Below are 57,671 nucleotides of genomic sequence, written 5' to 3' on the forward strand. Positions count from 1 at the left end.
CACGCAGCATTTTCAATTCGCCTTCCACCGAAAGTCCGTAACCGCTTTTGATTTCGACCGCACCTGTCCCGAGGTGCATGATCTCGTTCAATCGCTCTGTTGCTGAAGCAATCAACTCGTCTTCAGATTTACCTGCCAATTTCTTAGCGGAATTCAGAATTCCACCGCCAGCCGCAGCAATCTGTTCGTAAGTCAAACCTTTTATTCGTCCAACGAATTCCTCTTCACGAGTATCTGCAAACACCAAATGTGTGTGGCTATCGCACCAGGCAGGCAAAACGAGTTTTCCTGAAGCGTCAATCACCGCATTCGGGTCTGGCGGACACGAATCCATCGTGCCATGATCCATGATGATTCCATGTTTTACCAAAATCCATGCATTATCAATACGTGGAAGTTCGGCCATGTCTTTTCCTCGAATAGGAGATTTTCCTTCTTCCCGAACCTGAATGAGTTGTTTGATATTCTTGATAAGAAGCGCCATGTGGCAAAGAAACACGAATTAGCTAAGCTCTCGGTTTTCGGCTTGTGTGCAAAACGGCAATTACAAATACTTCATTTCCAACGATCTGAAAATGAATGCCGTATGGAAATATCTTTAGAAAGATTATTCGGACATCCGCGTATTTGATTTGAATAGTATGTGGTTCCTTGCGTAGATGAGCAGTGGAAATCGTTAGTTGCTTTTTGAACCGTTTGCCAAGCCCCGTTTTGATATCTTCATACCATGCGAAAATGTCTAGGACATCTTTTTTTGCCTCTTCGCTGAAATGGAGACGGTGGTTCATTCGTCACCGAAAATTTCACGGAGTGCCTCATCGACCTCAATCATTTTCATTTCTCCACGTTCAATCTTTTCGATTCGTTCCATCACCAGATCCTGTTGCCATTGTGGAATTTCGTATTCCTTCACAGGTGTGGCGTATGATAATGTTTTCAGAAGCTCCACGAACTCATCGTAGTGCTTGTCGTCTATGTCAACGGTAACTTTCATAGAGTTAAAGTTAAGCATTTGCCATATTGGAAAACAATCGCATGCTAAGTCAGAGTTACGCTTTGGGTTCCTTAATTTCGAGGCTGATTTCGGCCTATGAAAAATCTCGCATTACATTGGAAGATCATCATCGGACTGATACTCGGTGTCATTTTCGCCTTCATCTCAAGTTCGCTTGGTTGGAGCGGATTTGTGGTCGATTGGATCGATCCGTTCGGAACCATCTTCATCAATCTATTGAAGCTGATTGCCGTTCCGCTGGTGTTATTCTCCATCATAAAAGGAATTGCAGGACTGCACGATACGGCCAAACTGGGGCGATTGGCGGGTAAGACATTGTCGTTTTACTTGGTGACAACAGTGATTGCTGTTTCGGTTGGTCTTCTGTTGGTCAACCTCATATCGCCAGGGAAGATGGTGGATGAAGCGCAGCGTGTTGATAACCGAATTGCCTATGAAATTTGGGCGCAGGAAAACGGTGTGGAAGTAAAAGACCATAAGTGCTATCTGTGCGAAGATCAGTATGCTTCTCGTGTGGAAATTGTACGCGAATTGATGGATTCGGAAGCGCCAGATGCCAGTTTGGAATCCAAGATGCAATCGGCCAAAAGCACCAGAGATTCAGGTCCGTTACAGTTCATTGTGGACATGGTTCCGAGCAACATTTTCGCATCATTGAACAACAATGGGCTGATGTTGCAGGTCATCTTCTTCGCCATCTTTTTCGGAGTGACGCTGATCTCCATTCCTCGTGAAACGGCACAACCCGTTATTGATCTGATGGATGGAATGAATGAGGTCTTTTTGAAAATGGTTGATTTCGTGATGCAAGCCGCGCCATTCTTTGTGTTTGCGCTGCTAGCAGGTGTCATTTCCAAAATGGCTGGAGACGACCCTAGCGCGGTCATCGAAATCTTTAAAGGATTAGGTTGGTACAGCTTGGTTGTAGTGGTAGGACTTGGCTTTATGATCTTCATTTTCTACCCGTTGTTGGTAACCACGCTGTCTAAAGGCATGACTTACAGACGCTTTTTCAAAGCCATTTCGCCAGCACAGTTTTTGGCATTCAGCACCAGTTCGAGCGCAGCAACGCTACCTGTAACCATGGAATGCGTGCAGGATAATCTTGGAGTGAGTAAGGAAACAACCAGCTTTGTGCTGCCAATTGGTGCCACGGTAAACATGGACGGAACAAGTATGTATCAGGCCATTGCGGTGGTTTTTCTCGCGCAGTTTCACGCAGTTGATCTGAGCTTGACGCAACAGCTCACGATTGTGTTGACCGCAACCTTAGCTTCCATCGGTTCGGCTGCTGTTCCAAGTGCTGGATTGATCATGCTCATCATCGTTCTAGAAAGCGTTGGCCTCAATCCAGCATGGATTGCCATTATCTTTCCTGTTGATAGAATTTTAGATATGTGCCGCACCACGGTGAACGTCACAGGCGATTGTACCGTTGCTACTATTGTTGCAGGCAGCGAAGGCCAACTCAATAAAGAGGTTTGGAGTAAATTGGATTGAAAAATATTCTTATCGCGGTTGCGTTGACTGACATTAATATTTGATGATGATGGTGCTTAGGTGAAAGAAGGAAATTGCTTTCGGCTACCTTTGTTGACTGGATTTCATAATTCCTGATGAATAAGAAGAAGATAGAGAAGTTTGAGGAACCGTTAGCTGCGTATACTTCTGCTGTTCTTACAAGTGCGGAGGTTAAAAATCGCGTTTCAGCTTATTTTGCTACGCAGAAGGCTGTGAAAAAAGCTTGGCTGTTCGGCTCTTTCGCAAGGGGCGATTATGATGAGCAAAGCGATGTGGATATTCTGATCGATGTTGACAAGGATGCGCACATCACACTTTTTGATTTAGCAGAGTATCAACATGTTCTTCAAAACTCCTTGAAAAGGAAAGTGGACTTTGCGATGACAGGCGGGCTTCGAGAAGCATTTAAAAAAAATATCGCGAACGACCTTGTACTAGTACATGAAGGATAGACCGATAACTTCCAAGATCAGAGTGGAACATGCGCTGGAAGCCATCGGGCACATTCAGCGAATGACAGAAGATGTGGAATTGCAACGTTTTAAAGAAGACGTGATGATTTACTCAGCTGTTTTTTATCAATTTGCTGTTGTTGCTGAAGCCATGGCTAACGTTGATTCTGATGTTCTCGCCAAATACGATTATCCTTGGTTCAAGGTAAAATCATTTCGGAATTTCCTGTTGCACGAGTATCATTCGATAGACTTGGAAATACCTTTTGATACAATCAAGAAGGTTTTGCCAGGTCTGGAAACGACTCTAATTGAAATCCTCCAAAAAGAATTCTCCGAAACCCTTTAAAAAAAAAAAACTACTGATGAAAAAACTACTTATTGCATTCGGAGTTCTGATCGTGCTGCTTGTTGCTGCGATCATCATCATTCCTATCGTCCTTAAAGAGCCGATCACCAAAATGGTGAAGGAAGAAGCCAACGCAAACTTGGATGCCACCATCGATTTTAAGGATGTGGACATTTCATTGCTATGGTCGTTTCCCGACCTGTATGTTGGAGTGGGAGAACTTTCCATTACTGGTAAAGGCGAGTTTGAAGGACGGACACTACTCTACCTTAAAACACTTGCGTTGGATGTGGATCTGATGAGTGCTTTCAACGGTGCGCCAGTCATCAATCAGATAACATTGGCCGATGGATTGGCGAATGTGATCGTGCTCGAAAACGGCAAGGCCAATTACGATATCGTCCCGGAATCTGAAACAACGGAAACTGCCGAGGCTCCAGCCGAATCGAGTGGTCCGTTCAGTATCAAACTAAAGCAGTTTGAGATTGCAAATCTGGAAGTGATGTATTCCGATCAGCAAGGAGGGATGACGTTCAGCACTTCAAAATTGAATTTGAGCCTAAGTGGCGATTTCGGTGCTGACCGAACCAATTTGAAAACGAACGTTTCGATGGATAATGCCAAGTTGGTGAATGGCGGAATCGCCTACCTCAACGGAGTTGAACTTGCTTTGGGAGCGGAAGTGGATGCTGATCTGGCGAACAATAGCTACTCGCTGAAAGACAATGAGTTCCGAATTAACGGATTGCATCTTTCGTGGAGCGGAAACATCAGCATGCCAAATAATGATGACATCAACCTTGACCTTACCTACGGTGCTGCCAAAACGGAGTTTAAGGAAATCCTATCGTTGGTTCCTGCCATTTACGCGAAGGATTTTGCAGATGTACAGGCAAGCGGCTCTTTGGAATTGAATGGAATGGTGAAAGGTACCTACAACGAAACGAACATTCCCGCCTTTACGGCAAACGTGAAAGTGGGTAATGGCCAGTTCAAATATCCATCGTTGCCAAAAAGTGTAGATGGAATTCAAGTCGATCTGAACGTGGCCAATCCGGGTGGAGATGCTGACAAGACCGTCATCGATCTGAAGCAATTCACCTTTCAATTGGCGGGCAATCCATTTGATGTGCGTGCGCTCATCAAAACGCCCGTTTCAGATCCAAACATCGATGCTTCTTTCAAAGGAAAGATCGACCTGACCAGTTTGGCTGATGCCATTCCGATGGAAGCAGGCGATAAACTTTCGGGAACCATTATTGCCGATGCCGAGATGAAAGGAAAGCAATCGGACATGGACAAAGGACATTACGATAAGTTCAACGCCAAAGGCGAATTCATTCTGATGGATATCGTTTACACAACTGCATCGGTAGCTGTTCCGGTAGAGGTGAAATATGCTCAGTTCAAGTTTGCACCGCAGTTCTTGGAATTGGCTTCGTTTGATGCCAAAGCAGGAAAATCTGATTTCAAAGCAAAAGGAAAGATCACCAACTACCTCGGTTATGCTTTGAGCGATGGCACCTTGGAAGGGAATTTCAGCCTTAGCAGCACGCTCATTGATGGCAACGAGTTGGCTGGTCTCAGCACCAGCGAAGATGGCGGAGAAACGGCCCCAGCAGAAGGTGGTACGGAAGGAGGGGAAGCACCTGCCTCTGAGCCATTTCTCATTCCTAAGAACCTCGATCTGGCGCTTTCTACAGACGTGAAAAAGATTGTTTACGACAACATCAACCTCTTGAACACCAAAGGAAATGTGGTGATCAAGAACGGAAAGGCCAACCTGAACGGACTTACCTTCAATACACTTGGCGGTGGTGTGGCCATGAATGGATATTACGACAGCAGCAATGAAACGAATCCGAAGTTGAATTACGACCTCGATGTGCAGAATATCGTGCTCAAAGAAGCGTATGCTGCTTTCGGAACGGTGCGCAAATTGGCTCCAATTGCCGAGAAGACCGAAGGCCGTGTGTCCGTTAAATTCAACGTGATGGGAACGATGAAAAGCGGAACGGAAGTAGACTACAACTCACTGAATGGTGGCGGAAGATTGACTTCACAGAGTTTGAAAATAACCGGAACAGAAGCCTTGGATAAGATTGCGCAGGTAGTGAAGATCAATGCCTTCAAAAATCCAGAAGTAACAAATGTGAATCTGAGTTTTGCGTTCGTCAATGGCCGCGTTTCGGTTCAACCCTTTGATGTGAAGATCGGACCCGTTTCTGCCAACATTTTCGGAAGCCATGGTTTTGATGAAACCATGGATTACGTGATAGGAACGACCGTTCCAACAAGCGCGTTGGGCAGTCAGGCCAATGCCGTCATTGGCGGATTGGTTTCGCAGGCAAATGCGCTAGGTGCAAACTTCTCTGCAGGTAGCGAAATCAAGGTCGATATCCTTGTGAAAGGAACGTTTAAAGATCCGAAGATCACGCCTTCATTTGGTGGCGCTGGCGGAGGTGCAAGTCCTACCGAGAACCTGAAAGCCGCTGCTGAAGCCGAGTTCAATAAGGCGAAGGACGAGCTGGAGAAAAAAGCGCGCGAAGAAGCTGCCAAACTTCAGAAAGAAGCTGAAGACCGTGCACGAAAAGAGGCTGAGAAATTAGCTAAAGAAGCTGAGGAACGCCTTAAACAGGAAGCCGAAAAAGCAGCTAAAGACAAGGCTGGCGATGCGATAAAAGGCTTGTTCGGTAAACCTAAAAAGTAAAAGTCGATAGTCCATGGTCAACGGTCAACCGTCATTCAAGAAGAAAAGCTGTATATGGTCTATTGACCGTGGTCTGTGGACTTTCTTTTTTCTTTTTTCCCTTCTCCCTTTTTGCTCCTTTTCCCAAAACCCTACTGCCTGCGAAATGCCTGGCAACAAAAAGGTGCAGGCGCTTTGGAATCAGGCGTTGAATGAACGTAAACCTTCCGTTAGGAGGGAATTGTACGATCAGATCCTCGATGCCGAGCCAGATCATTTCGGAGCTGTTTTCGCCAAAGCTTACGAGCAATTGAGCAAGGCCGAGAAAGACCCGATGAGCAAAGGAATTGCCTTTGGTTATAAACCGATGAAAGCCGTGGCCGATCTGTGCCCGACCTACCACATGTATCCGTACTACTATATGGGGCTCATCGCCATGCAGAAGAAGGAATTCAAAGAGGCCGAAGCACACTTCAAACAGTTTCTCACCATCGAATTTGACGACCCTCGCTGGTATCCCAAAGATTTTGAGGAAAAGACCTTAGAGGTAGAAGCGTGGATTCCGCAATGCGCCTATTACGATTCGCTTTACTCCAATCCCGTGCCCTTTGCGCCCACGGTTGTCAATGGCATATCTTCACGCGATAACGAATATCTCGGCATCATTTCGCCAGATAACGAAGTGGCGCTTTATATCCGCAGGCATTTCGTAAAGCGCAAGAACGACCTTACCGCCAAAGAGATTGAGGAATTTACCCGAAGCAAGCGCTTACCAAGCGGAGAATTTGATGGAGGAACCGCCATGCCAAGCCCTTTCAATATTTCGGAGAATGTGGGAAGCGCCACGCTTACTGTAGATAACAAGCGCATGTTCCTCACCATTTGTAACGACAATCTCGATGGCTACAAGAACTGCGACATATTCTATTCTGATTGGCACTACCACGGTTGGGACGAACCGATAAATGTTGGTCCGGGCGTCAATGGAAAGAACTCGTTTGAAGGACAACCTACCATTACACCCGATGGAAAAACGCTCTATTTCGTTTCCATCCGCGAAGATGAGATCGGTGACATCGACAACATGGATCTTTATGTTTCGCACCTTCAGAAAGACGGCACTTGGGGGCAGGCCACCAACCTCGGAACCACCATCAACACCAAGGGCAACGAGAAATCTCCTTTCATCCACGAAGACAGTCACACACTCTATTTTAGTTCAGATGGTCACAATGGCATTGGTAATTTCGATGTGTACTACGTTCGTCAAGATTCAACCCACAATTGGATAAAACCGAAGAACATCGGTTTTCCGATAAATACCGAAGAGGCTGATGTAGGCTTTTTTGTGGCCGTTGATGGCAAGACAGCTTACATCAGCAGCAACGAGCGCGAAGATGGCGTTGGTGGTTGGGATATGTTCAGTTTTCCACTATACAAAGAAGCACGACCAGAGAAAGTGCTCTTCCTAAAAGGGAAACTGACCGATGAGAACAACAAGCGCATTACCGATGCCACCATCGAATTCAAGAACATGGACACCAAAGAAGTGACTGAAGTGAATGTAGATACCCTTACGGGCGATTATGTGGCTGTAATGAACTTCAGCAGCGATATGGTAATGACCGTGAAGAAGAAAGATGCCGCTTTCACATCACGCTACCTTTCTACCAAGGATAGCACGCTCAACGATATCAAGAAAGTGAACGTGGAGGTGAAAAAGGTGAAAGTGGGCGAGGCCTACAAACTCCACGACATCAAGTACGATACTGACCGTTTTAACTTGGATGACGAATCGGAACGAATGATGGGTGAATTTGCCATCTATCTCAAAGCCAACCCGAAGATGAAGGTGGCCATACACGGCTACACCGATAACGTGGGTTCGCCCGAATCCAACCTCAAACTCTCTAACGATCGCGCCAAAGCCGTGTACGATATTCTGGTAAAAGAAGGCATCAGCTCGGGCCGACTTTCCTACAAAGGTTTTGGTGAGGCCAAACCGGTTAAACCGAACACAACACCAGAAGGGCGCGCTGACAACAGACGAACGGAGTTTGTGATTACCGCTAATTAATAGAACAACACGAACCTTTTCCAGTCATGTCTGTTCATGGCATATCCCAACATTTCTAAGTTAATTTGCAACCGATAAATCAACCAACTAAAACGAGCGAATGGAAGCAGCTGAATTGAAAGCCCAATTGAAAGCACAGATCATTGAGTATTTGAACCTTCTCGATTTTGCAGTAGAAGATATTGCCGATGATGATCAGCTTTTTGGTCCGAAATTCGGATTGGATTCGATTGATGCTTTGGAGTTGAGCGTATTGCTTGAAAGAGAGTACGGCATCAAAATGACCGACCCAGCAGAAGGGCGGAAAGTATTGGTTACGGTAGATACCATGGCCGAATACATTCTCGCCAACAAAACTCTAGCATAGACCAATGGGGCGAATTGTTGTCACCGGAATGGGGGTGATCTCCGCCATTGGAAACAACGCTTCCGAGAATCATTCTTCGCTTCAGAAAGGAATAACAGGAATTGGGAAAGCCCAGTTTCTAGATTCGAACTATGCCGAAACATTACTCTTCGGAGAAGTGAAACAGAGCAATGTCCAACTGCGCGAGCACTTGGCAGCATCCGTGGTCAGCGGCATGACCCGTACCGAACTACTTGCTTTCACGGCATTCAAAGAAGCCATCACAGATGCTGGGCTTTCTTCGGAAGAGTTGAGATCCTTCAATACCGCTTTGCTTTCAGCCACCACCGTGGGCGGAATGGTAGAAACCGAGGCTATTTTTGCCGATGCCAATTCGAACTCAAGGCCTTCCGAATTCGTCAATTCCTACCGAAGTGGCGCCCACACGCTGCAATTGGTGAAGGCTTTCGGACTAAGAGGCTATACCGATACCATGAACACGGCTTGTTCGTCATCTGCCAATTCCATCATGATGGGAGCGAGGATGATCAAGGCGGGCAAATGCAAACGCGCCATCGTGGGTGGGGTAGATAGCTTGGCCAAATACACCGTCAACGGATTCAATTCCTTGCAGATTTTCTCGGATGAGATAACGCGTCCCTTCGATGCCGACCGCAAAGGTCTGAACCTAGGCGAAGGCGCGGCATATCTTGTTTTGGAGCGGGAAGAAGACGCCCAAGGCAAAACCATCTACGGAGAAGTGCGCGGCTACGGCAACACCAACGATGCCTATCATCCAAGTTCCATGTCGCCAGAGGCAGTAGGAGTGAGGGGTGCCATCAATGGCGCTCTAGAAACCGCAGGCATCAAGCCTTCTGACATCAGCTACGTCAACGCCCACGGAACAGGAACTGAGAATAACGATTACACCGAATTGAACGGAATGCATCAGATCTTTGATGTCGTTCCGCCATACGTTTCCACTAAATCGTACACGGGTCACACATTGGCTGCTTCGGGAGCTATTGAAGCTGTGTACAGCCTGCTCAGCATCAAGCATCAGGAGATCTATCCGAGTTTGAATTGGCAGACACCTATGCCCGAGTTCCAGTCCTTTCCCTTGCTCGATTTCTATTCAAAGGCAGACGTCAAGCACGTGCTTTCCAACTCCTTCGGGTTTGGAGGCAATTGCAGTTCACTCATTCTTTCGAAGGTCTAGGCATGTTCATTAAAGACCTTTCGTGCATATCGCCCCAACGAACTTTTGAAGATGATTTCTTCGAAACCGAACCGATCATTTACAGCGGTTCGCAGATGAAAGCGGTGGAACCCACCTATGCGATGATCCCAAATAGCCAATTGCGCAGAATGGGCAAATCGAACCGAATGGCTACAGGCGCTGCCATGCCGCTTCTCGAGAAATGGAACACAGACGGCATCATCATCGCCACTACGGATGGCGGAATGGAAGATTGCCATAAGTTTCTCAATCAGATTATTCAATTTGAAGAAGGAACGCTCACACCAACGGGTTTTGTGCAAGGAAGTCCGAGTTCGCCTGCGGGCGGATTAGCGCTTATGTCCAGCAACAGTGGCTACAATAACACGCACAGCAACAAAGGCGTTTCCTTCGAGAATTGCCTGATGGATGCCGACCTGCTTTTCATGGAAGGAAGAGCAAAGAGCCTGATGGTCGGTTGCGTGGAAGAGATATCTCAAGCACAATACCGCATCGAAACGCTGGCAGGTTTTATTAAGAAAGAAGAAACCACCACCGACAAACTCATTGGCTGCGGCACTCCCGGAGCGGTGAATGGGGAAGGGGCGGCCATGTTTGTGGTGGAATCAAGCCCCGAAAACGCCATTGCCGAGATTGTGGATTGGGATATGATCTCGTATCCATCATTAGAAGACTTGACAGCGAAAGCCAGCTTGCTTTTAGAACGTAACGGTCTTTCCATTTCAGATATACATGCCCTGATGCTCGGTTATTCTGGAGATGTCAATTCCGATCATTGGTACACGGACTTCGCAAAGCAGCTATTCCCCGAAACAGGCATCATGTCCTTCAAGAACCTCTTCGGAGAAAGTCCTTCTGCCAGTGCCTTTGCCACTTGGTTTGCAGCCAATTTGGTCAGCGGAAAAGCTGTTCCTAAGATGGCGGTTCAGAAGCCTATCTCACGCGAATTGAAAACGATACTGATTTACAATCACTACCAAGGAAACCAGCACGGTTTCATAGTGGTTCGCAAACCCTGATATCATGGCCGAAGCATCAAATTCAGAACTGGAGATCGTCAGCAGCCGCATCTTCCACTTTTCGCAGGAACTCGTATTCCGCGCTTGGACAGAACCCGAACACCTCCAAACCTGGTGGGGACCGAAAGGATTTACCAACACATTCCATGAGTTTGACCTACGGCCAGAAGGTCATTGGCGATTGACCATGCATGGGCCCGACAAAGGCAACTATGAGAACCACGCGGTTTTCGAAGTGATTGAAAAGCCTTCGTTCATTTCGTGGTATCGGATCTCACAGCCGTTTTTCAGAGTGGAGGTCAGTTTTGAATCCATTGGCGAAGAACGGACCTCCGTTGTATTCAAAATGATCTTTGATGATGCTAAGCTCTGCGCTACCATCAGAGGCTTTGCACCCGAAAAGAACGAGGAGAACTTTGATAAGTTGGAAGTGGAGTTGGGGAGGATGAAGGCCTACTGATCCTTAAGGAATGATAGAGTGTAAGTGTATTTGGTGTTCAAGAAGTTACCCTTCCGTCACGTTCAACAAACTTGCGCATTCAATACCTCAATCACTGCTTGGAAAGCACATTTGTAAGAACGTTTGTGATGAGTGCAATCATTACTTTGGAACTTGGAACAATAAAAAGCCTCCAATTGAAGTAGCTCTTCGTGAAGTCTTTATCATAAGTCAAACTCGATTTTTGAAAGCCACAGATGATGTCGGTAAAAACAAAACTATGGCTAGACCGAAATCTGAGTATTTCGATATTGATCATCGAAAGATGAAACTGGAATTGAAGAAATCTAAGACCCGTTTTGATAGTGATTTTAAGTACAAATTGACCCGACAGTTCAAACGGGGGTTTTACAAAATGTATTTGGAGGAATTGGAAAGACAAATGGGCACGGCTCATTCAAGTCAGTATGACTTTATCCGAGAATTTGCCAGATATGATTTAAATGACTTGCCACTTTTCTATTTCTACAAGAGTTGGGGAGTTATCGCTGCTACCGAAGAAACTTTTAAGAACCCTTCTCTTGAAATGGATAAGGAAATGAAGATGATGTATCTAGTTTCAGAAAGTCGGTATTTCAATGAATTTGAGTTTATCGGTCATACCTTTTCAGTTGCTACTCATCAAAACTGGAAATACCACTTCCAAAGCTATCAAAGTCACTCTTTAGAATTGAAGAGGGAATTCTACCGAGGAATGAAGGCGATTGATAGTTTGTTTGATATTGATTTAGCCCTTCGTGTTTTTGACTGACTATCGGTCATCAACAAATCTCCTTAAAGTTTTGTGAAAGTGTTCAAGGATGCCTCCTTCATACTGCCCTCAGCCGCCTCAATTCCCCTCTCAAAGTTCATTTTAAACACACCCGCTGCTGATTTTAATTCAGCAATCAATTCATCCGAACACCCACCAACGTAGGTTGAGGCCACACCGATGCCCTGCCAAAGGTTTGCTCTTCTGTTTTCGGGAAAATGGTTGATGATGTTCAGCACTTTATCCACTTCACCTTTGGTGATGTACCAGATGGCACGACCAACTCCTTGGTCAAATCCAGCTTGAAACTCAGGCGTGATATTCTCAGGAATGCTTTGGCTGCGAATGGTCAGTCGTCTGCTGAAAAGCCCATTCCAATATCCATAACCGTCTAGCACTTTCACGTGATACTCCGTTTCAGTCTGAGAAAGAGTAGAGGCGAGGTCAAGTCCCCCTTCGGGGGATTTAGGGGGCTGGCCTTGTGCAATGGCCCAACCCAATCCAATATGAACCTGAGTGGCGTGTTTCTCGCTGGCCTTTGAGTATGCTTTCCATGTTTCAAGATCATTCGTGAGGGCAACTCCCATCGAAGCACCTTCAAAGGCCACCGAACGGTAACGGATGTCGAACTTATTGAGCTCAACGATCAGTTCATTGATAGCAATTCCGCTCTCAGCCAATTCCCTTCCCTTCTGGAACGTGCTGACAACGGTTTCTATGTTCTCTTCAATACTCAAACTGGGGTGGTTGAGAAAACAATCCCCCGTCCACACTCCACAAAAGCTACGTGTGTCCACCCCCTTTGAAAGGGGGAAGGACTCCATCCTCCTTTGTAAAGGAGGTGCCGAGGAACAGCCTGTGCTGAGCTTGTCGAAGTAAGGCGGAGGATTTTCATTGAACGTTAAACTTCAACCGCTTCATAAAGCCACATCGCCTTCATTTCGTTGGCAATATGGGCATCGCGAGGCACCAGTTTGCTGTTCACGCTTTGTAGGTTGCGGTCACCGTTCAAACTCATGGTGTAAGGGTCCACATCGCTGTCCATGTCCGTGCCATGTGCCAAGTTGCTGAACAGTCGGAACATTTCGGCTGCCACGTGTTCCAGTACTCCCAGATTGGAGAACAACTTGTCCAACATTTCCTCTGTGGTGTATTCCTTCTCCACAATATCCTCTTGGAATTTTCGAAGGAAATCGAGGTCGAAGGGATCGGTGTAACGGTCGGTGATGTCGGCCGTGTCGTACGGCATCGCATCCTTGAACAGCATCTGCATCTGTTTGCTCAATTCACCGTATTTCTGAAGCAAGGATTTCGGTCCAGCTGTCATCTGGCGCATCAGGTCGAGATCCGTCAGTCCATTATTGATGAACAGCAGCGTGTTGATGCTCCAATACGCGCCCCAATCCCAGAAGATCTTGGCCACCATTACTTGCGTGCTGCCCCACATCGGGTATTGCCCTGTGTAGATCGGCATCCAGTTATCGAACAGCGCCTTCAGCACTTCCGAATAGAACTTGGTGCGGAAGAAGATGTCTTCGCCTTTCAGGTCGCGTTGAATGAGGTCGGCCGTCCATGTATTGGCCATCGAAATGAAGTCGGAACCGGGAGAGTAGAATGGATCGGCAAAGAGGCCGCTTTCACCTGTTACGGTCCAACGGTCGGTATGGAACAATTCGCCCGAGCTGTGCGCGAAATGTTTCATCACTTTAAAATCGAGGATGTTGCCCTCGGCATCCGTTTTGGCTTTCAGTTCCTTGGCAAGCTGTGGTTCCCACTGTTCAATCCACGCCAAAGCCTTGTCCAATTTGTTGTAGGTTTCGAAAGGATGAATGTTCGGATCGGCCACAATTCCAACGCTCGTCTTGTCACCCACCAACGGAATGATCCATACCCAATAACCCGCATCCATGAGGTGAACCGTGCTCAAATAACGCAGTCCGGGCTCTACGTGAGAATGCCATTTGGCATCATTGCTCCATGTATCAATGTCAATCTTCCAATCCACTCGGAACCAGGCCGAGTTGCAATCATGGTCATGCGGCTGTGCGAAACCGAACTTACGTTTCAGAATGCTGGCACGACCAGAAGCATCCACCACCCATCGGGAAGTAGCACTTGCCTGCTCGCCATTCACGCTGTACGTAACGGTATGATTTTCATCCGCGATATCCACGCCATCGACCTTCGCGCCAAGCACCACTTGGTTACCCGCTTCGCGACTGAAAGTGACCAAATCGTTCTCCAAAACGCCACGGTCCAACTGATGACTCGGCACCGGAAGCAACACTTTAGGTCCCAATTCCACGCGTTTGTGAATGGTGGTCTTGTGCTTAGGAGAAAAGAAGAAGCGCAGTCCGTGCTTCGGAAGCTGGTATTTGTCCAGATAATCCTTCAATCCAAGCACTTCGCGCAGGTAATGCGTGGCCAATTCAACGGTGCTTTCACCCACCTTGTGAGCCGCATCGGGAGCCGCGTCATCCCGCTTTTCCAACACCAAGACCTTGATGTCGGGATTCTGCTTTTTGAGTTGAAGTGAAAGGGTGAGGCCAGCAAGGCCGCCACCAAGGATAATTGTGTCATAGTGTTTTTGTGTCATTTCAAGAAATCTGAGAAATCTATCTGTTCTTTTCCAAAATTAGGGATGCTGAGAAGCAAACAACTCCGAAGGTCCAAAGTTTAAGGGAATTGAAAATGATTTTGGACAGTTCATCGCCACGTAGAAAAACATCGTTAAAAGCTTCCATGGCCCAGTTCATGGGCGATAGGTGGCCGATGAAGATCATGGTGTCGCTCATGATGTAAAGTGGAACCCAAATGCCGCCCAATGCCGCCATGATGACCACGGAAACAATCCCGAAAATGGCGGCCTGATGAAGTGTTTTGAAGATCGTTCCGATGAGCAATCCGTAGCCAGTGGCAGCAAACGCACACACGATGGAAACATAGATCAGTGGGTAGATGCCGCTTCCGAGGTCCAGACGTGCCAAGCCCAATTGCGGCATCAGCCAAAAGCCAACGCTGATCATCAGCAATGCTTGAAGCAATCCCACACCGCTGTAGCTAAGTAGTTTCCCTGCATAGAAATGGAACATGCTTGCTGGCATGGTACGAAGGCGGGTGATGGTTCCTGCCGTACGTTCTCTCACCATATTTCCAGCCAATGGAATAACGATGAAGAACATGGCAAAGACTGTCCAAGCAGGCACGTTATGCTGCGTGGAATTATTCGCCACATCCGAAGCCATGATGGTGCTAGTTGCTGTGGTTTCTCTCAGTTGAACAATGCCATTGGATGAAAGGTCAACTTTGGGAGTTTTGCCTGTCATTTCGCCCAACTTCAAAGTCAATCCATCCACGATGAGCTTCGCTTCCAACTTGCTCAGAAATTGCTTGATGGCACTTCGGATGCTACTTCTGAAGGTGCTTTTGGTGGTAGGGTCGAGTAGGAGTGTGATGTAAGGTTCGAGGTCGGGTTTAGCCACCTCAACAGTATCAGCGCCCGGCATCAATCCAGCCAACATGCCATCAACCTGTGCATCGACAATTTCCTGTAATTCAGAACTCAATCCCTTGTGGACGATGACACCAATTTGAAATTCGCCAGAGTTGATAGCTCTGGTGGCTTCTTCGGCTGAAACTGGTTTGCCATTCAAGCTGTCCACCAATCGGAAGGTGTTGCCTTCGCTCATTCCCATGAGAATGGATTGCGAAATGACACCTTGGTCTTCATCCACAAAAAGCACAGGAAGTTGCTGCTCCTGATAGTCTCTGAAAGGTGCATCCTGTACCACGGCCATCACCACCACCAATACCATTGGCATGAGGAAGAGGATGCCCAGACCGCCCTTATCGCGGATGAGCAAGAGCCATTCTTTCTTTATGGATGCGAGGAGTTTCATTTTATTTCACGCAGAGGCGCGAAGAATGTAGGTTAGATAGTAACTGGTCAATAAATAAATCCTCCGCCTCGTTCCTCGGCACGTCCTTTGAAAAGGAGGATGGAGCCCCGTCCCCCTTGAAAAGGGGGTGCCGAAGGCGGGGGATTTCTATTTCAACTAAACCTTCCATTTTCAATCCCGCAATTGCTTTCCAGTAAGTTCTATAAAGTGATGATGCAGACTGTGGCCATCAGAAACAAGATCAGCGGTTTTGCCTTCAATCAGCAGTTTTCCGTGATCGATGATGCACACCTCATCGCATAGCTGTTCCGTCTCGTCCAACTGGTGCGAAGTGTAAACGATGGTCATTCCACCTTCGTTCAATGTCTTCAGATAAGTGTTGATCATGTGGCGTGAATGCACATCAATACCAACGGTCGGCTCATCGAGAATGAGAATTTCAGGATCGTGTAGCAGCGCCACCATCAGGTTCACTCTGCGTTTCATTCCGCCCGAAAAGTGCTGTAATTGTTTGCTTTTGTGTTCGCTGAGACCGAATTCCTCCATCAGCTCATCCGCTTTCTTGGCGATGGTCTTTCTATTCAATCCCAGCATCTGCCCGAAGAAATTCAAGTTCTCGTTGGCGGTCATGGTATCGTAAAGCGCAATTTCCTGCGGCACCAATCCAATCGAATTCTTGATGGCCGTTGCATCCCTTTTCCAATCCCTTCCTAGTATGGAAACCGCACCTGAACTGGGTTTCACAATCCCGCAGATGATGGAAATAGTGGTGGTTTTTCCTGCACCATTCGGACCAAGCAATCCATAGAAAGCTCCTTTCGGAATGTTCAGATTGAGGCCATTTACGGCAGGTTCGGCAGCACCGCTGTACCGATGCACCAAAGCAGATATGGAAATGGCGTCCAAATCAGAGTTTCATTTTGTGAATGGACTGGAAGAACAGGATCTCCTTCTTACCAATGTCCGAAAGTTGATCGGCCAGATCTTGATAGGTCATGCCATCGGCACGGTCTTTCACCATCCGTCCGCAATCGTACGCGAAGTTGCGCCACAGATCACCGATCTTGGTGATCTCCAAGCTCTTCTTGTGCAATATCGGATTACCTAATCTCGAACCAGCTTCCTGCAAAAATGCCCCGAACATGAAGCGGAAACCTGCTCCGCCTGTTCCGATCTCTTCCTGCATCCTTACAATGTTCCCTAGGTATTTCTTGGCTTCTTCCTTGCCGTATTTCTTCTCATAATTGGCAACGCGCGAAGCCAGAAAACCAATTGCTCGTCCTCCGAAGATCGGCAATGGAATAGTGCCCATATCCTTGGCTGTGTATTTCAATCCTTTGATGATGGCCGCGTTCACGTCAATGTCCTTCGGAACATGCGTTGGGTAATACATCCGTCCGTTCGTGTTCGGCATTCCTTTGGCAAAACGAGCACGAATCAGCATTCTGCGATCGATCACTTCGGGCTTCTCCAAAATCGGGTCAGAAACCAGATAATCATCGCCTTCCTTTCCGTACACCACAATATTGTGCGCATTGAAATGGAAGCGGAACGCACGCGGCAAGTAGGGCAGGTAGAATACGCTGGTCAGCATGCCTACGGGCAATCCTTGCTCCAAACAGGCATCCAACTCATTCATCGCCTTTTCGGGAGATGAGAACGATTGACGCTTCATTTCCACTCCCGTTCTGTTCGAAAACTTCTTGAAAATATCGCCAGGCATAATGCGATAGGTTGTAACTGGTAAACCATTCACTTTGATAAATGGCATGTGCGCGAAGAACAGACCCGAACCAATGCCCAAGGCCAAAGGTTCAGAAATATCCAAACCGTGATGCCTCATCAAATTGGAAATAACGCCCGTCTCGCAATGAGCCGATTGGCGGTGCTCGAAATCTATCTTCATTCTTTTTTTTGAAAGGGTTATTGGTTATTCGTTAAAGGTTATTAAGGACCAACGAACCCACAATAACCCAGTAACCCAATAACCAATAACTAATAACTCTTCAACTCCCCAACCGTAATATCGAACACCTCTGCGTAGCGCTTCAAGGTCTTTTCATCCAAACTATTGAAGCCGCTCGGCTCCAAATGTTTGCTCACATTCCGTTTCGAAATATCCATGTATTGGCTCAACATGCCCACATCCATAATGTTCTTTTCCATGTGGTAAGCCAGCGGACTCAATTCTCCGGCCTCAATCTTCTTTTTTGTCTCTTCAACCTTCTTGTTGATCTCTTCCCAAGCCTGATTGAGCACTACATTCTCTGGCTCCCAACCCGAACTTCCAACGGTTCCATAGTTGCCATCGTCATCAATGGCGTATTTCACCACCTTGAATTTTCCTTCGAATAGATTTTCATCGTCCTGTGGGACTTCGTTCTTTTTCATGCCGCAAAGTTAAGAGGCCGAACGAGTTGCAGATAATGCTTTTGCTCAGTGTGTTTTCAGATGGCCCAAAATCTGAAATCCCTTATCCTTGATCTTTGAAATCTCCTATCTGAATACTAACATCTTACGAGGGCGTTCCCCTTGCTTCGCGGGTCAGGCTGTCCGCTATATCTTTTTTGCGAAAAGCAAAAAAGGATGCCGCTTCCATCCTTAACGCGGGCGCTTTTGTCAATTCTTGTCGCTAAGGAAACGTAGAATCTCCTTGGCCAGCAGTTTCGGTTCTTCCAATGGAACTAAATGCCCAGCATTCTTCATTTCAATCAACGTTCCTGTTCTGTTCACTGATTTCCAGTGCGCCCAAACTTCTTTCGTTATCGTATCCGAAGTTTCGCCTCTAAATGCAATAAATGGATGTTTCAGTTTTTTCAGATTCTTCCACGGATTGATCACCGTCAAAAAAATCTGTGCTTCCCATTCTTTCGAATAATTCAATCTGGCTTCACCGTTTTCAGCTTCGTCCGTCACCGCATTCACATAATCCCACAACGATCCATCACCGATCTGTTCAAAAACCTTCTTGCTTCTGAAATGGGCGAAAACCGCATTTCTACTCTTCCAGCTTTCTGTTCGCGTCAGTGTTTTCTTAACAATCGGGTTGATCTTTTTCATCAGGAATTTCGGCAGAATGGCCGATACCACATAAACCCAATTAGGCAAGATCACAGGTTCAATCAATACCAGTTTCTTGAAAAGGTCAGGTCGTTCATTGGCAGCAATCACCGTACAAATGCTTCCAAACGAATGACCTAATCCGATCACGTTCTTCAATTGCTGCTCGTCCAAAAAACGAATCAGATCATCAGCAGCTTCTCGCCAAGAATGAAAATCCGAGAATGGCGAATTGTCCCACAAAGGCCGAGCATTCATTCCTATCACGTGGTAATTCGGAATCAATTCATCGACCAACTTCTGGTACGATTGAGCAGGGAAACCGTTGGCATGCGCCAAATGGATAACATCTCCATTTCCTCCAAAATCAACAAACGGAATGTTCGCACTCATTTGTTTAGCTCAAGTGCTCGCAAATAATCTACTGCTCGCGGACCAAAGCAGAAAAGCAGATCGAGAATGCTCATGTCGGCCACAAATTCCTGCCTATCGCTAAAAACCTGAATGTAGCGTGGATACGTTTTTACAGGATTCTCCGCTGCGTAGTTCTGCTTGTTCCAAGCGTTACGCAGGTCAATTCCTTCAAATTCGGCTTCGTAACTGCTGGTGAATATCGGTTCAAACTTCAAGTCCAGTAGATCGCAGATCAGCTTGGTAGATTCCAGATCGGTTTCGAAATGATTCGTGTGGTTTTTTTGAAAGAATGGTAGCAGATCATCTTCGTAATACTCGAAATAGGGCGATTTCCGATAGGCTGATTCTAAGCTACGCCAATGCAGCGTTTTCCAATCTTCTAGCTGATGGATAATACTTTCAGAAATTGTCTGCCTATCCTCCGATTTCAATCTGGGAACTAGCAGGTTCATTTGTCCGTTAGCGCCTAAAATGGTGCAACGGTTCCGCAACGATTGCTTCACGAAATGTTCGTGTTTCTCGATGGTTATATCCTCGCGCAGCAAATAGGCGAAATAGCTGATAGGAGGGAAGTAGCCAATTGGAAGAACCGTTGTCATTGGGCGCGAAAATAGCGCTTGCATGACAGATAGAACGGTACGCGTTTCTACATTTGATGCATATCAGCTATTCTCATGCATCAATTCAGATCAATTATTGGCATCGTTGCACTGTTTTGCAGTCAATCGGTGTTTGCCCAATTCTTGCCGCATTCGCTAACAGCAGCAGAAAAAACGATGGATTACCAACCGCCAGCAGCGCTTGGTTTTACAACACCGCCATCATCGCCTGTCCGGACTCCTGCAGAATGGGAAGAGATTGATGGACTGTTTGTGCGATGGGAAGGCATATGGTCGCGTTCTGTGCTACGCGATATTGTGAAGTATGCGAAAGAAGAATGCACTGTTTATGTGATTACAGAAAGCCAAAGTTCTGTAATCACCTATCTCAATCAATTCGGAATTGACCAAGCCAACATTGTTTTTGTAAACGAACCATCAAATAGTATTTGGTTCAGAGATTACGGACAATGGAACGTTTACACCAACGATGTTGATTCCTTGCTTTGGGTAGATTGGATCTATAATCGCCCGCGGCCTTATGACGATGTGCTTCCAGTATCGCTGTCAGATATGCTCAATATTCCATTGTATCAAACACTATCAGCCCCAAACGATCTTGTAAATACGGGTGGGAATTTCATGGTAGATGGCTTCGGAACTGCGTTCGCTTCCGAACTGATTCTTGATGAGAATGACGCGCCAAATCAATACGGAACTTCTGATCATTCAGAATCTGAGATTGATCAGATCATGATGGATTTTATGGGAATTGACCGATACATAAAAATGCCAACGCTTCCGTACGATGGCATTCATCACATTGATATGCACATGAAATTGCTTGATGAGGAAACCTTGCTCATTGGACAATATCCATCGGGCGTTGCTGATGGTCCGCAGATCGAGTCAAATCTGAATTATGTTCTCAATAATTTCAATTCTGTATTCGGCACGCAATACAAGGTCATTCGTATTCCAATGCCACCAGAAGGAGGACAATATCCTAACCAAAACGGAGATTACAGAACGTACACCAATTCGGTATTCGTGAACAATACGATACTAGTTCCGATGTATGAAGAACAATGGGATACAACGGCTCTTCGAATCTATCGCCAAGCTTTGCCAGGTTATAAGGTAATTGGAATTGACTGCAACGAGATCATCACGGCTTCTGGTGCTATTCATTGCATCACCAAAGCACTTAGTTCTGATGATCCGTTGCTGATCCGACATCAACCATTAGCTGACCAACAGTTTGCTCCTTTTGACTATCAGATTGATGCGCTTGTTCAGCACGCTGAAGGAATTAGCTCGGCTTCGGTTTATTGGACAACAGACACGACAATCGCTTACTCGTCAGTACCAATGACACTTACCGATCCAGCGAATAATACTTGGACCGGTTATATCCCTTATCAGCAGGCTGGGGCAGAGGTGTTTTATTATATCCATGCTGAAGCAACCAATGGCAAACAACAAAATCGCCCGATGCCTGCACCTGAAGGTTACTGGAATTTTCACATTTTCGGATCTCCAACTGGGGTAGAAGACCTTGATGCTGTTGCCATTACTGTGTATCCGAATCCTTCAACTGGAGTATTCAACGTGGTAATGGAAAATGCAGAAACAGCTGATTACCAAGTGACAGACATAGCTGGTAAAGTACTGGTAAAGGGAAGTTTGTCGACAGACAGAAAGTTGCTAGACCTTTCAGCCTACAGTGCAGGAGTTTACTTTATTACAGTGAACTCAACTAGCTGGGAATCAACACATATGTTGAATCTGTTGGATTAAAATCCACAGAATTTATTCCGCTGTTCAATTGCCACTTCAAGTCCTAAACTTGAAGCTTTCACAATATCAGCGCAACCATCATCTTTCTTACCAATGATCACTTTTTCAACTCCACGGTTCATGTACGATTCAGCGTCCTCAGGATTGATGGAAATTGCTTTTGAAAAATCACGGATTGCATCTTGATGCTGGTCTCTTTTTGAGTAGGCAATTCCTCTATTGTAAAACGCGTCTGCGTAGTTTGGGTCAACAACAATGGCTTGCGTATAATCAGCAATGGCACGTTCAAATTCTTCTTTCATTCGGTAAACGATACCTCGGTTTACGTAACCTTCAGCGCTGACTTTATTTACGCGAATAGCAGATGAAAAATCTTCAATTGCTTTGTCAAACTGATTCATCTGGCGGTAAGATATACCACGATTGATGTAAGCATCCATATTTGATTTATCTGCATCCAGTACGGTTGTATAGTCTTTGATTGCCTCTTCGTGCATGGCAAGATTTGTAAGCGCCTTTCCACGGTTAAGTCTCGCTTCCATATTATCGGGAAGCAAGTTCACAGCCGGATTGAAGTTGGCTAATGCTGCTTTCGAATTTCCTACAGCATTGTAGAGATTACCAGCAGTTAAATATGCTTGAGCATTGCTTGGGTCAAGGCTCGTTGTTTTTTCAAAGTCTGAAAGGGCACCTGTAGTTTGACCTATGGCTGCTTTGGCAACACCTCTCCAATAATACGCATCCGTGTATTTTGAATCCAAGCTGATACATTGGTCGAAATCAGCGATAGCCCCTTGCATATCGCCTGCTTGGGCCTTGCCAATTGCTGTTTTGAAGTATTGAGACGCGTCTTGCCCAAAACTTTTGGTTGCAAACATGAAAGAGAAGGCGAGTAGTAAATATCTCATTGAATTCTTTGGGTTTTGTGGCATGCGTACGCGTTCTACGTAGTTTATGATTTTTTGTTTCTAAGCAATTCGTACTCCCATGACAATAATGTCATCAACTTGTTCGAGGTTACCTTTCCAGTTTTGCAATTGCTTGCTTACAAAATCGTATTGATTATCGACTGGTTTTGTGTGAATTTCCTGCAACATGGCCTTGAAACGTCTGATCATGAATTTCTTTCCATTGTGCCCTCCAAACTGGTCGGCAAACCCGTCAGAGAAAATGTAAACCATGTCTCCCGATTGCACTTGTATGGAATGGTTGGTGAACTCTCGGATCTCCTCTCCAACGAATGTTCCCACAGGAAAACGGTTCCCCTTGATTTCCTGTAATTCTCCATCTCTGAATAGATATAAAGGGTTGTATGCACCAGCGAATTCCAGAATATTTGTCTCTTCATCCCAACAGCACAAGGCAATATCCATACCATCTTTTACGGTAGATTCCTCGTAGGTCTGATGCAAGGTGTTGGTTACACCAAGGTTAAGAAATTCAAGTATTTCAGATGGTTTGGTAAGGCCAATCTGTCTAATAGCCTGTTGCAATAGATTGTTTGCCACTATCGACATGAATCCTCCGGGTACACCGTGACCGGTGCAGTCTACTGCACAGAAAATCCGTTTTGACCCTACTCTTTCTGCTAGATAAAAATCACCGCTTACAAGATCTTTCGATTGGAAAAACACAAATGAATTTGGTAAAATGTCTTGAACATCGCGCCATGCTGGAAAAATGGCTTTTTGAATGCGCTTGGCGTACTTGATACTGTCTGTAATATCCTTTGCAAACTTGGCTATTTCATCTCGGCTGCGTTCAATTTCGGTCTTTTGTTCTTCAATTTCAATAGTGCGTTCGTAAACAAGTTGTTCAAGTTCCGTTTTGTCTTTTATCAGTTTGTACGTCCGGTACCGAACAAATGCGATGACGCCCAGCGTGAGTGAAATTCCAAATAACGTCCAAAACCACCAGGTTAGCCACCATGGTTTTGAAACTGAGAACTGATAGACGACAGGTTCAGTAGTCCATTCGCCTCCGTTTTTAGAAGCATAAACAATAAGCGTGTAATCACCGTTGGGTATAGTGTTCTTTATCTCATCATTCCCTTCTTGAACTTGCCAAGTGTTTGAAAGTCCTTTCCATTGATATTTGTATTTGATTTTGTCAGGATTTCGTAGGGAGATTCCTGCCAACTTGAAGCTGATATCGTATTTATCATAAGGCAACTTTAAGTTTGGAATCATTTGTTGCTTGATTCCGTTTATCAACATTTCACTTATCGATAATTGTGGCGCACTTTTGCTTGATTTGTCAATGCTTGGATTGAATTTCACAACGTTGTGAGTTGAAGAAATCCATATGTTTCCGTCCTGGTCTTTGAATAGGAAGGAGACCATGCTGTTTTCGGTTGGCGAAAGCTCTTCTCGATTTACAATTCGATTTACTGTTAGGTCTGAAGTAAGTTGAGTAATTGATTTTTGGTGGCTTACCCAAATGAAACCATCATTGTCCAAAACCATCTGGTAGCAGTAGTTTGATGGCAGACCGTTTTCTGTGTTGATGGGATGAGCTATTCCGTTTTCTAGAACAAAAATTCCGTTACCCATAGTGGAGAACCATAGTCGACCTTTTGCATCTTGCAGGATGTAACTTACATCTACAATATTTTGGGCTTCACCTTTTTCTATGAACCGGACCTTGTCTTTCCACAAATACGCTATACGGTTGCCTTGACAAGCGACCCAAAGGCGGTCTTCATTGTCCAAATAACTGAATTTGACATTATTGTGTGGAAGACCATCGAGCGTTGTAAGATGTCGTTTTAGTGTTCCATTAAACGACAGTTGTAGCAATCCGGATTTTGTTCCGGCCATTACGCCACCATTAGTTGGTAGAATATAATTAATGGCATCTCCGAGGGTTCCTGCGTTCAGATCTATATGGTCAAACGCAGTTGAGCCCACAGCAAGCCTGTATATTCCAGACTTTAATGTCCCTACCCAAATGGTGCCGAATTTATCTTCAGAAATGGCAGTCACCTCATTTCCGCCAACGTAATGGTACTCGTATTTTGAATTTTGCGCGTATTCTGAAGTTTTAAAAAGGCCTTTGTCTATACCTAGCCAGACGTTACCTTTTGAATCTCTGAAGAGTTGAGTTATGGATTGTTCCTTTAACCAGTTCTCATCAAATGGTTGATGAAAAACATTTTCCACAATTTGCACAAGACCACCGCCAAAAGTGGCTATCCAAATATTGGATTCATTATCCTGGAAGATGTCACGAATCAGTTGATCACTTTCAATGTGGCCTTCAAACCGTTGCTCAACGAATTGAAATCGTTCTGCACCAAAAAATTCTAATCGGATAAGACCATTACCGAAAGTGCCTAACCAAATTCTGCCTAAACGATCAGCAAATATTGTCTGTACATCATCAACGCTTTCGCCCGTTGACAGTTTAAATTGGGAGACTTCCTGATTCTTTGTAAAAGGAGCCTGTACTGTAAAAAGCCCTGCATCTTCAGTACCAACCCAAAGTTGGTCCTTTCGGGTTTCATAATGGAGTGCCGTGATCTTCGTTTCAGGCAATCCGTCAATATGTCTTAATACCTGAAAGTCATTGCCTACTTCAAATCGGATTAACCATAGACCATCATTACTTCCAATGATAAACTCTTTGTGTTTGTAAGGAATAACCGCATTGATAAGCATATCCCTTTCGGACATATCGTATCTGCTGGTGTCTGTTCCGTTCGCCCAAAACACAGATCCAGAACGTGAAAATGCCCAAATACCGTCCTTAGCATCCTTGTAAATGTGCTTTATTTGTCCGTCAATTCCGGTTTTAATGATTTGAGGTGTGTTACTCTCATAAACGCCTATCGCTCCATCAAATCTGCCAAACCAAACTTCGTTCTCACCTTTGTAAATGGACGTTATGTATCCTAGTCCGATTGAATCGTCTTCGAGCGTTATCTTATTGAATGTTTTTCCATCGAAAAGGTCGATTCCACCTTTATTTGCCACAATGAGCTGTCCGTTAGAACTCTGCGTGATGGCTTCGCAGAAATTACTTGAAATGCCATTTACTTCCTCAAAGTGACGGATGGTGAAGTTTTTTTGCGCAGTAGATGAAATAGGTAATAGAAAAAGTAAAGGCGCTGCTAACAGCAGTACCCACCATGAACCGTTGAACGTGTTCCTGTGAATCACTTTTCGAATACGTTATTTCCTTTGAACCGCTCTCCTTCTCTCATCTTTTCGATGAGGCTCAGACTGTATTTGAAGCGTTGCACTCCGCCAATTGGAATAGTATAGAATCTCATGTATTGACCGTACTGATTCTTGAAGCTGAAACAGACATTGTTGTTTTGTTTCGCTTTTTCTTTAGTTCGGATAAATTGAATATCAAGCGATGAATTGCGTTCTGTAGGAAGAATTTGGTGCGTGCTATTTCTCCAATCTGCCTCATTGCTCATTTCAACCCATTCTCCTTTCTTCTCGTACGATATGATCTTGATAATTCCATCATCATCCCAATCATAATTGAATTGTTGAATTGAAACAACATCATCAGAAATGTACGGGTATAAATGGGAGATTGCATTAGGCTCGCTCGGTATTCTGAACGTCCATTCGTAACCAAATGCGTTGGCACCTTCTATGGCAATGTTAACGTTGGGTCCGCGACTGAAAAAGTAGCTGTATAGATTGCCATCATTGCCTTCAATTCCTTCCGCTACAATTTTAAAAACGTAACCATTGAACTCTTCTATGAATTCACCTTCTTTTGGGTCAAGAGGACCGAAACTATACCATTCATTATCGTATTTTTCAGATTCTCCGAAAGATCTTGAATCGAGGAGCGTTCCAGCTTTGTAGAAACCAACGGGATCTGTTTGCTGCGCATCCGGAGTTGACCATGCTCCTTTGCCACCGTAGATACTGAACTTCGTTTTAGTATCGATTCCATTATATATCTCATCGTGCTTTCCGCCAACTTCCGGGTCGAACACTCTGATGTAAAATGGATCAGTTTCGTTTTTTGGAATTGACAAGAAGAAAACCTGCGAATAATCATCATCTCCGTAGGTTTTACTCGCCTGCTTTCCGAAGGTGACCAAAAAAGGTATGTTGCTGTTAGTAGGAGGTACTGGCTGAGCTAATCCTTTTTCGACATAAAGCGTGAAAGTGGATAGCACGTAAAGGCAGAGCAGTACGTTTTTAAGTCGGAGTCTAATCATGAACCTTCAGGCCTTTGTCAATGTTGCAATTCTTTACGCAGGCCATCTCCTTTAGTTACAGGCCGAATTGATTCAATCGGTTTGCAAGTTTCGTTCCATTTTTGATGGATAAGAATCAATCTCCATCGGCTAATTGGTAACTTCGAAGCCTCAAAATGAAACTAGCTAAGGCCTTATTGGGATTGCTGATCACAGCTGCGGTAATCTACCTCGGAGATCATGCCATAGGCTCTTTTCCGCCATTGGCTAAGTTCATTGATCCTTACCACGGTTTTTGGCAAAATGCCGAGTATTCTGAAGGCTCGGAAAATGAAGCGCGGTTACAATTTGATGAACTGCATTCACCAGTTCAAGTAGTCATGGACGACCGTGGTGTTCCGCACCTTTTCGCAGAGAACGACCATGATCTTTATTTCGTTCAAGGCTACGTCACCGCTCGCGACCGACTTTGGCAGATGGAGTTTCAGACACACGCTGCAGCTGGTAGACTTTCGGAACTGGTCGGAGAAAAAGCTCTTGAATTTGATCTGGAACAGCGAAGAATTGGAATGACTTGGGCGGCTGAAAACGCGCTGGAGTTGATTAAGAAAGACAGCGCAAGTTGGCAGGCACTGAATACCTATGCGGATGGTGTCAATCATTACATAGCAAACCTTTCAGAGAACGACCTTCCGCTAGAGTATAAACTATTGAACTACCGACCAGAAGAGTGGAATGTATTCAAATCGTCTTTATTGCTGAAGTATATGGCAAAAATGCTGACGGGCACAGAGCGTGATAGACCGAATACGGAAGCCCTAAAGCTTTTGGGGCCAGAGCTTTTCAACAGACTTTTTCCAGATCAGAATTATTTATCTGATCCAATTGTCCCTGGTTTTTCAGTGGATACCACAACTGTCCCAGAAATTCGATTGGATGGCTTTGCTTCTGAGGCTTCGTGGGATATGAAGGAGATTCAGCCACATTTCGTTGGGAGTAACAACTGGGCGGTTTCAGGTAGTAGGACCGAAAGTGGTTCTGCCATATTGTGCAACGATCCTCATCTGAAATTGTCGCTTCCGTCCATTTGGTATGAGATTCAGTTACACAGCACTTCGCTTAATTGTTACGGTGTTTCGTTGCCAGGTTCGCCCGGAATTACGATTGGATTCAATGATAGCATTGCTTGGGGAGTAACCAATGCAGGAAGAGATGTAAAGGATTATTATGCCATCGATTTTGTCGATCACTCAAAAGGAACTTATCGATTGGGCGGAGAAATCATGACTGCTTCCCAGCGCATTGAGGAAATAAAAGTGAAGGGGAAAAAGTCTGTTTTAGATACGGTGCTTTATACCAAATATGGGCCTGTTGCACTATCGAATAAAAAAGAAAATCAGTTTTTAGCACTTCGCTGGTTTGCTCACGATCCGTCTAACGAGCTATTGACCTTCTACAAGCTTAATCGTGCGTCCAATTTCAACGATTACGAAGAAGCACTTTCGTACTACAATTGTCCGGGGCAGAATTTCGCTTGTGCTGATGCGAAAAACAATATTGCCATTTGGCAGCAAGGGAAATTCAAGATAAAACCTAAAGATTACGGGAAGTTCATTTTAGATGGAAGTGACCCCAAAAACCTTCAGGAACGGTTCATTCCACAAGCACAGAATCCGCATATGCTGAATCCGGAAAGAGGTTTTGTGAGTTCTGCAAATCAACCAGTAACAGATGCGAGTTACCCATATTACTATTCGGGAGTATATGAGGAATTTCGAAATAGGACCATCAACGATTTTCTGAGGAAGGATAGTTCCATCAGCATACAAGACATGATGGATCTTCAACTTTCCAATTACAATTTGCTTGCAGCGGAAGTGTTGCCGATTTTGATTTCCATGCTTGACACTTCTGATTTTCAGAATAAGGAGAACGAACTTCTGGCGCTGCACGAATTGCAAGGTTGGAATTACAGGAACGATAAGGAACTTATTGCACCAACAGTATTTGAGATATGGTGGGATGAGCTGAACAATATTCTTTGGGACGAATTCAATAGCATCGAATGGGATCAGAACATGTACTACCGCTATTCATGGGAGCAATTGATGAATGATGGAAAAGCAAAAGTGGATATGCGCGACCCGCGATATGTCTATCCGATGGCAAAAGTCACTATCGATCTATTGAAGAACGAACCAGATCATCAGGTTTTTGATCATCGATCTACCAATAATAAGATTGAAGTGGCTGAGAATGTAGTATACGATTCGTTCTATTGGACGGCCATGAAATTTGGAGATATCATCAAATACAAATTCAATCAACCTTATTGGGGACAGTATCAAGCCACGCGTGTTCAGCATTTGATGCGATTGGATGCTTTCAGTTCCAAAAAATTATTTGTTGGAGGAAATGAGAATGCACCGAATGCGACCACTTCCACTCATGGACCATCTTGGCGAATGATTGTTCAAATGGATTCAGATGGGCCAAAAGCTTGGGGCGTTTTGCCTGGCGGGCAATCTGGAAATCCGGGAAGTAAACAATATTCAACTTCGCTCGAATCGTGGTCTAACGGGGAATATCATCAACTGAACTTTCTGCATGATCAATCTCAAACGGATAGTTTATGGACTTCACAAACTTTTAAGCCGGTTTCGGAATGAACTTTTTGCTGCGCGTAGTTCTGATTGCAGTGCTTGGGGCAATTTCTCAGGTTTATTTGCCGTGGTGGACGGCTGTTGTCGTAGCTTTGTTGGTTGAAAGTATCATCGGTAAAGGAGACAATACTTCGTTCTTTTCCGGGTTTTACGGTCTTGCAGTTCCGTGGATGGTTTTGGCAACGTATATCGATGTGAAAAGCGAATCGGTTTTATCAATACGAATTCTGGAATTGCTGAAATTACCGCAGTTCAGTTTCGTGCTTATAATTGTGACTGGGCTTGTTGGAGGACTTGTAGGTGGTCTCGGATCTATGACTGGAGGATTGATTAATAATGTAGTGTTCAGGAAAGATGGATAAACCAATAAGCGTATCGCTGGCCTTAGGAAGTGGAGGGGCAAGAGGGCTTGCTCATATTGGCGTTATTCAAGTGTTGCAAGACGAAGGTTTTTCGGTACAGAATCTTGCAGGCTCGTCAATGGGTGCATGTGTTGGTGGTATTTATTGCGCAGGAAAACTGGATCTGTTCACAGATTGGGTTTTGCAACTCAATAAACGTGAAACACTCCGGTTGATGGATTTTACCATGTCCACACAAGGAGTGCTGAAAGGGCAGAAGGTGCTTCAGCATCTCAAATCTATTTTAGGCGAAATCAGGATTGAAGATTTCGACATTCCATACACGGCCGTAGCCACGGATGTGAAAACCAAAGAAGAAATTTGGATGCGAACTGGTGACCTTTACACCGTTATCCGTGCTTCTTCTTCCATTCCAACTCTCATGATGCCATCAAAGATGGGAGACAGAATTCTTATTGATGGAGGAGTGCTCAATCCATTACCGATTGAACCTTTGATGCCACGAATTACGGATTTGGTTGTGGCAGTAAACATTAATGCGCATGCAGAAGATCACCAGCGCTATCGCGAAGTGCATATTTCAGCAGAACAGGATAAGATTGAAGAACAGACCGAAGAAGAAACATCGGCATACACCAGCCGAATGGTAAGTACTGTAAAGAGCTGGTTGAATATGGCTAAGTCGGAAGAGACAGACAAAAATCAGGAAACCACGCTCAATTATTTAGGAATGCTTAATAAGACCTACGATTTCATGCAGGACCGCATGTGCGAGCAGAATATTGAGATCTACAAACCAGATATGGTCATAAACATTCCGCGCTCCGTTGGTGCCACATTAGAATTTTACCGCGCAAACGAAATGGTAGAAGAAGGCAGAATTGCCGCTAAAAAGGCCATTTTGGAATGGCGGAAAAAACAGCTTGCGGTATGACGTTCATTATTGTGATCATAACGGGTGTTGTTTCGTTCGCTGCTTTTCAGAGCAGAGAATTGATGGCCAAACTCATGTTCAATGCCTATTTGGTCAAGCATTCCAACGAATGGTTCAGAGTAATTACCCATGCATTCGTCCATTCTGGTTGGATGCATTTGATGGTGAACATGTGGGTGCTTTGGAATTTCGGAGACATGACCGAGAACGGATTTGTTGAATACCGTGGCTCAGGAGGTTCGCTCATTTTTGTTGCGCTTTACGTAGGAGGAATCCTTTTCGCCACGTTACCATCCTATCGAAGACATCAAGACGATTTTAGTTACAATGCAGTAGGAGCGAGTGGAGCAGTGGCAGCAGTGCTTTTTTCGGCCATTTATTTTTCGCCAACCATGAATCTGCTACTCATGTTCATTCCAATTCCAATTCCAGCTATCATATTCGGAGTGTTTTATCTAGCGCTGGAATGGTACCTCGATAAACAGTCTAACGACAATATTGCCCATGATGCTCACTTTTGGGGCGCAGCCTTCGGATTTTCCTTCTCGGTGCTAATGGCTCCCGATAGAATGCAGTATTTCGTGCAAGAGATTTCAGAACGATTTCTAGGATGAACAAAGCTTTATTTCTAGATCGAGATGGCGTTTTGAATCGAGAACGAGGCGAATACACGTTCCGTTCAGAAGATTTTGAGTTGCTTCCAGATGTGATAGAATCGCTGAAACTTGCACAGGAAAAGGATTATCTGCTCATAGTGATTTCAAATCAAGGAGGAATTGCAAAGGGCATTTATCTAAAAAGTGATGTCGAAAAACTACACGGCATTTTGAATTCAACCTTGAAAACGAATGGCGTTCATCTGAGCGAAATCTATTACTGTCCACATCACAATGAGCTTGGAAAGTGTCTTTGTCGTAAACCGAATTCGTTGATGTTGGAAAAAGCCATTGCCAGATTCGATGTGGATGTAACCCGTTCTTTAATGATCGGAGATAGCGATAGAGATGTAAGAGCAGCCGAAAATGTTGGGGTAAATGGAGTGCGCATCGATCCAAATACAAGTATTCTTGAAATTGTGAGTAGCTTGAAATGAGTACAGTACAGCTAGTAAACGGAAAATTCCTTCTTACTTCGGATGGTGTTTTGAGAACCGATAATCGTGGGTTTTGCTACGGAGATGGTTTTTTCGAATCGATGCGTGTGTCCAAAGGCAATGTTCCGTTTTTGCGAGGACATTGGAAGCGGCTGCTCCGTGTCACCACTTTCTTACGGATGGAATTGCCTAGTTCTTTTACGGAGCAAATGTTTGGCGCTTACGCGATGGAGTTGGCCATGCGTAATGGTTTTGAGAATGCCCGAATTCGATTTCAAGGCTACAGAATGGGAGCGGGGCGATATTCTCCTGAGAATAACATGCTCGGCTGGAGCATGATCTGTCAACCGCTTGAGAGTTCTGAATATCAGCTCAATAAGACAGGATTGAATGTGGGATTTTGTACTTCACACACGATCAATCCAGCTCCGCAAAGCTCGTTTAAGACAAGTAATTCTTTGCCGTATGTAATGGGAGGAATCTTTGCATCAGAGAATGGATTTGATGATTGTTTCTTGCTAGATGTTCGTGGAAATGTGGCTGAAGCAACAGGTTCCAATGTGTTTTTGCTGAAGGGAAACAAATTGATAACACCTGACCTCTCTAATGGTGGAGTGGCTGGAGTTATGCGAACGGTTGTTCTTCGCGAGGCAACAGATTTAGGTTTGACTACGTCTCAAATTAAAATGAGGAAAGAAGATGTGCTTGAAGCCGATGAGTGTTTCCTCACGAATGCCACCAGAGGCATCCAATGGGTTGGAGCAGTCGAGAAAAAGCGATATTTCAAAAGGTGCAGTTCTCGTTTTACCGACCACATCAATCGAAAATTCGATCTTCTCAGTTAAGTCGTGGGTCTTCGGGCAAATTGACCATGTAGGCAAATGGATCTCCCATGCCTTGGAGGACATCAGACCAAAGTTTTTCTGGTTTTTGTGTGAAAAGAATTTCTTTGGAAGCACGCGCCACTATCCAACTCTTGCTTTCCATCTCGTTTTTTAACTGGCCTTCAGACCAACCAGCATAACCAACGAACAGACGAATTTCATTTGGTTTGATATCGCCTGAAAGCATCAATTCCTTGATGGTTTCAAAATCTCCACCCCAATAAACTCCTTCCATCACTTTTTTTGAGTTTGGAATTCGGTCACCAAGTTGGTGCAAGTAATGCAGCGTTTCTTTTTGCACTGGACCTCCAAGTGCTAATCGGGAATCGAACACTGGAGCGTTTTCGATGGCTTCGTTCAAATACATTGGAATCGGCTTGTTCAAAATGAGGCCAAAAGAACCATTTTCGTTGTGCTCTGTCAGAAAGATCACCGACCGTTTGAAATACGGATCTTGCATGAAAGGTTCAGAGATCAATAATCTCCCCGCACGCGCTTTAATGCGTTGGTTAGGTACCGTGAATATGTCAGAAACATCCATCGATACTAATAACGCAATTTTCAAATTAAATGTTGGAGAAATTTCAAGATTCACACACAGCGTCTAGAAAGTGCTATAAATACAAAGCCCCAAAAGCAAACGCTTTCGGGGCTTCATTTAAACGATTTAACTCGTGACTATTTTTTAGCGGCTGCTTTTTTAGCAGGGGCTTTCTTAGCTGCAGGTTTTTTTGTCGTTTCTGCTTTCTCCGTTTCCGCTTGGGCCTTTGGTTCAGCTTTTTTAGCGACTACAGGTGCAACATATGCATCGCTTGACTGCTTTTGTCTTCTTACTCCGTAAGATCCATTCGCAATTTTACCGCGCTTACTTTTGATATCTCCTTTTCCCATAATGCTTTTGAGTTTTTGGTTCGACTTTGGACAAACTTAGCAAAATTGATTTTGTAGCGCTGTTCAGTAAATGCATCAAACAAAAAAAGCCCCGTCATTTCTGACAGGGCTTTTAAATTAAATGATGGTTTCTACGAATGCTATTTGGTAAGTATCAAGCGCTCTGATACGTTCAAGTTATCACCTTTCACAATCAGGGTATAAACACCAACTGCAAGGCCACGGGTATCAATTTGATGAGTACCCGTAGGTCCCGTTGATTGGTAGTTCCAAACTTCCTGTCCAACAGAATTCAGCATCCGGAAGTCAAGTTTAGATATCGCATCTGAGTTATAGCTGAAAGTGAAATTCTCGGAAGAAGGATTAGGATACACACGAAGGTCAAATTTCTCTGTTTCACTAATGTCAACAGTGATTGAAGAACAACCTTCAATTATAATGTCATCAAGATCCAAGTATAATTGATCCAACGCGGTATGGCGGAATCCAATATAAACACTTTGAAATGCATATGGATTTGACGGAAGAGGCACCGATTGGGCTGTCCAAATTGTATCTCCATCTGTTGACGCTGCGTTATCAGCAACCGAGAAAAGTGTTGTAGCACCAGTAAAATTGGCAACAGATGTTCCGGTAGTATTCAACAAGACGCTGTATCCATCTCGGTACAAATTATTTCCATATCGGTGCTTCCAAGAAAGTGTTCCACCATCTGAAGGCATCGTAATAGGTCCAAATGTTAACCAATTGTTTGCAGGAACGGTTGTGTTTACGAACCAAGAAGTAGCTCTAAGGAAGAAGTTCGTGTCTCCAGGAGCTACAACCGTATAGAATCCCATCCATTCAGAATTCCATCCAACATTAGCCAGAGTGGTAGCAACTGCCTGTTGGTCAATATCAGCAGCAAGCACGTCAAAGTTTGGGGCATCAGTATCGTTTACATAAAACAGGTCACCATCAAATGCCATCAGATCTTCACAAGTTGTGGTTGTTCCGCCACCACCGATACAGAAATTGTGTGTTGCTGAGGAACCAAAGTTGGCATTAGTTGCGGTCATTTGAACTAGTGTGGTGTTTCCTTGAGTGATTGTGTAATTACCATTAATGGTACATTGTGTGTACTGCGAACCATACATTCCATCGCCAAAAGAATCATCGATGATGAAATCATAGCAATCTTCTGCCAGGCAAAGCGATTCTACAACTTGCTGTCCGCTGGTGTTGTTTACGTATGGTCCGCCAGAAGTAATTAGCTGATTACTTGAGTTTCTGATCTCCCAAGTTATCTCGTCTCCGTAGCAATCTAGGTTCAACGTTAGAGTAACGGAACTTCCACCCGAAGCAACATTGAAACTTGAAGTCGTTTGGTCGTTGCTCGTCACCTGATCGGTATTACTTCCGTTCAAGCTACCAGAAACTGTTTTGGCAGTGAACGTATGTGTCGTAGCGGACGTTGTCATTGAATTCAGAGTAACATTTACTGAGCTGTTCGAAGCTAAACTCCCTGTCCAGTTGTATGTAGTTGGGCTGTTAGAATCTATGTAATACTGAATTTGAACAGAACTTAGCGTTGTACTGCCATAGTTACTCAGTGTAACGATCGGAGAGAATGTCGTATTGCAAAGCGATCCAGTTGGAACAGAAATGGCAGAAATTGCGGCATCGAAATTTGTTGAAACACCACAATTATTCGTGTTAACAACGGCATTTCTCACACCAGCAAGAACGCTACGCATGTAAGAGGTTTGGTTGGTTGTAAACCGATTTTGGCAATCTTCAGGTGTATAATCCATGTAGTTCGTGATCATTTGACCAGAACAATTGCCATTGTAAGTGCAGTTGGACATGGAAACTTGCTTTGCATTCGGAGTATCAGCAAATCCGTCTCCATCAGAGCAGGTATTTGGAGAAGAATCGCTGAACGTGTGAGATAATCCAAGATAATGACCCACTTCATGGGTTAAGGTCCTATTGGTTAATGAACCCCAAGGCCAAAGTCTGAATCCTTGATTTTGATTCGGGTCGTTGCCAATACATATGTTAACAACCACAATTCCATCACGTTGGGAGTTGTTAGTGACTGGAGTTGATGGCTGATAAGCATACCCTAAAGTTCCTCCAGACCAATTGCTGGGATTAGCAAGGTCGCTACCTTGATTCTCAATTTCAGATACGATCCAAACATTCAAGTAATAACGATTGTCCCATCGGCTCAATCCTTTTACAGAAACTTCATTAGAATTGGTAATACCACTACTAGAATATCCACTAACGGAAGTTCCATTAACTCGATTAATTCCTGAATGAGGATTCCCGTTCGGGTCAACTCCAGCCAAACAGAATTGTATCTCTGTGTCAGGACCTAAACCTTGCCCAATCGCTCCGTCTGCGCTTGTCCGTCTGTAATCACGGTTCAAGGCGTCTATAGCGCTTTCAATTTGAGCATCAGAGATGTTCGTTCCAGAACCAACAGCTTCACCTTTGTGAATAACGTGGAATACAACAGGAATTGTGTATACAGGTGGTGCAGCACGCTCGCCAGATTCAAATTCTGCTGCTATTCGCGAAGTCATTTCTTGAGCATCTTGCCACCCTTGTCGGTATACAGGATCAATTGCTTTTAGCGCCTCTGTATAAGAGTGCTGCCCACACTTTTCTCCAATTGTACCATCAATGTGTTCATCAACAGAAACACTGTTTTTTCCAGTTAGAAGTGAAGAGTTCGCGCCAATTTTTGTAACAGGAACCTTCACTGTATTCTGAGCAACAGAAATACCAGTTGCCAGTAGAAGTGCGAGAACGGCAGAGTAGATGTTTTTTATCATTTTATAATGGTTTGAAAGTGCGGCAAACAAACGAAAAAAAGTAATCGATTTCTGTCGTCTTGAGGTTAGAAGCAAGAGTTTTGTCTCTTATCATACGGAAACTCATCACTTTAAATTCGATAACAAAATGATTGTGCCGTAAACGAGAAATTACACGTGTATAGGATTTGCCGAAGAATCAGATTACAACTGGTTCATAAGTTGTTGATAAGGCAGTTGATACACGGTTCGTAATTACGCTGCAGGAATTTTGGAGCTAGACGTGTAAGTAGCGTAAATTTGGTAGAACCAAGTGAGAGATAAAAGGCTGGCCATAAGGCCACTTTCCAAGAAACCTCAAGGGGATTCAGAGGGAAGAAACCTGGAAGCTTAGTCTGTCTTCGGGCAGACGGGTGAGGCAGAATAGAAAGAAGTGATGCTTAGGCAGATCGGAAGTCAGGAAGGCCAACGGAGTAAGCAGTTCGCTGCAGAAAAGGAAAGGGAAGTCAGAATAACAGCAGCTTGGCGCTGAGATAAGATCACGGTCTTTTCAAGGTGAGAACGGAGGTCAATCGCAAGATTGGTCTCCGTTTTTGTTTATCCGATCATTTCGGCCGATTGCTTCCCAATCGAAGTTCCAATGGCAATTCCCATTCCTCCTAACCGCACAGCGCACGAAGCATTTGCGGACAGTCGTTTTATAATGGTTTGTTTAGAATCTCCAACTCCCATTATTCCAACCCATCTATGGTCAATCATAAAATTCGATTTCGGTAAAATCACTTCTGCAAGAAGTCTATCCAACTCATTTTGAATGATTTCAGTCGTTTCAAAAGTGGTACTGGTTTCGGTTTCCTTATCCAAATGGCGCCCGCCTCCAAAAAGCAACCTGTTTCCTACATTTCTGAAGTAATAAAATCCTTCGTTCATATGAAATGTGCCCATCACTTTCAATTTTTCAATGGGCGAGGTGATAAGCACTTGAGCACGTGCGGGCTTCACATCTAATTCTGGAAGCAGCTTGCTTGCAAATCCGTTTGTGGCAATATGGAAATGAACGCATTTAACAACCGCACCATTCGTAAATTCAACTTCAACTCCATTTCCCGAATCTGTAAAGTCTTTCACTTCCATTCCGTTCAGAATATCGATTTCCATCTCGTTGGCCAACCGAAGAAGTTTATTCATCATTTTGCCGGTATCAATGGCACCTTCATGTTTGTTCAGGATCAAGTGATTGACTCCTGAGAATCCGAATTCTGAAATTTGGTTGTCGCATACTGCGTACGTCTCTTTCAGTCCAGTCCGAGAGTTCAATTCTTTGTTTGCTTCGGAAATGAAAGCAAGGCATTCTTCGAACAAAAGCTCATCAGCATTTCGGAACAACTCAAAACCACCACAATCTGAGTAATCCATCTCAACATCTCCTACTAGTCTTCGCAACTCGCGAAGCCCATTCCAGCGTTGCTCCACAATGCTGAACACCTCATCAAACGAAGAACGTTTGAGGTCACTGAGTATTTCGCTGGCGCTTCCAAAACAAGCAAATCCTGCATTTTTAGTGCTCGCACCCGAAGGCGAACTCCCTCTTTCTACAATCAGTACTTTCGCCTGCGGATATTTACGTTTATAAAATATGGCAGTGGTAAGCCCAACAATTCCGCTACCTGCAATAAGTAGATCAATAGAATGTAGGAGTGGCCTTATTTCCCAATAGCTGAGCGTTGCTGGAAAAGATCTCTGATTCATGCCCAAAAAGTGAAGGGATTTAGTTCTTCAAAAGTGAAACAAAAAGTCCAGTTTGGTGTAAGAGTTGAGTTGAAGTGAAAAGCTGCGTAATTGATGGCTGTGAGAAGTATGATACATGTGAACTTCTGGAAATGGGCGATGATTTGCCTGCTAAGTGCTTCGTTTTCGGCTTTTGCCCAAGACAAGGGACTTGATGTTTCCGGGTCTGTGAAAGAAGGTTGGAAAGGGCTAGAAGGCACGAAACTCACACTTTACAAGAACGGTTCGGTAGATAAATCGTTTACCACATCGGCAAACGGTAAATTCAATTTCTCTTTCGATGTGAACGCAACGTACTTGCTAGATGTGAGTAAACCCGGTTACGTTTCAAAGAAAATAGAGTTCAATACGGAAGTTCCCGCAGGAGAAGCTTTAGGATGGGATTTCGATTTCATCGTAGAGTTGTTTCAAGACCAATCAGGGCTTGATAAGGCCATTTTTTCACATCCAGTAGCAAAGGTCCATTACAGCGATAAGTTCAAGGAGTTCGATTATGACCTTGATTATTCGATGGAATTCCAAAAGCAAGAGGAAGAAGTCTTTAAAGAACTTGAGAAACTCAACGAAGAAAAATTCAAGGAAGAAGAACGCCAACGAAAAGAAGCTGAGAAACTTCAAAAAGAAGAAGCTAAGCGAATAGCAGCTGAGTTGAAAGCCAAGGAAGAAGCAGATAAGGCACAATTAGCAGAGGAAGCGAAAAAGAAATTAGAAGCTGAAGCAGAGGCTGTTCGGTTGGCGAATGAGCAAAAAGCCAAGGCTGAATCTGATCGTTTGGCCAAAGAAGAAGCAGAAAAGGCTCGTGTAGCAGAGGAAGCGAGGAAAAAACTGGAAGCAGAAGCGGAAGCTAAGCGCGTGGCCGATGAACAGAAAGCAAAGGCTGAAGCAGAGCGTTTGGCTAAAGAGGAAGCGGAAAAGGCACGATTAGCCGAAGAAGAAAGAAAGAAGCAAGAAGCAGCTAAAGAAGCCCAGCGTATAGCCGCAGAAGCAAAGGCAAAGGAAGATGCAGAAATCAAGGCAAAAGAGAGCAACTACGCAGCTTTGGTGAAAGATGCGGATAGACTTTTTAGCGATGAAATGTTTTCCGAAGCGAAAGCCAAGTTGGAACAAGCATCTCGGATTTTTCCAGAACGGAAAGAACTGAATACGAGACTTTCTGAAACAGATAAGAAGATTGCACAAGTAAAACTTGAGCAGGAGCAGCAGGAAAAACGTATCGAACAATTCAACCAAATGATGATTCAAGCGGATGAATTGTCTGCGATGGAGAAGTACGAAGCGGCAATCAATCTGTATGAAACGGCAGCTGACGTTAATCCAGATTCAGAAATGCCTGTTTACAAGCTGAACGAATTGAAGTTGAAAGTGGCTGCTCTTGCTAAAGCAGAACAGGAAAAGCGTCAGAATCAAGAGAAATTCGATCAACTGATGAAGAATGCCGCTGAGGCAGAAAAAGCAAGTGATTTCCAAAATGCCCGCAGCATGTATTCTCAAGCGGCCGAATTGCTGCCTCAGAATCCTGAGCCAAACGCAAGAATCAAAGCAATTGATGTGGCTGTTGCAAAGCAGGAAGCAGAAAGACAACAGCAAGAAGCGTTGAATCAGCAATTTGCTGCGCTTGTTTCATCAGGAGATGATCTTGCCAAGTCAGGCGATTTGACTGGAGCAGAGAACAAATTTGCTGAAGCTTCTAAGATCAAGCCTGATGATAAGGATGTAAAGAAGAAATTGAAAGACTTGTCGTCTGCTATCGCGGAGCAAAAGAAACGTGACGAAGAACAAGCTAAGAAGCAACAGAATTTTGCCCAACTGCTGGCGGATGCCAGTGCTATGGAGTCTTCAGGTCAACTTGTTGAGGCCAAAAAGAAGCTTTCAGACGCCCTTACATTGGGAATAGATAATGCTGCAGTTGAAACACGCATTCAATTGGTAAATGAGCGTATTCAGCAAATGGAACAGCAAAAAGCGGCTGAAGCGGCCCAAAAAGCTGCTGCTGAAAAAGCCAAGTTGGATGAAGAGAAACGGCTGGCTGAAGAAGCCAAGAAAGCTGCTGAAGAGGAAGTCAAAAGGCAAGCTGAAATAGCCAAGGCAAAAGCTGAGGAGGAAAAACGTCAGGCAGAAGAATTGGCCAAGCAACAAGCAGAAGCTGCAAAAGTTGAAGCAGAAAGATTAGCTGAAGAAAAACGTAAGGCGGATGAAGCTGCAAAGGCCGCGAAAGAGCAGGAAGAAGCTCGCTTGGCTGAAGAACTTCGAGTGAAGAAAGAAGCAGAAGAAGCTGCTAAAGCAGAGGCGAAACAACAAGCTGAGTTGGCAAAAGCCAAAGCCGAGGAAGAAAAACGTCAGGCAGACGAATTGGCCAAGCAACAGGCAGAGCAAGCAAAAGCCGAATCGCAAAGATTAGCTGAAGAAAAACGTAAGGCAGACGAAGCAGCTAAGGCCGCGAAAGAGCAGGAAGAAGCTCGTTTAGCAGAAGAACTTCGAGCGAAGAAAGAAGCAGAAGAAGTTGCTAAAGCAGAAGCGGAACAACAAGCTGAGTTGGCAAAAGCCAAAGCCGAGGAAGAAAAACGTCAGGCTGATGAAGCTGCTAAGGCTGCGAAAGAGCAGGAAGAAGCTCGCTTGGCAGAAGAACTGCGGTTGAAGAAGGAAGCGGAGAAGTCGACCAAAGCTGAGGCCAAGGCCAAGGCAGAGGAAGAAAAGCGTGTGGCAGAAGAATTGGCCAAGCAACAGGCAGAGCAAGCCAAAGCGGAGTCGGAAAGATCAGCGGAAGAAAAACGAATGGCGGATGAAGCTGCTAAGGCTGCGAAAGCGCAAGAAGATGCACAATTAGAAACAGAACTTCAGGCAAAGAAAGTAGCGGAAGAAGTAGCCAAAGCTGAGGCTAAAGCTAAAGCCGAAGAAGAAAAACGTAAGGCTGAGGAATTGGCCAAACAGGAAGCGGAGCTAGCAAAAGTTCAAGAGGCCAAAGTGGCCGAGGAAAAGCGCCTTGCTGAGGAAGCTTCTAAACTTGCCAAAGAGAAAGAAGAGGCGCAATTGGCTGAAGAGCTCCGAATAAAGAAAGAAGCGGAAGAATTAGCCAAAGCAGAAGCCAAGGCCAAAGCTGAGGAGGAGAAACGTCTTTCACAGCAATCCGAAGAAGAAAAGAAAGAAGAAGCCAGAAAATCTAAGGAAGAACAGGCTCGCTTAGCAGAAGAACAACGTCAGAAAGCCGCTGAAGAAAAAGAGCGAATGCAAGCTGAAGAAGCTCGGATGAAAGCCGAGAAAGAAGCAGAAAAGGCGCGATTAGCTGAATTAGAAAAGCAGCAAAATGAAGAACGCGAAAGACTTGCTGCAGCAGAAAGAGCGGAGATTGAAGAAGCAATAAGAAGTCAAGAGGAGGCCAATCGTTTGGCTGAAGAACAAGCACGAAAACTAGCAGAAGAAGCAAAAGCAAAGGCTGAAGAGGATAGAAGGAAGGCAGAAGAAGCTGCACGATTGAAAGAAGTGCAGAAACAGCAGCAAGCGGATGAAGCAGCACGCTTGGCTAAAGAAGAGGAGGATCGAAGACTTGCTGAAGTTCGTGAGTCTGAGGGCGAAAGAAGAGAAATGCTCAGCGATAAACAAGCTATGGAAGCAGAGGCAAGAAGAGAAGCCGAAGAAGCTGCTCGTGCAAAAGCCGAAGCGGCAAGGCTATTGGAAGCGGAGAAGCAAGCAGCTATCGATGATCAACGTGCTCAGGAGAAAGAACTGGCAGAAGCGAAGCGCTTGGAAGAAGAAGAACGCTTAAGGAAACAACAGGAATCGGAAGCCCAAGAAAGAATGAGAAGGGCCGAAAATGAGCGCCAACGTTTGGCATTCATTCAAGATTCAATCACTCAGGCAGAAGCGGATAAATTAGAGCAAGAAGCGCAGTTGATCCTTGAAAAGGAGATTGCAGCACGAGAAAATCGCATGAAGGCAGAAGTTGAAGCCAAAGTGAAAAAGGAAATGCAGGCTGAGTTTGAAAATGAACTCAAAGAAAAGGAGCTGGCTGAACAGGCTGAGGCTGCTGCGGAAGCTGCCTTTGAACGTGAACAAGAGTTGAAATTGCGCAAGAAGGAAGAGGAGCGTCAGCAAAAGCTTGCAATGATGGAATCGCGCAAGCGCCAAGAGTTGGAAGCTTGGGAAGCCAAAGAATTGGAGTTGGAAAGAAAAAGAGAGGAAGCGGAAATTGCTGCCAGTGCCCGAGAGAAGAAGCTGGAACAAGAACGTGTAGAGAATGAGGCTGAAATGGCTCGAAATGAAGAAGTGGCAAGAATTGCAGCCGAAAGGAATGCGGAACGTGCCGCTGATCTAGAGCAACGCAGGTTAAGAGAAGAACAGGAAAATGAGCGAAGGCTGCAATTAGCCGAAGAGTGGAAGCAGATGCGTGAGGCTGCGGAACAAGAACGAAAGTTGGAACAGCAGCGGTTGGATGCGGAAAAAATTGCCCGTGCCGAGAAAGAGAAAGCGGTGATAGAGAAGGAGCGAATTGAAGCGAAACAACGAAGAGAAGATGAAATTGCCTTAGCAGGTGCAACTGCCAAGGATAGGCAAGAACTGGAAGAGAAAATGCGACTTGAACGCGAAGCAAAACGCAAAGAAGAAGTCGAGCTGAAGGAAGAGAATTTCAGAAGTAAGAAGGAATTTGAGGAGAAGGCAAAAGGGCTTGCTCAATCTGCTGTCGATTCAGAGCGAGATGCATACGAAGCTGAAGTACGCGCAAAATTGAAAGCAGAATATGATGCTAAACGAGCGGAGATTTTAGCAAAGGAGAAGGAAAAGCAGTTAGTAGTAGCAGAAGTAAAGCCAACGCAATATCAAATGGACCTTGCCGATAAGTATCCGATGGGAATCACGGAGGAATCTGAGGTTAAACACAATCGCGAAGTGAAAACGCTAATCGTGAAGCGTAAAGAAGGCGTTGCAAACCAGTACAGTCGCGTAAAATGGAACTGGGGTGGCGTTTACTATTTCAAGAACGAGCAAAGCACCTCAAAAGAGATCTTTGATCAGGAAACGAAGTGGTGATCTACTAATCTAGCGCTACCTTTCGAGTAGCTTGTTCGTAGCCATCGGAAAGTTGTAAAAGGTATATTCCGTTGGATGCGTTCAGATCAAATGTCTTAGTGCTGTTTGATTGAATTGACTCCGTAAAAACCCTTCTTCCTGAAATGTCCAGTATACTAACTGAAAGGGTTCTGTTCAACGGATTTCTAACCGTAAAGATTTTACCATTTTGAGCTGCCACAACTTCGTTTAACGCTGCCTGATTATCGATACCCAGTGCATTTGTTGTCAATTGTAGCATGGTCGTGTCAGCATCGCAGTTTGAAAAAGCAATGTGCGTGACCGTAAACGTTTCGGTCGTTTGATACGCGTGGATTGGATTTTCGTCAGTAGAGGTTTCACCATCACCGAAAGTCCAAAAATGGTCAGTAGCGTTTTCAGAATTGGCAACGAACTGAACTTCAAGTCCACTATTGAAGGCAAAATCTGCATTTGAAACCACGTCTTGATGACCGATGGACCAGTTGCTTAAGCTGTCAAGCACCATATCTGCCGCCAACTGCTGAAGCGTTTCAGCATCTGCCTGACCGATGGATGAATAATACGTGATGCCAACAGGAGATTGCCTGAAAATGGTGGCATAGAAGACGCACGCATTCAGATATGTTCCCCAAGCACTCGGATGACTTCCATCGCCCGAATAAAGTCCGTTCCAGAAGAAATTGTCTGCAACAGACATGGCATGCCATGCTGCACCACACGGTGCAACAGTGCCTCCATTGTTCGCACCCATTTCCAAGTAGCTTTGACGAAGCCTGAAATTCATTCCTTCAAAAGTGCAAAGCGGAGGATAAAACGGACAGTTACTTTGATCACCGTCTTTTCTGCCCCAGGTCATGAAAAAAACGGGCTCTGTACAAGCATCATTCGATCGGATTGAATCGACCAGAATGGCTGCGTACGGATAACAGTCGGAAGCAACTTGAGATGGCGGAAAAGAAGGAATCTGGCTTTGTTCCTGAAGTACGACAAAATCCCAATCTCTACTTGCAATTTTCGCCAACGATGTGGCATTGGTTGAATGACCTTGGAACGTGTAGCCACCCGGAGTGTTCGATTCGTGGTAAATGGTATCGCCACCTGCTAAGGCCAAATTGTACAGCGTTCCAGGAAGATCAGCAGTGAAAGTATAGCTGTTTCCCAAAAACAGGATGGAAGTAGTTTGCGAAAACGTTGAAAGACTCAGGAAGTATAATCCGATGAATAGCAGGTATTTCATATGCTCGTTTATTGGTTGAAAATGAAAGACGAGGTAGTTCAGAAATGGAGGCGTGCCTTAGGAGCTAATGAAAAATCAGCGAAATCAACGTTCAAGTATTTGAAGTAGCCGACAATTCCGATCATCGCTGCATTGTCTGTGCAGTATTCAAACTTGGGGATGTGCGCCTCAATTCCATGTTTTTCTGCAAGCTTCTCAAAGCTGCTTCGCAACTCACTGTTTGCAGAAACGCCCCCAGCTAGCGCAATATGTTTCACGTTGAACTGAAGGATCGCATCACTCAATTTCGACATCAGATAACCGACAAGATGATGCTGATACGAGGCGCAGATGTCATTTAGGTTTTTCACGATGAAATCGGAATCGACTTTCATTTCGTGTTGTAAATGATAGAGAAATGATGTTTTTATTCCACTGAAACTGAAGTCAAAGCCATCAATTTTGGGAGTGGAGTAGCTGAATCTGTTCGGGTTTCCGGTCTTTGCCAACTTGTCTATCATCGGTCCGCCAGGATAACCGAGATTGAGAATTTTCGCTGCCTTGTCGAATGCTTCGCCTGCTGCATCATCAATTGTTTTTCCAACGATGCTCATTTTCAATGGTTCTTCCACCAGCACAATTTGTGTGTGTCCACCGCTAACGGTTAAGCACAGAAATGGAAATTCAGGAGCATTTTTATCATTTTCCTTAATGAAGTGGGCGAGAATATGCGCTTGCATGTGATCAACGCCAATCAGCGGAATTCCCAGCGCGAGCGAAAAAGTTTTGGCAAACGAACCACCAACCAAGAGACTTCCCATCAACCCTGGGCCTTCAGTAAAGGCAATAGCGTTGAGTTCCTCTTTGGTTATTCCTGCTTTTTCAAGTGCTTGATGAACTACTGGAACAATATTTTTCTGATGCTCGCGCGATGCCAGTTCGGGTACAACGCCTCCAAATTCTCGATGAACATCCTGATTAGCTACAATGTTGGAGAGCACTAGATTTCCCCTGAGAACGGCAGCAGAAGTATCATCGCAAGATGATTCGATGGCAAGTATGAGAGGAGAACTTAGCACGGCATTGTTATTGGTTACCTTTGTGGGCAAGGTTTTCAGCGCTCGATGATTTTCAAAAGTATCAAAAAAGCTTTCGCATGGGGTTCAATTCTCATGTTGCTGCTCGTGCTTCTGTTTGGAGGCGGATACTTTGCGTTGCGTAGTCCAAAAGTACAGACGAGAATCACACAGTATATCGCTGAGTATTTGTCGGATGAATTGAAAACCACTGTTTCTGTTCAAGGTGTGGATATTGGGTTTTTCAATCGCATCATTCTGGAAGAGTTGTACGTGCAAGATCTGAAAGGCGACACCTTAGCTTACTTGGACAAACTTCATCTTGGCATCAATTCCATCAGTTTGGATGGGAATGCCGTGCATTTGGGGCGCGTTCGGATTGACGACCTGAAGTTCTATCTCCACAAATATCAAGGAGACGAAAAACTGAATATCCAGTTTCTGCTCGATTATTTTGCGGCACCAAAGGATACCACCAAAGGAAAATCTTGGGATATCCGTTCGGATGAATTGGAGTTGCGAAATGCTTCTTTTCAGCTTCAGAATCACTATGCTGTAGAAACCAAAATTGGTATCGATTACAAAGACCTGGATGTAAGACACATCAATTTACTGCTCACGTCCATTCGCATTGATGCAGATACCATCTTCGGGAATATGGAGCACTTGAATTGCTATGAGAACCGTGGTTTTTTTCTCAAGAATCTGAAAGGAAATGCCAAGGTTAGTCCAGCAGAATTGAAGATTGATGGACTCGTGATTCAAACAGCGACCAGCAATCTCGATCTCGACCTTCATTACACCTATAGCGGATGGGCGGACTATCTTACTTTTATTGATAGTGTCCGAATGGACTACACTATCAATTCGTCTCAGGTCAACTTTGTGGATGTAGCGTTTTTCGCGCCTGCGCTGAATGGATTGAAGGAAAAACTGGATATCTCTGGCCACATTTATGGCCCGGTTTCATCCTTAAATGCCCGTGATCTGAAGATTGCATACGGGAATGTCACTGCGCTTGAAGGTAACATTGACATGGACGGTTTGCCCAATTTCAAAGAAACTTTTCTGTATTTGGATCTGAAGCGTTTTTCCACACGCTACTCAGACCTTATTGCTATTCCCTTGCCACCGTTTGATAGTGGCAAAAGATTGCAACTGCCTAAAAACATTTCCAATTTGGGAAGAATGGATTTCAAGGGAAGTTTTACCGGTTTCGTCAATGACTTTGTGGCCTATGGGAAATTGAACACGGACATAGGCCAGCTACAAACAGATATTCTGTTGAAGCAAGGAGAAACGGCAGACAAATTGGCCTACAGTGGAACGCTTAAATCGGTAGGTTTTGACCTCGGAAAGTTCTTTGAGACGGAAAAACTTGGGAGAGTGACTCTTGATGCAAGCGTTACTGGACACGGTTTGGCAAAAGAAGACATCAACGCCAAGTTGGTCGGCCACATCCAATCGGCTGAGCTGATCAGTTACGATTACAAGAACATTGAAGTGAACGGAACCTTTGCCAAGAGCAAATTTGAGGGCGATCTGAGTATTGTGGAAGATAATCTGGATCTCGTTTTTCAGGGAGCAATTGACCTGAGCCAGCAGCTTCCGCAGTTCGATTTTCACTCCGATATCAATAAGGCCAATCTGTATGAACTGAATATTCTACGAACCCGCGAAAACGCCACGGTAAGTGGAGTTTTAGACGTCAATTTTATTGGTGATGACATCGATAACATACTTGGTAGTATCGAAATTGCCAACGCCACATATCAGCAGGAAGGCGATGAGAAGTATGCCATCAAGTCGTTTGCGCTAGATGTTTCGGAAGTAGGAGAGATCAAGACCTTACAATTGAGGTCTGGCATTGTAGATGCCGATTTCAAAGGGAAATTCAGCTTTAGGAACATTCCAAAAGCGGTAAACAATCTGATGCGAAAGCACTTGCCAAGCTATGCTGGCGAGTTTGCGGTTTTGAAAGCCAACGAAGGTTTGGAATTCGATTTTAACATTGACCTGAACAATACCGAACTGCTCAGTTATTTCTTCGCCAAAGATCTTGTGATCAGTGATAGGTCAAATTTTGTTGGAAGTTATTCATCATCTAGAGACGAGGTGTTTTTGCGTGGAAGGCTAAACGAAGTAAGCTATAAGCAGATCGTGTTGGATAATGTGCAAATAGAGGCGGAAAATCCAGGGAAGGAATTCAGGTTGGGAGTTTATTCTGATAAGGTCAACTTAACGGACAGTATTTATCTGGCCAGTTTTGAGGTTACCTCTTTCACCTTCAACGATAGTTTGGGACTTGTGGTGAAATGGGATAACAAGACCAAGATTGAGAATCAAGCATTCATTCAGGGAGTGGCATCTTTTCCTAAAAATGAGGAGGTTAGTTTTCATCTTGACGATTCTAAAATTACCGTTGCTGGTTTGGATTGGACCGTGCAACCAAACAATCTCTTAGAGATTGATACCACAAGTTTCACCTTCACCAATTTTCAGTTTTTCAATAAGCAACAATCCATTGGATTGAATGGAACGATTTCGAAAGATCCGAAGGCCAAACTCAATGTGAACCTGAAGGATTTTGATCTGGTAAATGTGAATATCGCCACGCAGCGTTCTGGTCTTAGACTTCAAGGTATGATTTCGGGAAATGCACAGGTTTCGGGCATTTACAACGAATTGTTCCTCACCAATCAACTACAGGTTGATTCGTTGGTGCTGAATGAGGTGTTGATCGGAAGTGGCGAACTGAACAACACGTGGATTCCTGCAACGAGAAGCGTACAGGTTTTCGGCCTATTTCAGCGCAACGACATGACGAGCCTAAGTCTCGTGGGAGAATTTCTTCCTGGAAATGATCGTAAGGAGAATTTTAACCTGAAGGCGATGGTTGATCAACTGCCGCTAAGTGTTTTCAATCCTTATATCAAAGTGGTATTAACAGATGTGAAAGGAACAGCCAAGGCTGATCTGAGCTTGAAAGGAACCATTAAAGATCCACGTCTGGCTGGTTCGGTCATTTTGAAAGAAGCCGATATGATGTTCACCTACCTGAATACACGTTTCAGAATATCAGATACCGTAGAAGTAAAACCAGATGGCTTCTACTTCAAAAATCTTGAATTGTTGGATGAACAGGACAACGTTGGAAGTATCAACGGTTGGGTAAAGCACGATGCGTTCAAGAACTTCCGGTTCGATGCAAACCTTGCAGCAAACAATTTCTTGGCGCTTAACACCAATTCAGCCATGAATACGCTGTACTATGGCAAAGCCTATGGTACAGGATCGGTTCACTTTTTCGGTGACCCGAAAAACATGCAACTGGAAGTGGCCATGAAAACCGAGCGCGGCACGCGGTTTTTCATTCCGCTGTTTGGAGCTAAAAATGTCAATGAAAGTGACTTCATCACGTTTGTGAAACCCAAAGACGCAGAAGATGTGATTGAAATTGAGAATGAATTCAAAGTCACTTTCAAGAATCTGACCTTGGATATGGACATAGAGGTAACCTCAGATGCTGAAGTACAATTGATCTTCGATCCACAAGTGGGCGATATCATTAAAGGTAGGGGAGATGGAAACATCATCATGACCTTGGACCGCTCAGGCAACTTCAAAATGTTCGGAGAATACTACATCAAGAAAGGAGAATACCTCTTTACGTTGCAGAATATCGTCAACAAAAAATTCCTTATCCAGCAAGGAGGAACAATTAATTGGAGCGGAGATCCATATAGTGCTCTGGTCAATCTGAAAGCCATTTATGGCGTACGTACTGCCTTATATGATCTAATGTATCCTGACACGGCCAACGGCAATTATAAGAAGCGAATTCAGGTGGATTGTATTCTTAAAATGACGGATAATCTGCTTAGCCCGAACATAACATTCGATATTGACCTGCCGAATTCTGACGACAGGACAATGACCGATGTGAGGAACAAGATCGGTGTTGGCAATGATCAGGAAATGAACCGACAAGTGTTCGGACTATTGGTGCTGAATCGCTTTTTTCCAACAGAAACGCAGAATCAGGCGTTGCAGCAGGCAGGAGGATTTCTCTCGTCAAGTTCTGCCGAAATGATTTCCAATCAGCTCAGTAATTGGCTTTCCAAGATCAGCAACGATTTTGACGTGGGACTCAATTATAGACCGGGAAGTGATATTACTAGCGATGAGTTACAAGCATCGCTCAGCACGCAATTATTCAATAATCGCATTATTGTGGATGGAAACGTGGGTGTGGCCAACACGAAATCCAGTTCCAGTAATATTGTGGGTGATGTGAACATCGAATACAAGATAACAAGCGATGGGCGCTTTCGTGTGCGGGCATTCAACAAGAGCAATGACATCAATACGGTCATCAAATATGCACCATTCACACAGGGTGTCGGTCTTACATATCAGCGTGAGTTCGATCGTTTGGGCGACCTTTTTCGCAGAAGGAAGAAAGAGGACTACGATCCGGTAAACTGACAAGATTCATGTCTTCGGATCACTTTTCTACCATAAGTAGCCGAATGATTATCGTAAATTTCGGTTCATCAGGTTTCTATTCTAACACAAAGAGAAATGAAGAATATTTTAGTTGCAGTGGATTTCAAAGAAGGCGAAAAGCGAGTTATTGATTCGGCTTTTCAATTGGCCAACGCTTTTGGTTCAAAATTGTGGTTAATGCATATCGCAGCGCCAGATCCCGATTTTGTGGGTTATGAAGTTGGTCCTCAATATATCCGAGATAGCCGAGCGGATGAACTGAGAAAAGAACATCGCGTGCTTCAGGAATACACAGAGGAGTTAAGAGTTAAAGGAGTGGTAGCAGAAGGTCTGTTGGTGCAAGGAGCCACGATTGAAATGATCATTGAAGAGTCTCAGAAATTGAATGCAGACCTCATCGTTGCTGGGCATCACAACAACGGGTTTTTTTACAACGCTTTTGTGGGAAGCGTCTCTGCCGACATCATCAAGAAATCGAAAATTCCAGTATTGATCGTCCCTTTGGATTGAACTACTCTCCGAACTTGAGAAGACTAAAAGCACCGCGAGCAATGGCCACCGTGCCTTTTGTCTTTTGATACAGCTTCACATCAGCCTTAATGATGCGTTTACCAACTTTCAGAAGTTCTGCTTCGGCATATAGGTCTTCCTTGATCGCTCCACTTAAGTAATCAATTCTCAGGTCAATTGTGTTCAGTTTGTCGCGTGCATCAGTAAGAACGGTGGAGGCAGCAATTCCTGCAGCAGAATCGGCAATGCTTGCAATGATGCCACCGTGCCAAAGGCCGTGAATGAAATCTCCGATGAACTCATCTTTGAAAGGCACGTGCACCTTTGCAAAGCCTTCCCTAATTTCCATGATCTCGAACCCGAAGATCTTATTGGCAGGCATATTCTGCTCAATGGCCATTTTGATAATGGCCCATTTCTGTTCTTCCGATTCGTAGGTAAGGCTCATTAGTCTTCTTGTCCAGGAATTACTGGCTTAGCGAAGTATATCACCACTTGCTCAACCAAAAGGTACATTACCGGAACAATCACCAACGTCAGGAAGGTAGCGAAGGATAGACCATAAACAACAGTCCATGCCATTGGACCCCAGAATGCCACGTTATCTCCACCGAAATAGATCTGAGGGTCAAGTTCGCTTAAAAGCGTGTAGAAGTTAATATTCATACCCGTTGCAAGTGGGAGCAGACCCAAAACCGTTGTAATGGCCGTAAGCAATACTGGTCGCAAACGTGTTTTTCCACCTTCGATAATGCATTCTACCGCTTCATTCAATGGCAAAACACTTCCTTCTGGCATGCCTAATTCTTCGCGTTTTCTAGCGCGGGTCAGGTCGATGTAGTCGATGAGCACGATGGCGTTGTTTACCACAATTCCCGCCAGCGAAACGATTCCAATTCCAGTCATGATAACCGAAATGGTGTCGCCAAAGGCAATGATTCCCAAGAAAACACCGATGGTGCTGAAAGCGACAGAACCTACGATAATTGCTGGTTTAATTGCTGAGTTGAACTGAGATACGAGAATCAGCACGATCAATGCAATCGCGATCATAAAGGCTTTACCCAAGAAAGCAGCGGCTTTTTCCTGCTCTTCACTTTCTCCTGTAAAACGCAGTGCATAACCTTCAGGCATCGGATATTCTCCAAATTCCTCTTGTATCTGCGCATTGATGTTCGTGGCGTTGTATCCTTCGATCACGTTACTCCAAATGGTAATGGTTCTGTCTTGGTCTCTACGCTTAACAGCACCGTACGAACTAGTGAACGAGATATCTGCAACTGCTGAAATCGGCACTTGCTTGATCTTGCCAGTCGTCATATCGCGGAAGGTGATGCGCTGATTGAGCAACGAGCTCACATCATAGCGGTAGTTGTCTTGCAACTTCAGCATGATCGGATATTCATCCTCACCTTCTTTGTATTTGCTGATCTCCTTTCCGAAAAGTGCTGTTCTCAACGTTCCACCAATTTGAGCTGTGCTCAGTCCGAACATTCGAGCGCGTGCTCGGTCAACGTTCACCATGATCTCAGGCTTGCCTGTTTCGAGGTCGAGTTTAAGACCTTCAACACCTGGAATGTTTTTGGCAGCAATCTCAGCTTTGAGTTTTTCAGCAGTTGCAATAAGCGTTTCAAATTCCTCACCGCTCACCTCAATATTGATCGGTTTTCCAGCTGGAGGACCTTCACGATTCTTTTGAATGTTCATGATGATACCAGCACGTTTGTTAAGGTTTTCGCTCAGTGCTTTCATCACATCAGAGGTCGAAATGCCTTCTCGTTCTTCAAACTCCTTGAATGAAATGGTGATCTTGGCTTTGTTCGGAGTTTCGCCTGCTGGCGGTCCGTCCATAGGGTCGTTAGAACCAGACCCGATATTGGTTACAACCGAATTGACACACACACGATATGGATCGATGATTTCTTGAACTTCTGCTTCTACACCAAGAATGGTTTGATTCGTTTTTTCAATGTCCGTTCCTGGAGCAGCTTCCAAGAAAATGTTCACATATTTCGGGTCGTTTGCTGGGAAAAACTCAACATCCGGACTCATAACTCCTATCAATGCGATGGAAGCAAATAGGAGCACAATCGTGAAGACGAACAAAGCCATTGGTCTCCAGGCGCTCAGCGAGAAGCGCAAGGTTTTCAAATAGGCCTCTTCCAACCAAACGAGGAAACTGTTTTGGAACCACGTGGAAACAGGTCTCAAAATGTACGCGTTGATCACTGTAAGAACCGCCAAAGTGGCAAAGATCGTTCCCATGCTGAACATGTCTCCAACGTAAAATAGAACGCTCAAAATTGCCTCAACCGCTACCGTGATGATCAGCGATTTCAGATTGACACCTTTGTTTTCTTCACGCTTCATGAATAGCGCGGCTAAAACTGGGTTTACAACCAGACCAACGAAAAGGGAAGAACCAAGAACCACGATCAGCGTGATTGGAAGGAACTTCATGAACTCACCCATGATGCTGTCCCAGAATAGGAGAGGAGCAAAGGCTGCAAGCGTAGTTGCTGTTGATGAAATGATCGGAACAGCAATCTCTCCAACTCCATATTTGGCAGCGTCTGTTTTTGACATGCCTTCGGAGTAAAGTCTGTAGATGTTCTCGATGGTCACGATGCCGTTATCCACCAACATTCCTAAAGCAAGAATCAACGCAAAAAGTACCATCATATTGATGGTGATCCCCATGGATCCGAGGATCATGAAACTCATTAGCATGGAAAGTGGAATGGCAATTCCAACGAAAAGTGCATTTCGCAATCCGAGGAAGAAAAGCAATACGATTACTACTAGAATTACTCCAGAGTAGATGCTGTTCTCCAAGTTCAACAATTGTCCTCGAACCTGATTACTCTGGTCGTTTGTAATGGTGATCTTCAGATCAGAAGGAAAACGGTTGGCCTTTGCTTCTTCCAAAATGGCAAACACCTGATCGGTAGCGTTCAGCAGGTTTTCGCCCGATTTCTTCACGATATCCAACGACACAACTGGATTTCCGTCCAAACGAGCGTAGCTTTCACGCTCTTTATAGCCGTCTTCTACGGTAGCAATGTCGCGGAGGTAAATGATGTTTCCGAACTCAGCCTTCACAATGGTGTTGGCAATCTGGTCCATGTTGGTGTATTCGCCAGAAACACGGATTGTTCTGCGTGTTTGATCCATTAGGATGTCGCCACCAGAAACGCTCATGTTCTCATAACCGATGGCGCTTTCAATATCGTTGAAACTCACTTCAACGGCTTCCATCTTATTCACATCCACATTGATGTTGATCTCACGCTCCAAGGCACCACGCAGGTCAACAGAAGAAACTTCCGCAATCACTTCCATTTTATCTTGAAGTAATTCTGCGTAATCTTTCAGGTCATCCACGCTGTAATCTCCCGAAAGGTTGATGTTCATGACGGGCATTTCCGACATGTTCACATCCATCACCATCGGTTCCATATCGAGGTCGGTAGGGAGGTCGCTCTTGGCTTTATCCACGGCATCTTTCACATCAGAAAGCGCTTCTTCAACAGGAACATCTGTGTTGAATTCGACAATGATGATGGAGTTATCCTGCACCGAAGTGGAGGTCATCTCATTGATGCCTTTCAGCGGTTTGATCTCTTTCTCAATCTGACGCGTGATCAGATTTTCGATGTCAATTGGCGAGTTTCCCGGATAAACGGTTCGTACGTAGATCTGTGGCATTACCACCTCTGGAAATAATTCCTTTGGCATGGTGGAGTAGGCCAAGATGCCACCACACACGATCAGGAACGTGAGGATGAGGACACTGGTACTGTTTCTAAGTGAAAGAGACGACAGGCCGTACTCCTTCAACATTCCTTTTTTCTCTGTTGTTTCAGTGCTCATAAACGATGGTGTTTACAAATTGCTTTTAGCTTATCCTTCAATTCTTACAAGGTCGCCATTAGCTACCTCGTTGTATCCTTCAACAACTACACGGTCACCGCTCATAAGACCTTCCGTAACACGCGTCTTTCCGTCACTTGTGCGGCCAGTTTGAACGTATTTTTTCACGGCCTTGGTTTTTCCGTCTTCTTCAACGATCACGAAAAGGAAAGCACCTTTGGCATCTTTACCAATGCTAATGGCAGGAACAACCAATGCATCCTTCACCTCAAAATCCTTTATTCTTAGTGTGGCAACTCCATTCGGTTTCAGTGCTCCTGTCGAATTAGGAACGCGCACTTCTACGCTGAATGTTCTGTTAGATGGATTGATGATGTTGCTTACCTGACGGATGGTAGCGCTTGTAGTGATTCCGAATGAAGGGAAATCGACATCCACATGGGCGTTTTCCTTCACTGATTGCACGTAGTTCTCGGAAACATCTGCCTTTACCTTCATTTCGCTCATGTTCACCAATGTGAGCATTGGTAGGCCAGGAGCAGCCAATTCGCCTTCTTTCTGATAGATGCGGTCTACAACACCAGCAAATGGAGCTTTTACGGTGCTCATGGCCATTTGGGCTACGAGCGTTTCTCGTTTTTTCTGGGCACTTTCTAAGCGGTTTTTAGCTTCCAGGTATTGAATCTCAGAACCGATCTTCTGTTCCCACAAACGTGCTTGTCTGTCGAAGACTGTCTGTGCCAATTCAATCCCATTGTCAATTTCCTGCAAACTGGTCTGGAATACACTCACGTTCAGCGTGGCAAGCGTTGCTCCAGCAGTCACTCTGTCTCCTTCTTTTACAAGGATCTGCTTGATCTGTCCGCCTTGCTCTGGGCTGATGTTGGCCTGCTCTACAGCTTCCAAACTTCCATTTACTTCAAAGTGATGCTCAAATTCTTCTGGCGATACTTTTTTCACCTCAACCAGAATTCCCACCTCTTTTTTCTCTCCAAAAGTTGGGTCTTCAGCCAGAAGGTCTTGTTCCATCTTGTTCACTTCATTCTGAAGCTTTGCCAGCTCCACTTTCTTGGCTTCAAGCGCAGCTTTTTTCTCTTCGAGGGTTTTTTCTCCTCCGCAAGAGGCAAGTCCTAAAAGCACGGCAAGTATTAAAATGTTTGTTCTCATAGTGATGATGGCGTTTCTATCAGTTGTTTTCTAAAGCTTTGTATAGTTCAAGTTTGGCATCCATGGCCGAGAATAAGGTATTAATGTAATCGGCCTGAGCCTGCACCAGTTGATTCTCTACAGTTGTCAATTCCATGCTAGTGGCCATTCCTTCTTTATAACGGAAAAGGGTTTTTTCCTTGATTCGGGTGGCCAGGTCAATGTTCTTTTCGCTCGTTTCGAGTTGTTCTAAGGCAGATACAAAACCATCTCTAGCTGTAATTGCTTGCAGCGTGAGTGCTTGTTCCATGTCGGCCAATTTGTTCTTGATCTTCTGTTGTTCCAATTTGGCCTTGTTGATGCTGGAAAGACCACCAAGGTTGTCCCAGATAGGCACACTCAGTTTTACTCCCCAAAGCGTTTGCGGATACCATGATTTGCTTCCGTCAAAGAAGTCGAATTGGTTTCTGAATGCCTGATACTTGTAATCGAAGAATGCGTTCAGTTTTGGATAGTATTTGGCTTCTTCCAGTTTTACCAGATACCCGTGCATCACCACATCCTGCTTTATCAGATTGTAGGCAAGGTTTTCATCCAACTTCAGTTCTTGAGAAAGCAGCGATTCACTTGATTGCAATGTCCAAAGTGTTTCGAGGTCGTCCTTAAGTATGATCGGAGTCTTAACTGGCATACCCATCTGGTACTTAAGAAGATTGAGCGTTGCTTCGTGCTGACGTTTGGCCATTTGCTCGCGGTTTTTCAGCGTGTTCATCAGAAGGTCCAATTGCTCCACGTCCATTTCTTCTGCAAAACCTGCTTTATACAATTCCTTGGTTTCAGCCACTGTTTTTTCCGTGTTGGCGATATTCACTCCCAGAAGACGAACATTTTCTTTGGCTATTTGAGACGTGTAGTATGATTCGGCAATGATCGTCTCAATTTCGTTCTGGGTCATTTTGGCCATATCGCGGCTCATTTTCTGATAACCCTTGGCGCCTTTTACACCAATGATGTAATAGCCATCAAAAAGTTGAAGCCCAACCGTAAGACCTGCATCCATCGTATACTTCTGTCCGAACTGGGCAGCAATTGGAGGAGTTCCTGCAGGTGCACCGAAAGCTTCGGCCGGAATGATGCTGGTAGGCAGGTCAATGAAATTGGTGAAGTTGGCTGTACCGTTCACAATGGGCAGTCCTTTAGATGCTTGAATCCAAACATCCTTATCGGCCTGACTGATGTCAATTTCAGCGGTCTTCGCCTTCTGACTATTCTGTTGTGCAAAATGAATGGCTTCTCGCACGCCCAATTCCATTACGGTTCCATCCTCCTGAGCCCAGGAAAGGTTGTAGCTGAAAAGAAGGCAAACTGGTATGAGTAGATTTCTCATCAATTAGAAAATAGGATTCTGTGTGTCTAATGTTTTGAATTTGTCTTTCAGGTATTCAATGCCTTTTTCGCTGGCAATGCCACGAATGTGGTAGCGAATGGCTTCGAAATACACTTCTGTAGGACTGTATTTGGATGCAGGAAATAACTTTTGATCGAAGATGATGTCCATTCGACCGATGTAAATTCCTGTAACGATCGGAATGTTGATGTTATCGCGGTAAAGCCCTTGCTCAATGCCATCCTTGATGTTTCGAGCCACGCAACCTTGAATATCCTTCACTTTGTATTCTTGAAAGATCTTGAATGCTTTTGGGTAGTACTTCTCAAGGTCGTACAAGATAGAAGGATGCATTTGCTTCAAATGCTCGCTTACTCGTTGCGCGATCATGAACATTTCTTCAATGGCATTCTCGCTTTCTTCGTGTACGAGATTCAGCGCGCACACATCTTGATCTATGTAATACTGAATGGTTCTGCTCACCAATTCAGCTTTATCTGCAACTACCTGATAAAGCGTTTTTTTGGAAATGCCCATGTGCCGCGCCAGGTCGTCCATTGTCAGACTCTTCACACCATATTGGGTGAAAAGG

The 57,671-nt window shown here is 44.7% G+C and carries 45 protein-coding genes (1 of these 45 running past the window's edge); 20 read left to right on the top strand and 25 right to left on the bottom strand.

The annotated features are described in order from the left end of the window. The 3 genes from K9J17_14690 to K9J17_14700 all read right to left on the bottom strand — a co-directional run. Positions 1-484, bottom strand: a 484-nt coding sequence (locus tag K9J17_14690) for an imidazolonepropionase (protein MCF8277978.1), incomplete at its 3' end; no start/stop codon positions are given. Positions 485-506: 22 nt separating this feature from the next. Next, positions 507-788 (bottom strand): type II toxin-antitoxin system RelE/ParE family toxin, encoded by a 282-nt coding sequence (locus tag K9J17_14695; GenBank protein ID MCF8277979.1) that lies wholly within the window; start codon positions 786-788, stop codon positions 507-509. Further along, positions 785-994, bottom strand: coding sequence for a hypothetical protein (locus tag K9J17_14700; protein MCF8277980.1), 210 nt, complete (start codon positions 992-994; stop codon positions 785-787). Before K9J17_14700 ends, K9J17_14695 begins: the two co-directional genes overlap by 4 nt. Positions 995-1,090: 96 nt before the next feature. Between K9J17_14700 and K9J17_14705 the strand changes: the two genes are divergently transcribed. The 10 genes from K9J17_14705 (at position 1,091) to K9J17_14750 (ending at position 11,958) form a co-directional block, all read left to right on the top strand. Then, entirely contained in the window at positions 1,091-2,515 is a 1,425-nt protein-coding gene (locus tag K9J17_14705; GenBank protein MCF8277981.1) for a dicarboxylate/amino acid:cation symporter, read from the top strand. A 116-nt stretch (positions 2,516-2,631) separates the two neighbouring features. Then, positions 2,632-2,988 (top strand): nucleotidyltransferase domain-containing protein, encoded by a 357-nt coding sequence (locus K9J17_14710; protein MCF8277982.1) that lies wholly within the window; start codon positions 2,632-2,634, stop codon positions 2,986-2,988. Continuing rightward, the gene (locus K9J17_14715; protein MCF8277983.1) at positions 2,978-3,337 is read left to right on the top strand and encodes a DUF86 domain-containing protein; all 360 of its coding nucleotides are present in this window, start codon (positions 2,978-2,980) and stop codon (positions 3,335-3,337) included. The genes K9J17_14710 and K9J17_14715 overlap by 11 nt, the downstream gene beginning before the upstream one ends. A gap of 16 nt (positions 3,338-3,353) precedes the next feature. Beyond that, the gene (locus tag K9J17_14720) at positions 3,354-6,047 is read left to right on the top strand and encodes an AsmA family protein (protein MCF8277984.1); all 2,694 of its coding nucleotides are present in this window, start codon (positions 3,354-3,356) and stop codon (positions 6,045-6,047) included. 145 nt (positions 6,048-6,192) lie between these two features. Further along, the gene (locus K9J17_14725) at positions 6,193-8,103 is read left to right on the top strand and encodes an OmpA family protein (GenBank protein ID MCF8277985.1); all 1,911 of its coding nucleotides are present in this window, start codon (positions 6,193-6,195) and stop codon (positions 8,101-8,103) included. 100 nt (positions 8,104-8,203) lie between these two features. Further along, entirely contained in the window at positions 8,204-8,470 is a 267-nt protein-coding gene (locus tag K9J17_14730) for an acyl carrier protein (protein MCF8277986.1), read from the top strand. Between the two features lie 4 nt (positions 8,471-8,474). Continuing rightward, entirely contained in the window at positions 8,475-9,668 is a 1,194-nt protein-coding gene (locus K9J17_14735) for a beta-ketoacyl-[acyl-carrier-protein] synthase family protein (protein ID MCF8277987.1), read from the top strand. A 2-nt stretch (positions 9,669-9,670) separates the two neighbouring features. After that, complete coding sequence (locus K9J17_14740; GenBank protein MCF8277988.1) at positions 9,671-10,708, top strand: beta-ketoacyl synthase chain length factor; 1,038 nt, start codon at positions 9,671-9,673, stop codon at positions 10,706-10,708. Position 10,709: 1 nt separating this feature from the next. Continuing rightward, on the top strand, positions 10,710-11,168 hold the full coding sequence (locus K9J17_14745) for an SRPBCC domain-containing protein (GenBank protein MCF8277989.1): 459 nt from the start codon (positions 10,710-10,712) through the stop codon (positions 11,166-11,168). 10 nt (positions 11,169-11,178) lie between these two features. After that, positions 11,179-11,958 carry an HNH endonuclease gene (locus K9J17_14750; protein ID MCF8277990.1) on the top strand — a complete coding sequence of 260 codons (780 nt, stop codon included), beginning with the start codon at positions 11,179-11,181 and terminating at the stop codon, positions 11,956-11,958. A 23-nt stretch (positions 11,959-11,981) separates the two neighbouring features. Here K9J17_14750 and K9J17_14755 read toward each other — a convergent pair whose 3' ends face one another. The 8 genes from K9J17_14755 to K9J17_14790 form a co-directional block, all read right to left on the bottom strand. Next, on the bottom strand, positions 11,982-12,695 hold the full coding sequence (locus K9J17_14755) for a DUF1702 family protein (protein ID MCF8277991.1): 714 nt from the start codon (positions 12,693-12,695) through the stop codon (positions 11,982-11,984). 164 nt (positions 12,696-12,859) lie between these two features. After that, positions 12,860-14,554: an FAD-dependent monooxygenase gene (locus K9J17_14760; GenBank protein MCF8277992.1), complete on the bottom strand. Its 1,695-nt coding sequence runs from the start codon at positions 14,552-14,554 to the stop codon at positions 12,860-12,862. A gap of 19 nt (positions 14,555-14,573) precedes the next feature. Further along, entirely contained in the window at positions 14,574-15,857 is a 1,284-nt protein-coding gene (locus K9J17_14765; GenBank protein MCF8277993.1) for an ABC transporter permease, read from the bottom strand. Between the two features lie 171 nt (positions 15,858-16,028). Next, the gene (locus tag K9J17_14770; GenBank protein ID MCF8277994.1) at positions 16,029-16,754 is read right to left on the bottom strand and encodes an ABC transporter ATP-binding protein; all 726 of its coding nucleotides are present in this window, start codon (positions 16,752-16,754) and stop codon (positions 16,029-16,031) included. A 10-nt stretch (positions 16,755-16,764) separates the two neighbouring features. After that, entirely contained in the window at positions 16,765-17,763 is a 999-nt protein-coding gene (locus tag K9J17_14775; protein ID MCF8277995.1) for a BtrH N-terminal domain-containing protein, read from the bottom strand. Between the two features lie 89 nt (positions 17,764-17,852). After that, positions 17,853-18,248, bottom strand: coding sequence for a hypothetical protein (locus K9J17_14780; protein ID MCF8277996.1), 396 nt, complete (start codon positions 18,246-18,248; stop codon positions 17,853-17,855). Between the two features lie 228 nt (positions 18,249-18,476). Beyond that, positions 18,477-19,310, bottom strand: a complete 834-nt coding sequence (locus K9J17_14785; GenBank protein ID MCF8277997.1) for an alpha/beta hydrolase — start codon at positions 19,308-19,310, stop codon at positions 18,477-18,479. Continuing rightward, positions 19,307-19,930 (bottom strand): WbqC family protein, encoded by a 624-nt coding sequence (locus K9J17_14790; GenBank protein MCF8277998.1) that lies wholly within the window; start codon positions 19,928-19,930, stop codon positions 19,307-19,309. The genes K9J17_14785 and K9J17_14790 overlap by 4 nt, the downstream gene beginning before the upstream one ends. Before the next feature lie 75 nt (positions 19,931-20,005). On the opposite strand from K9J17_14790, the gene K9J17_14795 reads away from it, so the two are divergent. Continuing rightward, positions 20,006-21,730, top strand: a complete 1,725-nt coding sequence (locus K9J17_14795) for an agmatine deiminase family protein (protein ID MCF8277999.1) — start codon at positions 20,006-20,008, stop codon at positions 21,728-21,730. Here the strand turns inward: K9J17_14795 and K9J17_14800 are convergent. Genes K9J17_14800 through K9J17_14810 form a run of 3 tightly spaced genes read right to left on the bottom strand, consistent with a single transcriptional unit; the run spans position 21,727 to position 26,921 of the window. Then, positions 21,727-22,638, bottom strand: a complete 912-nt coding sequence (locus K9J17_14800; protein ID MCF8278000.1) for a tetratricopeptide repeat protein — start codon at positions 22,636-22,638, stop codon at positions 21,727-21,729. The genes K9J17_14795 and K9J17_14800 overlap by 4 nt on opposite strands. A 60-nt stretch (positions 22,639-22,698) precedes the next feature. Beyond that, positions 22,699-25,890, bottom strand: a complete 3,192-nt coding sequence (locus K9J17_14805; GenBank protein MCF8278001.1) for a SpoIIE family protein phosphatase — start codon at positions 25,888-25,890, stop codon at positions 22,699-22,701. After that, positions 25,887-26,921 (bottom strand): hypothetical protein, encoded by a 1,035-nt coding sequence (locus K9J17_14810; protein MCF8278002.1) that lies wholly within the window; start codon positions 26,919-26,921, stop codon positions 25,887-25,889. The genes K9J17_14805 and K9J17_14810 overlap by 4 nt, the downstream gene beginning before the upstream one ends. A 155-nt stretch (positions 26,922-27,076) precedes the next feature. On the opposite strand from K9J17_14810, the gene K9J17_14815 reads away from it, so the two are divergent. The 6 genes from K9J17_14815 to K9J17_14840 are packed head-to-tail and all read left to right on the top strand — an operon-like array spanning position 27,077 to position 32,797. After that, the gene (locus K9J17_14815; protein ID MCF8278003.1) at positions 27,077-29,569 is read left to right on the top strand and encodes a penicillin acylase family protein; all 2,493 of its coding nucleotides are present in this window, start codon (positions 27,077-27,079) and stop codon (positions 29,567-29,569) included. After that, positions 29,566-29,925 (top strand): hypothetical protein, encoded by a 360-nt coding sequence (locus K9J17_14820; protein MCF8278004.1) that lies wholly within the window; start codon positions 29,566-29,568, stop codon positions 29,923-29,925. The genes K9J17_14815 and K9J17_14820 overlap by 4 nt, the downstream gene beginning before the upstream one ends. Continuing rightward, positions 29,918-30,859: a patatin-like phospholipase family protein gene (locus K9J17_14825; protein ID MCF8278005.1), complete on the top strand. Its 942-nt coding sequence runs from the start codon at positions 29,918-29,920 to the stop codon at positions 30,857-30,859. The genes K9J17_14820 and K9J17_14825 overlap by 8 nt, the downstream gene beginning before the upstream one ends. Further along, positions 30,832-31,473, top strand: a complete 642-nt coding sequence (locus K9J17_14830; protein ID MCF8278006.1) for a rhomboid family intramembrane serine protease — start codon at positions 30,832-30,834, stop codon at positions 31,471-31,473. The genes K9J17_14825 and K9J17_14830 overlap by 28 nt, the downstream gene beginning before the upstream one ends. Next, on the top strand, positions 31,470-31,952 hold the full coding sequence (locus K9J17_14835) for an HAD family hydrolase (GenBank protein ID MCF8278007.1): 483 nt from the start codon (positions 31,470-31,472) through the stop codon (positions 31,950-31,952). The genes K9J17_14830 and K9J17_14835 overlap by 4 nt, the downstream gene beginning before the upstream one ends. After that, positions 31,949-32,797 (top strand): aminotransferase class IV, encoded by an 849-nt coding sequence (locus tag K9J17_14840; GenBank protein MCF8278008.1) that lies wholly within the window; start codon positions 31,949-31,951, stop codon positions 32,795-32,797. The genes K9J17_14835 and K9J17_14840 overlap by 4 nt, the downstream gene beginning before the upstream one ends. Here K9J17_14840 and K9J17_14845 read toward each other — a convergent pair. From K9J17_14845 to K9J17_14860, 4 genes are all read right to left on the bottom strand, one after another. Beyond that, a complete protein-coding gene (locus tag K9J17_14845; protein ID MCF8278009.1) occupies positions 32,790-33,401 on the bottom strand; it encodes a YqgE/AlgH family protein in 612 nt (203 codons plus the stop codon). The two genes, K9J17_14840 and K9J17_14845, sit on opposite strands and share 8 nt — an antisense overlap. A 113-nt stretch (positions 33,402-33,514) precedes the next feature. Beyond that, positions 33,515-33,727 carry a 30S ribosomal protein THX gene (locus tag K9J17_14850; GenBank protein MCF8278010.1) on the bottom strand — a complete coding sequence of 71 codons (213 nt, stop codon included), beginning with the start codon at positions 33,725-33,727 and terminating at the stop codon, positions 33,515-33,517. Positions 33,728-33,867: 140 nt separating this feature from the next. Next, on the bottom strand, positions 33,868-36,552 hold the full coding sequence (locus tag K9J17_14855; protein MCF8278011.1) for a zinc-dependent metalloprotease: 2,685 nt from the start codon (positions 36,550-36,552) through the stop codon (positions 33,868-33,870). 576 nt (positions 36,553-37,128) lie between these two features. Beyond that, a complete protein-coding gene (locus K9J17_14860; protein MCF8278012.1) occupies positions 37,129-38,280 on the bottom strand; it encodes an FAD-binding oxidoreductase in 1,152 nt (383 codons plus the stop codon). A 99-nt stretch (positions 38,281-38,379) separates the two neighbouring features. On the opposite strand from K9J17_14860, the gene K9J17_14865 reads away from it, so the two are divergent. Then, positions 38,380-43,341, top strand: a complete 4,962-nt coding sequence (locus K9J17_14865) for a hypothetical protein (GenBank protein ID MCF8278013.1) — start codon at positions 38,380-38,382, stop codon at positions 43,339-43,341. Between the two features lie 4 nt (positions 43,342-43,345). Here the strand turns inward: K9J17_14865 and K9J17_14870 are convergent, their stop codons facing one another. After that, entirely contained in the window at positions 43,346-44,599 is a 1,254-nt protein-coding gene (locus K9J17_14870) for a T9SS type A sorting domain-containing protein (GenBank protein ID MCF8278014.1), read from the bottom strand. A 38-nt stretch (positions 44,600-44,637) separates the two neighbouring features. Next, the gene (tsaD, locus tag K9J17_14875) at positions 44,638-45,657 is read right to left on the bottom strand and encodes a tRNA (adenosine(37)-N6)-threonylcarbamoyltransferase complex transferase subunit TsaD (protein ID MCF8278015.1); all 1,020 of its coding nucleotides are present in this window, start codon (positions 45,655-45,657) and stop codon (positions 44,638-44,640) included. Between the two features lie 45 nt (positions 45,658-45,702). On the opposite strand from tsaD, the gene K9J17_14880 reads away from it, so the two are divergent. Together K9J17_14880 and K9J17_14885 are read left to right on the top strand one after the other, a co-directional pair. Continuing rightward, positions 45,703-50,142 carry a translocation/assembly module TamB gene (locus tag K9J17_14880; GenBank protein MCF8278016.1) on the top strand — a complete coding sequence of 1,480 codons (4,440 nt, stop codon included), beginning with the start codon at positions 45,703-45,705 and terminating at the stop codon, positions 50,140-50,142. Between the two features lie 96 nt (positions 50,143-50,238). Beyond that, a complete protein-coding gene (locus tag K9J17_14885) occupies positions 50,239-50,673 on the top strand; it encodes a universal stress protein (protein ID MCF8278017.1) in 435 nt (144 codons plus the stop codon). 1 nt (position 50,674) lies between these two features. Here K9J17_14885 and K9J17_14890 read toward each other — a convergent pair whose 3' ends face one another. The 5 genes in view from K9J17_14890 to K9J17_14910 are tightly spaced (at most 60 nt apart) and all read right to left on the bottom strand, a layout consistent with a single transcriptional unit that may run on beyond the window. After that, positions 50,675-51,121: a PaaI family thioesterase gene (locus K9J17_14890; protein MCF8278018.1), complete on the bottom strand. Its 447-nt coding sequence runs from the start codon at positions 51,119-51,121 to the stop codon at positions 50,675-50,677. Further along, the gene (locus tag K9J17_14895) at positions 51,121-54,516 is read right to left on the bottom strand and encodes an efflux RND transporter permease subunit (GenBank protein MCF8278019.1); all 3,396 of its coding nucleotides are present in this window, start codon (positions 54,514-54,516) and stop codon (positions 51,121-51,123) included. Before K9J17_14895 ends, K9J17_14890 begins: the two co-directional genes overlap by 1 nt. Positions 54,517-54,576: 60 nt before the next feature. Then, a complete protein-coding gene (locus tag K9J17_14900; GenBank protein ID MCF8278020.1) occupies positions 54,577-55,713 on the bottom strand; it encodes an efflux RND transporter periplasmic adaptor subunit in 1,137 nt (378 codons plus the stop codon). Positions 55,714-55,732: 19 nt separating this feature from the next. Continuing rightward, positions 55,733-57,079: a TolC family protein gene (locus K9J17_14905; GenBank protein MCF8278021.1), complete on the bottom strand. Its 1,347-nt coding sequence runs from the start codon at positions 57,077-57,079 to the stop codon at positions 55,733-55,735. Positions 57,080-57,082: 3 nt separating this feature from the next. Continuing rightward, on the bottom strand, positions 57,083-57,671 hold the 3' portion of the coding sequence (locus tag K9J17_14910) for a TetR/AcrR family transcriptional regulator (GenBank protein MCF8278022.1). The gene runs 41 nt beyond the window's last position; 589 of the gene's 630 nt are visible here — the last part of the coding sequence; its start codon lies off the right edge, out of view; it ends in the stop codon at positions 57,083-57,085.

The organism is Flavobacteriales bacterium (genome assembly GCA_021739695.1).
GTDB lineage: Bacteria > Bacteroidota > Bacteroidia > UBA10329 > UBA10329 > UBA10329.

Bases quoted from the DNA above. Each gene is read 5' to 3' on its own strand.
- K9J17_14870 (MCF8278014.1), bottom strand. From the start codon at position 44,599: ATGAAATACCTGCTATTCATCGGATTATACTTCCTGAGTCTTTCAACG.
- K9J17_14695 (MCF8277979.1), bottom strand. From the start codon at position 788: ATGAACCACCGTCTCCATTTCAGCGAAGAGGCAAAAAAAGATGTCCTA.
- K9J17_14825 (MCF8278005.1), top strand. From the start codon at position 29,918: ATGGATAAACCAATAAGCGTATCGCTGGCCTTAGGAAGTGGAGGGGCA.
- K9J17_14900 (MCF8278020.1), bottom strand. From the start codon at position 55,713: ATGAGAACAAACATTTTAATACTTGCCGTGCTTTTAGGACTTGCCTCT.
- K9J17_14800 (MCF8278000.1), bottom strand. From the start codon at position 22,638: ATGAGATATTTACTACTCGCCTTCTCTTTCATGTTTGCAACCAAAAGT.
- K9J17_14850 (MCF8278010.1), bottom strand. From the start codon at position 33,727: ATGGGAAAAGGAGATATCAAAAGTAAGCGCGGTAAAATTGCGAATGGA.
- K9J17_14775 (MCF8277995.1), bottom strand. From the start codon at position 17,763: ATGAAGATAGATTTCGAGCACCGCCAATCGGCTCATTGCGAGACGGGC.
- K9J17_14795 (MCF8277999.1), top strand. From the start codon at position 20,006: ATGCATCAATTCAGATCAATTATTGGCATCGTTGCACTGTTTTGCAGT.
- K9J17_14860 (MCF8278012.1), bottom strand. From the start codon at position 38,280: ATGAATCAGAGATCTTTTCCAGCAACGCTCAGCTATTGGGAAATAAGG.
- K9J17_14885 (MCF8278017.1), top strand. From the start codon at position 50,239: ATGAAGAATATTTTAGTTGCAGTGGATTTCAAAGAAGGCGAAAAGCGA.
- K9J17_14810 (MCF8278002.1), bottom strand. From the start codon at position 26,921: ATGATTAGACTCCGACTTAAAAACGTACTGCTCTGCCTTTACGTGCTA.
- K9J17_14790 (MCF8277998.1), bottom strand. From the start codon at position 19,930: ATGACAACGGTTCTTCCAATTGGCTACTTCCCTCCTATCAGCTATTTC.
- K9J17_14715 (MCF8277983.1), top strand. From the start codon at position 2,978: ATGAAGGATAGACCGATAACTTCCAAGATCAGAGTGGAACATGCGCTG.
- K9J17_14820 (MCF8278004.1), top strand. From the start codon at position 29,566: ATGAACTTTTTGCTGCGCGTAGTTCTGATTGCAGTGCTTGGGGCAATT.
- K9J17_14835 (MCF8278007.1), top strand. From the start codon at position 31,470: ATGAACAAAGCTTTATTTCTAGATCGAGATGGCGTTTTGAATCGAGAA.
- K9J17_14815 (MCF8278003.1), top strand. From the start codon at position 27,077: ATGAAACTAGCTAAGGCCTTATTGGGATTGCTGATCACAGCTGCGGTA.
- K9J17_14700 (MCF8277980.1), bottom strand. From the start codon at position 994: ATGAAAGTTACCGTTGACATAGACGACAAGCACTACGATGAGTTCGTG.
- K9J17_14710 (MCF8277982.1), top strand. From the start codon at position 2,632: ATGAATAAGAAGAAGATAGAGAAGTTTGAGGAACCGTTAGCTGCGTAT.
- K9J17_14880 (MCF8278016.1), top strand. From the start codon at position 45,703: ATGATTTTCAAAAGTATCAAAAAAGCTTTCGCATGGGGTTCAATTCTC.
- K9J17_14905 (MCF8278021.1), bottom strand. From the start codon at position 57,079: ATGAGAAATCTACTCATACCAGTTTGCCTTCTTTTCAGCTACAACCTT.
- K9J17_14780 (MCF8277996.1), bottom strand. From the start codon at position 18,248: ATGAAAAAGAACGAAGTCCCACAGGACGATGAAAATCTATTCGAAGGA.
- K9J17_14720 (MCF8277984.1), top strand. From the start codon at position 3,354: ATGAAAAAACTACTTATTGCATTCGGAGTTCTGATCGTGCTGCTTGTT.
- K9J17_14830 (MCF8278006.1), top strand. From the start codon at position 30,832: ATGGCGGAAAAAACAGCTTGCGGTATGACGTTCATTATTGTGATCATA.
- K9J17_14735 (MCF8277987.1), top strand. From the start codon at position 8,475: ATGGGGCGAATTGTTGTCACCGGAATGGGGGTGATCTCCGCCATTGGA.
- K9J17_14855 (MCF8278011.1), bottom strand. From the start codon at position 36,552: ATGATAAAAAACATCTACTCTGCCGTTCTCGCACTTCTACTGGCAACT.
- K9J17_14705 (MCF8277981.1), top strand. From the start codon at position 1,091: ATGAAAAATCTCGCATTACATTGGAAGATCATCATCGGACTGATACTC.
- K9J17_14840 (MCF8278008.1), top strand. From the start codon at position 31,949: ATGAGTACAGTACAGCTAGTAAACGGAAAATTCCTTCTTACTTCGGAT.
- K9J17_14740 (MCF8277988.1), top strand. From the start codon at position 9,671: ATGTTCATTAAAGACCTTTCGTGCATATCGCCCCAACGAACTTTTGAA.
- K9J17_14890 (MCF8278018.1), bottom strand. From the start codon at position 51,121: ATGAGCCTTACCTACGAATCGGAAGAACAGAAATGGGCCATTATCAAA.
- K9J17_14760 (MCF8277992.1), bottom strand. From the start codon at position 14,554: ATGACACAAAAACACTATGACACAATTATCCTTGGTGGCGGCCTTGCT.
- K9J17_14725 (MCF8277985.1), top strand. From the start codon at position 6,193: ATGCCTGGCAACAAAAAGGTGCAGGCGCTTTGGAATCAGGCGTTGAAT.
- K9J17_14750 (MCF8277990.1), top strand. From the start codon at position 11,179: ATGATAGAGTGTAAGTGTATTTGGTGTTCAAGAAGTTACCCTTCCGTC.
- K9J17_14895 (MCF8278019.1), bottom strand. From the start codon at position 54,516: ATGTTGAAGGAGTACGGCCTGTCGTCTCTTTCACTTAGAAACAGTACC.
- K9J17_14730 (MCF8277986.1), top strand. From the start codon at position 8,204: ATGGAAGCAGCTGAATTGAAAGCCCAATTGAAAGCACAGATCATTGAG.
- K9J17_14765 (MCF8277993.1), bottom strand. From the start codon at position 15,857: ATGAAACTCCTCGCATCCATAAAGAAAGAATGGCTCTTGCTCATCCGC.
- K9J17_14785 (MCF8277997.1), bottom strand. From the start codon at position 19,310: ATGAGTGCGAACATTCCGTTTGTTGATTTTGGAGGAAATGGAGATGTT.